This is a genomic window from Aeromicrobium sp. CF4.19 (assembly GCF_051262555.1).
Taxonomy (GTDB): domain Bacteria; phylum Actinomycetota; class Actinomycetes; order Propionibacteriales; family Nocardioidaceae; genus Aeromicrobium.
Genome location: NZ_JBIMEU010000011.1, coordinates 1 through 41,565 on the forward strand (window position 1 = coordinate 1; position 41,565 = coordinate 41,565).

At 71.1% G+C, this 41,565-nt stretch carries 39 protein-coding genes; 10 read left to right on the forward strand and 29 right to left on the reverse strand.

What is annotated here, in order from left to right:
- Positions 1-26: 26 nt before the first annotated feature.
- The 4 genes from ACHAAC_RS16445 to ACHAAC_RS16460 form a co-directional block, all read right to left on the reverse strand.
- Positions 27-1,484: an SDR family NAD(P)-dependent oxidoreductase gene (locus ACHAAC_RS16445; RefSeq protein ID WP_435717400.1), complete on the reverse strand. Its 1,458-nt coding sequence runs from the start codon at positions 1,482-1,484 to the stop codon at positions 27-29.
- Positions 1,485-1,525: 41 nt separating this feature from the next.
- A complete protein-coding gene (ilvD, locus tag ACHAAC_RS16450) occupies positions 1,526-3,229 on the reverse strand; it encodes a dihydroxy-acid dehydratase (RefSeq protein ID WP_435717401.1) in 1,704 nt (567 codons plus the stop codon).
- Between the two features lie 48 nt (positions 3,230-3,277).
- Positions 3,278-3,940, reverse strand: a complete 663-nt coding sequence (locus ACHAAC_RS16455; RefSeq protein ID WP_435717402.1) for a hypothetical protein — start codon at positions 3,938-3,940, stop codon at positions 3,278-3,280.
- Positions 3,941-4,091: 151 nt separating this feature from the next.
- Complete coding sequence (locus ACHAAC_RS16460) at positions 4,092-4,724, reverse strand: SatD family protein (protein WP_435717403.1); 633 nt, start codon at positions 4,722-4,724, stop codon at positions 4,092-4,094.
- 78 nt (positions 4,725-4,802) lie between these two features.
- Between ACHAAC_RS16460 and ACHAAC_RS16465 the strand changes: the two genes are divergently transcribed.
- Positions 4,803-5,657, forward strand: a complete 855-nt coding sequence (locus ACHAAC_RS16465) for an ATP-grasp domain-containing protein (protein WP_435717404.1) — start codon at positions 4,803-4,805, stop codon at positions 5,655-5,657.
- Here ACHAAC_RS16465 and ACHAAC_RS16470 read toward each other — a convergent pair.
- Entirely contained in the window at positions 5,647-6,672 is a 1,026-nt protein-coding gene (locus ACHAAC_RS16470; RefSeq protein ID WP_435717405.1) for a patatin-like phospholipase family protein, read from the reverse strand. The genes ACHAAC_RS16465 and ACHAAC_RS16470 overlap by 11 nt on opposite strands.
- Positions 6,673-6,729: 57 nt before the next feature.
- Here ACHAAC_RS16470 and ACHAAC_RS16475 point away from each other — a divergent pair, with 57 nt between their 5' ends.
- Positions 6,730-7,605 (forward strand): alpha/beta fold hydrolase, encoded by an 876-nt coding sequence (locus tag ACHAAC_RS16475; protein WP_435717406.1) that lies wholly within the window; start codon positions 6,730-6,732, stop codon positions 7,603-7,605.
- 18 nt (positions 7,606-7,623) lie between these two features.
- Here the strand turns inward: ACHAAC_RS16475 and gatB are convergent, their stop codons facing one another.
- From gatB to gatC, 3 genes are read right to left on the reverse strand one after another with little or no spacing between them, the layout of a single operon-like run.
- Positions 7,624-9,135, reverse strand: coding sequence for an Asp-tRNA(Asn)/Glu-tRNA(Gln) amidotransferase subunit GatB (gatB, locus tag ACHAAC_RS16480; protein ID WP_435717407.1), 1,512 nt, complete (start codon positions 9,133-9,135; stop codon positions 7,624-7,626).
- Positions 9,132-10,631, reverse strand: coding sequence for an Asp-tRNA(Asn)/Glu-tRNA(Gln) amidotransferase subunit GatA (gene gatA, locus ACHAAC_RS16485; RefSeq protein WP_435717408.1), 1,500 nt, complete (start codon positions 10,629-10,631; stop codon positions 9,132-9,134). Before gatA ends, gatB begins: the two co-directional genes overlap by 4 nt.
- A gap of 2 nt (positions 10,632-10,633) precedes the next feature.
- Positions 10,634-10,933, reverse strand: coding sequence for an Asp-tRNA(Asn)/Glu-tRNA(Gln) amidotransferase subunit GatC (gene gatC, locus ACHAAC_RS16490; RefSeq protein ID WP_435717409.1), 300 nt, complete (start codon positions 10,931-10,933; stop codon positions 10,634-10,636).
- Positions 10,934-11,115: 182 nt separating this feature from the next.
- Between gatC and ACHAAC_RS16495 the strand changes: the two genes are divergently transcribed.
- Positions 11,116-11,253, forward strand: a complete 138-nt coding sequence (locus ACHAAC_RS16495) for a hypothetical protein (RefSeq protein ID WP_435717410.1) — start codon at positions 11,116-11,118, stop codon at positions 11,251-11,253.
- A 16-nt stretch (positions 11,254-11,269) separates the two neighbouring features.
- Here ACHAAC_RS16495 and ligA read toward each other — a convergent pair whose 3' ends face one another.
- A complete protein-coding gene (gene ligA / locus ACHAAC_RS16500) occupies positions 11,270-13,552 on the reverse strand; it encodes an NAD-dependent DNA ligase LigA (RefSeq protein ID WP_435717438.1) in 2,283 nt (760 codons plus the stop codon).
- 119 nt (positions 13,553-13,671) lie between these two features.
- Here ligA and ACHAAC_RS16505 point away from each other — a divergent pair, with 119 nt between their 5' ends.
- Positions 13,672-13,872, forward strand: a complete 201-nt coding sequence (locus ACHAAC_RS16505) for a hypothetical protein (RefSeq protein WP_435717411.1) — start codon at positions 13,672-13,674, stop codon at positions 13,870-13,872.
- On the opposite strand, the gene ACHAAC_RS16510 is transcribed toward ACHAAC_RS16505, so the two are convergent.
- Positions 13,860-14,846, reverse strand: a complete 987-nt coding sequence (locus tag ACHAAC_RS16510; RefSeq protein ID WP_435717412.1) for a methionine synthase — start codon at positions 14,844-14,846, stop codon at positions 13,860-13,862. The genes ACHAAC_RS16505 and ACHAAC_RS16510 overlap by 13 nt on opposite strands.
- A gap of 74 nt (positions 14,847-14,920) precedes the next feature.
- Entirely contained in the window at positions 14,921-16,024 is a 1,104-nt protein-coding gene (gene mnmA / locus ACHAAC_RS16515; RefSeq protein ID WP_435717413.1) for a tRNA 2-thiouridine(34) synthase MnmA, read from the reverse strand.
- Positions 16,025-16,137: 113 nt separating this feature from the next.
- On the opposite strand from mnmA, the gene ACHAAC_RS16520 reads away from it, so the two are divergent.
- A complete protein-coding gene (locus tag ACHAAC_RS16520; RefSeq protein WP_435717414.1) occupies positions 16,138-17,385 on the forward strand; it encodes a hypothetical protein in 1,248 nt (415 codons plus the stop codon).
- Here the strand turns inward: ACHAAC_RS16520 and ACHAAC_RS16525 are convergent, their stop codons facing one another.
- The 16 genes from ACHAAC_RS16525 to eccD form a co-directional block, all read right to left on the reverse strand.
- Positions 17,386-18,591 (reverse strand): cysteine desulfurase family protein, encoded by a 1,206-nt coding sequence (locus ACHAAC_RS16525; protein ID WP_435717415.1) that lies wholly within the window; start codon positions 18,589-18,591, stop codon positions 17,386-17,388. It abuts the gene before it with no gap.
- Positions 18,592-18,651: 60 nt separating this feature from the next.
- Positions 18,652-21,465, reverse strand: coding sequence for a BTAD domain-containing putative transcriptional regulator (locus ACHAAC_RS16530; protein ID WP_435717416.1), 2,814 nt, complete (start codon positions 21,463-21,465; stop codon positions 18,652-18,654).
- Positions 21,466-21,484: 19 nt separating this feature from the next.
- Positions 21,485-22,573: a hypothetical protein gene (locus tag ACHAAC_RS16535; RefSeq protein WP_435717417.1), complete on the reverse strand. Its 1,089-nt coding sequence runs from the start codon at positions 22,571-22,573 to the stop codon at positions 21,485-21,487.
- A complete protein-coding gene (locus ACHAAC_RS16540) occupies positions 22,570-23,172 on the reverse strand; it encodes a hypothetical protein (protein ID WP_435717418.1) in 603 nt (200 codons plus the stop codon). Before ACHAAC_RS16540 ends, ACHAAC_RS16535 begins: the two co-directional genes overlap by 4 nt.
- A gap of 98 nt (positions 23,173-23,270) precedes the next feature.
- Entirely contained in the window at positions 23,271-23,957 is a 687-nt protein-coding gene (locus ACHAAC_RS16545) for a TadE/TadG family type IV pilus assembly protein (RefSeq protein ID WP_435717419.1), read from the reverse strand.
- Complete coding sequence (locus ACHAAC_RS16550) at positions 23,954-24,406, reverse strand: TadE/TadG family type IV pilus assembly protein (RefSeq protein WP_435717420.1); 453 nt, start codon at positions 24,404-24,406, stop codon at positions 23,954-23,956. Before ACHAAC_RS16550 ends, ACHAAC_RS16545 begins: the two co-directional genes overlap by 4 nt.
- On the reverse strand, positions 24,403-24,831 hold the full coding sequence (locus ACHAAC_RS16555; protein WP_435717421.1) for a TadE family protein: 429 nt from the start codon (positions 24,829-24,831) through the stop codon (positions 24,403-24,405). Before ACHAAC_RS16555 ends, ACHAAC_RS16550 begins: the two co-directional genes overlap by 4 nt.
- A gap of 7 nt (positions 24,832-24,838) precedes the next feature.
- Positions 24,839-25,057, reverse strand: a complete 219-nt coding sequence (locus ACHAAC_RS16560) for a hypothetical protein (RefSeq protein ID WP_435717422.1) — start codon at positions 25,055-25,057, stop codon at positions 24,839-24,841.
- A gap of 35 nt (positions 25,058-25,092) precedes the next feature.
- A complete protein-coding gene (locus tag ACHAAC_RS16565; protein ID WP_435717423.1) occupies positions 25,093-25,992 on the reverse strand; it encodes a type II secretion system F family protein in 900 nt (299 codons plus the stop codon).
- A complete protein-coding gene (locus tag ACHAAC_RS16570; protein WP_435717424.1) occupies positions 25,989-26,873 on the reverse strand; it encodes a type II secretion system F family protein in 885 nt (294 codons plus the stop codon). Before ACHAAC_RS16570 ends, ACHAAC_RS16565 begins: the two co-directional genes overlap by 4 nt.
- Entirely contained in the window at positions 26,864-28,171 is a 1,308-nt protein-coding gene (locus tag ACHAAC_RS16575) for a CpaF family protein (RefSeq protein WP_435717425.1), read from the reverse strand. The genes ACHAAC_RS16570 and ACHAAC_RS16575 overlap by 10 nt, the downstream gene beginning before the upstream one ends.
- A complete protein-coding gene (locus ACHAAC_RS16580; protein ID WP_435717426.1) occupies positions 28,168-28,980 on the reverse strand; it encodes a hypothetical protein in 813 nt (270 codons plus the stop codon). The genes ACHAAC_RS16575 and ACHAAC_RS16580 overlap by 4 nt, the downstream gene beginning before the upstream one ends.
- Before the next feature lie 5 nt (positions 28,981-28,985).
- A complete protein-coding gene (locus ACHAAC_RS16585) occupies positions 28,986-29,657 on the reverse strand; it encodes an SAF domain-containing protein (protein ID WP_435717427.1) in 672 nt (223 codons plus the stop codon).
- A gap of 149 nt (positions 29,658-29,806) precedes the next feature.
- A complete protein-coding gene (locus tag ACHAAC_RS16590) occupies positions 29,807-30,241 on the reverse strand; it encodes a hypothetical protein (RefSeq protein ID WP_435717428.1) in 435 nt (144 codons plus the stop codon).
- Positions 30,238-31,437 carry a MinD/ParA family ATP-binding protein gene (locus ACHAAC_RS16595; protein WP_435717429.1) on the reverse strand — a complete coding sequence of 400 codons (1,200 nt, stop codon included), beginning with the start codon at positions 31,435-31,437 and terminating at the stop codon, positions 30,238-30,240. Before ACHAAC_RS16595 ends, ACHAAC_RS16590 begins: the two co-directional genes overlap by 4 nt.
- Positions 31,437-32,885 (reverse strand): type VII secretion integral membrane protein EccD, encoded by a 1,449-nt coding sequence (eccD, locus tag ACHAAC_RS16600; protein WP_435717430.1) that lies wholly within the window; start codon positions 32,883-32,885, stop codon positions 31,437-31,439. Before eccD ends, ACHAAC_RS16595 begins: the two co-directional genes overlap by 1 nt.
- Before the next feature lie 47 nt (positions 32,886-32,932).
- Here eccD and eccCa point away from each other — a divergent pair, with 47 nt between their 5' ends.
- The 4 genes from eccCa (at position 32,933) to ACHAAC_RS16620 (ending at position 38,064) form a co-directional block, all read left to right on the forward strand.
- Positions 32,933-36,925 carry a type VII secretion protein EccCa gene (gene eccCa, locus ACHAAC_RS16605; RefSeq protein ID WP_435717431.1) on the forward strand — a complete coding sequence of 1,331 codons (3,993 nt, stop codon included), beginning with the start codon at positions 32,933-32,935 and terminating at the stop codon, positions 36,923-36,925.
- A gap of 82 nt (positions 36,926-37,007) precedes the next feature.
- On the forward strand, positions 37,008-37,367 hold the full coding sequence (locus tag ACHAAC_RS16610; RefSeq protein ID WP_435717432.1) for a hypothetical protein: 360 nt from the start codon (positions 37,008-37,010) through the stop codon (positions 37,365-37,367).
- A 26-nt stretch (positions 37,368-37,393) separates the two neighbouring features.
- Positions 37,394-37,696: a hypothetical protein gene (locus tag ACHAAC_RS16615; RefSeq protein ID WP_435717433.1), complete on the forward strand. Its 303-nt coding sequence runs from the start codon at positions 37,394-37,396 to the stop codon at positions 37,694-37,696.
- 11 nt (positions 37,697-37,707) lie between these two features.
- Positions 37,708-38,064 carry a hypothetical protein gene (locus ACHAAC_RS16620; protein WP_435717434.1) on the forward strand — a complete coding sequence of 119 codons (357 nt, stop codon included), beginning with the start codon at positions 37,708-37,710 and terminating at the stop codon, positions 38,062-38,064.
- Positions 38,065-38,222: 158 nt separating this feature from the next.
- Here ACHAAC_RS16620 and ACHAAC_RS16625 read toward each other — a convergent pair whose 3' ends face one another.
- Positions 38,223-38,741 (reverse strand): hypothetical protein, encoded by a 519-nt coding sequence (locus tag ACHAAC_RS16625; protein WP_435717435.1) that lies wholly within the window; start codon positions 38,739-38,741, stop codon positions 38,223-38,225.
- 59 nt (positions 38,742-38,800) lie between these two features.
- Complete coding sequence (locus tag ACHAAC_RS16630) at positions 38,801-40,522, reverse strand: hypothetical protein (RefSeq protein ID WP_435717436.1); 1,722 nt, start codon at positions 40,520-40,522, stop codon at positions 38,801-38,803.
- A 157-nt stretch (positions 40,523-40,679) separates the two neighbouring features.
- On the opposite strand from ACHAAC_RS16630, the gene ACHAAC_RS16635 reads away from it, so the two are divergent.
- A complete protein-coding gene (locus ACHAAC_RS16635) occupies positions 40,680-41,261 on the forward strand; it encodes a hypothetical protein (protein ID WP_435717437.1) in 582 nt (193 codons plus the stop codon).
- The last annotated feature ends 304 nt before the right edge of the window (positions 41,262-41,565 follow it).

A 41,565-nucleotide genomic window follows, 5' to 3' on the forward strand; every position in this document is an offset into this window, starting at 1 on the left:
GGTGGTCCCGGGCCGCCGTCCGGCTCTCACCAGGGTGACGGGGCGTAGTCCTTGAGGAAGACGCCGTGCAGATCCTCGCCGGCCTCGCCGCGGACGATGGGGTCATACACGCGTGCCGCGCCGTCGACGAGGTCCAGTGGCGCCTTGAAGCCCTCCTCGGCGAGGCGGATCTTCGTGACGTGCGGGCGCTCGTCGGTGATCCACCCGGTGTCCACCGCGGTCATCAAGATGCCGTCGGACTCCAGCATCTCCCCCGCGCTGGTCCGCGTCAGCATGTTGAGCGCCGCCTTGGACATGTTGGTGTGCGGGTGGCCGGGACCCTTGTACTGGCGGGAGAACTGGCCCTCCATCGCCGACACGTTGACGACGTAGGTCCGGCGCGCCGGCGAGGCAGCCATGGCCGGTCGCAGCCGGCTGATCAGGACGAACGGCGCCGTCTGGTTGCACAGCTGCACCTCCAGCAGCTCCAGCGCATCGACCTCCTCGACCGTCTGGACCCAGCTGTTGGTGTCGACGACGTCGGGCACCAGCCCTCCGGCGTCGATGCGCGAGAGGTCGGCCGAGCCCCCCGTCAGCGCCTGCCCGATGTGGGCCTGCGCGGTGAGCTGGTCCGCCGTGAGCGCGTCGACCGCGAGGCGGGGGTGCGAGGCCACCGAGCCCACGAGGGCCGCAGGGTGCAGGTCGCTGGTGTGGCCGAACGTCAACAGCTCCGGGCCGCCCGTCTCGTGGCTGAGCCCGGGCGGCAGCGGAGTGCGCTCGGCCTCGGCGAGCGGGCCGTACGAGCCGGGCGTGCGCCGCACCGTCTGCGCCGCGTTGTTGACCAGGACGTCCAGCGAACCCTGGGCCGCGACGTCGTCGGCCAGTGCCACCACCTGTGCGGGATCACGCAGGTCGATGCCCACGACCCGCAGCCGGTGCATCCAGTCGGCGCTGTCGTCGATGCTGGCGAAGCGCCGAACGGCGTCGCGAGGGAAGCGCGTCGTGATGGTGGTGTGGGCGCCGTCGCGCAGCAGCCGCAGCGCGATGTACATGCCGATCTTCGCCCGCCCACCGGTGAGCAGGGCCCGGCGGCCGGTCAGGTCCGTGCGCGCCTCCCGCTTGGCATGACTCGTCGCGGCGCAGTCCGGGCACAGCTGGTGGTAGAAGGCATCGACCACCGTGTACCGCTGCTTGCAGATGTAGCAGCCACGTGGCACCTGCAGCACTCCTGCACTCGCCCCTCGAGCCGTCGACGTGAGCCGGAGCCCCGCCGTCTCGTCGTCGATGCGCTGCGCCGACCCGGTGGCCGTGGACTCCACGACGGCACGGTCCGCCGCTGCGACCGCCTCACGCTTGGCCTTGCGTCGCTGCTTCTTGACGTCCTTGTAGAACGTGCCGCACGCGCGCCGCAGCGCGACGTAGGCCTCGTCGTCGTCCTCGAGGTGCTGCGCCTCGCCCAGGACCTTGAGCGCGGTCGCGAGCTCGTCGTGTGTGAAGTCGGGCACCGGCGAATCCTACCGAGGAGCCGCCGGGCGCCGACACGCCGTCAGCCGGTGATGGCGCCGTGGGCGGCCGAGCTCACGAGCTTGCGGTACTTGGCCAGCACGCCCGAGGTGTACCTGGGCGGGTGCGGCTCCCACCCGGTCTTGCGCCGCTCGAGCTCGGCGTCGTCGATCTCCACCTCGAGGGTGCGGTTCGCGACGTCGAGGGTGATGGGGTCGCCATCGCGGACGAAGGCGATCGGCCCACCGTCCACCGCCTCGGGTGCGACGTGACCGACGCAGAGCCCTGTCGTGCCGCCGGAGAAGCGGCCGTCGGTGAGCAGCAGGACGTCCTTGCCCAGGCCCGCGCCCTTGATGGCCCCGGTGATGGCCAGCATCTCGCGCATCCCGGGCCCGCCCTTGGGGCCCTCGTAGCGGATGACGACGACATCGTTCGCGACGATCGTGCCGTCCTCGAGCGCGTCCATCGCGGCGCGCTCCCCGTCGAAGACCCGCGCGGTGCCGCGGAAGACGTCGGAGTCGAACCCGGCGCTCTTGACGACGGCACCCTCCGGAGCAAGTGATCCGCGCAGGATCGTCAGGCCACCGGTCTTGTGGATGGGTGCGTCCAGCGGGCGGATGATGTCGCCGTCGAGACCGAGGTCGATGTCAGCGAGGTTCTCGGCCATCGTCCGTCCGGTGACGGTCATGACGTCGCCGTGCATGAGGCCGGCGTCGAGCAGGGCCTTCATGATGACGGGGATGCCGCCGACCTTGTCGACGTCGTTCATGACGTAACGGCCGAACGGCTTGAGGTCGCCCAGGTGCGGCACCTTGTCGCCGACGCGGTCGAAGTCGTCGAGCGTGAGGGGGACCTCCGCCTCCCGGGCGATCGCGAGCAGGTGCAGGACGGCGTTGGTGGAGCCGCCGAGCGCCATCACGACGGTGATGGCGTTCTCGAATGCCTCCAGCGTCATGATGTCGCGGGCCGTGATGCCGCGGCGCAGCAGCTCGACCACGGCCTGGCCGGACTTCTCGGCGTAGTCGTCGCGACGCCGATCGGGCGCCGGCGGGGCTGCCGAGCCCGGCAGGCTCATGCCGAGCGCCTCGGCGGCGGAGGCCATCGTGTTGGCCGTGTACATGCCGCCGCAGGCACCCTCGCCGGGACAGATCGCGCGCTCGATCTTGTCGACGTCCTCCCGCGTGATCAGTCCACGCATGCACGCGCCGACCGCCTCGAAGGCGTCGATGATCGTGACGTCCTTGCCGTCGACGTTTCCGGGCATGGTGGACCCGGCGTAGAGGAAGACGCTGGCGAGATCGAGCCGAGCAGCGGCCATCAGCATCCCGGGCAACGACTTGTCACAGCCCGCCAGCAGCACCGAGCCGTCCAGGCGCTCGGCCATCATCACCGTCTCCACGGAGTCGGCGATGACCTCACGGCTCACGAGGGAGAAGTGCATCCCCTCGTGTCCCATGCTGATGCCGTCGGAGACGGAGATGGTGCCGAACTCCAGCGGGTAGCCACCACCGGCGTGCACGCCTTCCTTGACGGACTTCGCCAGCCGGTCCAGCGAGAGGTTGCACGGCGTGATCTCGTTCCAGCTCGACGCGACGCCGATCTGGGGCTTGACCCAGTCGTCGTCGCCCATGCCGACGGCGCGGAGCATCCCGCGGGCGGCGGTCTTCTCCAGCCCGTCGGTGACGTCGCGACTGCGCGGCTTGATGTCGACGGTGGGATCGGGGGAACCGGGAGTCTCACTGGCCATGGCCACACCCTACGACCGAGCCGCGCGACGCCTGACTCGGCTCGGTGCTCAGAAGAGCGGCACGAGCACCAGGGCGAGGGTCCAGCTCACGAAGCTGCCGACCAGGACGTACTCCGCCCGCATGCCGTCGGGCGCGTCGCGCGAGATCTCCGGGAAGCGCAAGATCCCCTTGGCCGCCACCAAGGCCCCGAGCGCGCCGATGTGGCCACCGAGGGCGAAGCCGAAGACCAGCCAGCGCTCCATGGGCCCGAGGAGGCGACCACCCTTGAGGGACTGCTCCTCGGCGATGACCAGGGGGCCGACGGCGGTGAGGGCTCGACGGACCACCACGTTCGCGGAGGTGGTCAGGAAGAGCAGCGCGCCGAGGCCGAGGGCGGCGTGCTCGATCAGGACCCCGTCCAGTGCCGGCACGGGGAGCCCGTCGTACCAGGGCTGCAGAGGGACCTCGCGGAAGTCGAGGGCGGGCGAGGCGATCACCAGGGCGAGAGCCGCGACGGCGAGCAGCACGATGCCGGCGTCCGCGCGGTGACGGGCGGCGTCCAGCCACACCACGACCACGAGCCCACAGACCAGCGTGATCCACAGGGTGTGCCACCCCGCGCCGAGACCGAGGGCGCCGGCCACGATCACCAGGGCCGCGCAGGCGTGTCGCCACCGCGGCACGAGGTCGGCCACGCCGACCGCTGCGAGCAGGAGGGCGAGCACGCTCATGCGATCACGTCCTCATAAGAACCACCGTAGGAGCGTGCTCGCATGAGATCTCGAATTTTCACTCGCTGCCGCGCCCCCACGCCCCCAAGCACTTCGCTGCGCTCCGTGCAGGGAGGTGCCCCCAGCAGAGCTCGCGGGAGGTGCCCCCAGCTCATCGCGGCACCTCGTCGGCGGACTCGGTGACCGCCCTGATGCCCGACCCGCGGATGCGCTGCGAGACGGCCGAGGCCGAGATCCCCTCGTCATCGGCGATCTGGGAGGCGCTCCGGCCGGAGAGGACGCCGAGCGCGATCCGACGCTGGCGCCCGTCGAAGGAGCTGACGATGAAGTCCCGGCACTGCACGTAGGCGTTGGCCATGGCGCCGACGGTGGCGTCCGGGTCCGCGACGTGGGTCCGCAGGTAGGGCATGGTCCGCTGCCTCTCCTTGACCTCGATGATCGCGTCACGGGCCCCCCACCAGGCGGGACCGTCCTGGGTCAGACCATAGGCGGAGCGTCCGACGATCTCGATCGGCCCGACCCCGATGCCGAAGCGGGCGTCCATCTGCTCGGGCAGGGCCAGGCGCACCAGCAACGTCGCGCGCAGAGCATCGGACAGGCTCTCGTGGACGCTCTGGAACTCATCGCCGATCGTGGCCTCGAGCGCCTGGATCGCGCTCGACAGCGCGTTCGCGGCGCCGAGCGCCTCGAGCAGCGCCTGCTGCACGTCGCGCCGGGAGGCGTGCTCGCGAGATCCCACGAGATCGCCGATCACGGCATAGCCGATTGAAGACTCTGACTTCATCGACTCATGATGAAGCAATCTACTTCATTGTGCAACCGATGAAGTCTGGCTCTTCACACCTTCGCTACCGTGGCAGCCATGACCGACATCATCTGGACCACCGGAGCCGGCTTCGCCGCATTCGACACCGACCTCACCCTGCTGACCGCCGCCGCGGCACGAGCGGGGCTCGCCACCCGCGTCGAGATCTGGGACGACGCCGACGTCGACTGGAGCGAACCTGGTCTCGTGGTCGTGCGCTCCTGCTGGGACTACGTGCCACGGCGCGAGGAGTTCCTCACCTGGGCGCGCGCTGTCCCCCGGCTCCAGAACACCGCAGATGTCCTGGCCTGGACGACCGACAAGACCTACCTGCGCCGCCTCGCCGACGAGGGCGTGCCGGTCGTGCCGACCAGCTGGTCGCCGGTGTCCTCCGATGAGCTTCCCGCGGCGAGCGAGTGGGTCGTCAAGCCGACGATCTCGGCCGGGGCCGCCGACACCGCACGCTGGCAGGACGCCGGCGCCGCCCTCGCGCACAGCGACCGCCTGGTCGGCGCCGGACGCCCGTCGATGGTCCAGCCCTACGTGGAGTCCGTCGACGGCGAGGGCGAGACGGGGTTGCTGTACTTCGGCGGTCGCCACTCCCACGCCTTCCGCAAGGGCGCCCTGCTCACCCGGGCCGCCGATCCCCGCACCCTGCCGGAGCTGAAGGAGGACATCCGCGTCCGGGAGGCAACACGCGAGCAGGTCGCCTTCGGCCACGACGTGCTGTCCACGGCCGCCCGGCTCCTCGACACCGAGCCCCTCTACGCCCGCGTCGACGTGGTCACCGGGCCCGACGGCACCTTGCAGCTCATGGAGCTGGAGCTGGCCGAGCCGTCGTTCTTCCTCGAGCACACCGACACCGGCGCCGAGGCGATGGTCGCCGCTGCGATCGAGCGCATCAGCCGGTGACGTCGAGCGTGCCCTCGTCCCCATGCCTCGACGGCGGGCCGTCGGGATGCCGGGCCAGCCACGCGCGAGCGGCGGCGTGGCCCGCGTCGAACAGGTCCTGCTGCTGCTCAGGCGTCAAGTCGAAGTCGGTCCAGCGCACGCCGCGCGGCTTGGCGAAGATGCTGCGCTCGACGTCGGCCGGGTCGGACACGTGCCGCACCTGCGTGGAGTCCACCGTCGTGTAGACGAGGTTGACCACCATCGACACCGGCCCCGTGACCGGTGTAGCAGGCGCCCGCTCGTTGGATGGGGAGCTGAGCCGGACCCCGATGGTCGGCCATCGCGCGGGTCGGCCGTCCTCGCGGTCGAAGATCCCGATCGGGTAGCTGCGCAGCAGCGAGCCGTCGGACAGGGTCGAGACCCCGAAGGGCGAGCGGAGCCGCACCGGCTCGAACATGAACGGGATCGCGGCCGAGGCACGGACAGCGCGGGCGACCGGGTAGCGATCCACGTCCACCCGGTAGTCCGGGAGGTCCCACGGGAGGTACACCACGCGCTGCCGTGACAGGTCGCTCGCAGTCACGACGAGTCGAAAGGACCGCGCCGGGTCCGATGAGTCCGGGTCGTCGAAGGCGAGGTCGGCGAAGGTACGCACTCCGAGGTCGGCCAGCACGCCTCTCGTCCACTGCGTGAGGTGGTGCCCGCGGTACATTCCGAGGTGGAACAGGATGCCCCAGGCGTCCGCTGCCCGCGGCCACCAGCGCAGCAGACGACCCGTACGACGCCGGTCGAGCATGCGCTCGTAGTCGAGCGTCCGCATGATCTCGTCGACCCGGCTCATCGGCTCCCCCGCCTGCTGCATCGCCGCGATGATGGAGCCGACGAGAGCCCCGGCCGAGGACCCCGCGATCCTTGCGAACCGCCACCCGGCCTCGTCCAGAGCCGCAGCCGCGCCAACGAGCGCGATGCCCTTCACGCCACCGCCCTCGAGCACCAGATCGGCCGTGCGGACACTCGTGCCACCGCGGTCTGCCATGCCAGGACTCTACGAAAGATCGGCCGACCTCCATCAGTCGTGGCAGAATCGCCGGTCGTGACCAGCCCCGCCCGTCTGAGGTACCACGACGTCAAGAGTGCCGACGGCACACGACTTCGCGCCTGGACCAACGGGGCCGATGGTCCTCGCGTCCTGCTCTGCAACGGACTGGGCACCAACCCACAGTCCTGGCCCTCGCTGCTGTCGCCGGACTGCGGGGTCGACGTCGTCTCCTGGAACCACCGAGGAGTGGGTGGCTCCGAGCGACCTCTCGACGGCCGCGTCGACCTCGATGCGTTCGTGGAGGACGCCATCGCCGTCATGGACGACGCGGGCCTGGAGCGGGTGGTCGTCGCATCGTGGTCCGCCGGTGTCACGCTCGCCTTCGAGCTGGCCTACCGCCATCCCGAGCGCGTCGCGGGCATCCTCGCCGTCGCCGGCGTCCCCGGCGACACGTTCTCCACCATGCTGGCGCCGTGGCGAGTCCCCGGGCTGCTCGCCAAGGGAGCCATGGTGTCCCTCGCGCGCGCCACGACCGTGGTGGGCCACCTCGGTGCCCCGGTGACCCGACGCATCCCCTGGACGCACACCACGACACGGATGCTCCAGCGCACCGGCTTCATCGACCCACAGGCGGACACCGGGCTGGTGCAGGAGATGGTGACGGAGTTCTTCTCCACCCACCCGGCCTGGTACGCGCGCCTGGCGCTGGGGGTCTCCGAGCACACCCGGGTCTCCCTGTCCGGGGTCGACGTGCCCACGACCTTCGTCGCAGGTCGACGAGACCTGCTGACGGGGGCAGGGTCCATCCGCTCGGCCGCCGACCGGGTCGAGGGGTCTCGGTTCCTGCAGCTCGACGCCACCCACTTCATCCCGCTCGAGCACCCCCAGGCCGTGCTCGAGGAGCTGCTGGCGCTCATCGACCGCGTCTGAGCGGTCAGTCCGCTCGGCTCAGCCCAGCTTCTCCAGGATGAGCTCACGGACGCGCCCCGCGTCGGCTTGGCCCCGCATCTGCTTCATGACGGCACCGATGAGGGCGCCCGCTGCCTGCACCTTGCCGTCGCGGATCTTCTGCGCCACGTCCGGGTTGGCCTCGATGGCGGCGTCGACGGCGTCGCCGAGGGCGCCATCGTCGGAGACGACCTCGAGCCCGCGCGCCGTCACGACCTCGTCCGGCGTCCCCTCACCGGCGATGACTCCCTTGAGCACCTGTCGAGCGAGCTTGTCGTTGACTCGGCCGGTGTCGATGAGTGCCTGCACCGCGGCCACCTGCTCGGGCGTGACCGACAGCTCCTCCAGTGCGACGCCGTCGTCCTTGGCGCGCCGGGCGAGCTCGCCGAGCCACCACTTGCGCGCTGCCTGCGGCGCCGCGCCGGCATCGATCGTCGCCGCGACCAGCTCCAGAGCGCCTGCACCGAGGGTGTCGCGCATGTCGATGTCACTGAAGTCCCACTCGACCCGGAGCCGACGACGACGCTGCTCCGGTGGCTCGGGCAGCGTTCCCCGCAGCTCCTCGACCCACGAGCGTGAGGGTGCGACGGGCGCGAGGTCGGGCTCGGGGAAGTAGCGGTAGTCGTCGGCGTCGGACTTCTCCCGGCCCGCCGAGGTGGTGCCGTCGGACTCGTGGAAGTGCCGCGTCTCCTGCACCACGGACCCTCCCGCGTCGAGGATCCCGGCATGCCGGGTCACCTCGAAGCGGACGGCACGCTCCACGGAACGGAAGGAGTTGACGTTCTTGGTCTCGCTGCGGGTACCGAGGGCGATGGTCCCGGAGGGCCGCAGCGAGAGGTTCACGTCGGCGCGCAGCGACCCCTGGTCCATCCGCGCGTCGGAGACCTCCAGCGCCACCATCAGGTCACGCAGCTGGTTGACGTAGGCGCGCGCCACGAGCGGAGCGAGCTCCCCGGGCACCTCGATGGGCCGGGTGACGATCTCGATGAGCGGGATGCCGGCCCGGTTGTAGTCCAGCAGCGAGTGGTCTGCCCCGTGGATGCGTCCGGTGGCACCACCGACGTGCAGCGACTTGCCGGTGTCCTCCTCCATGTGGGCCCGCTCGATCTCGACGCGGAACGTCTGCGTGCCGCCGTCGGGGAGCGCGATCTCCACGTCCGTCCACCCGTTCGCCGCGATCGGCTCGTCGTACTGCGACGTCTGGAAGTTCTTGGGCATGTCGGGATAGAAGTAGTTCTTGCGAGCGAACCGGCACCACGCGGCGATCTCGCAGTTCAGCGCCAGACCGATGCGGATGGCCGACTCGACGGCCTTGGCGTTCACGACCGGCAACGCCCCGGGCAGGCCGAGGCACACCGGACACACCTGGGTGTTCGGCTCGGCCCCGAACTCCGTGGGGCAGCCGCAGAACATCTTGGTGGCGGTGCCGAGCTCGACGTGGACCTCCAGGCCCATGACCGGCTCGTAGCGGGTCAGGGCCTCATCGAACGGGACGAGGGCACTCGTGCTCATGCGGTCACCTCCTGCAGGTCGGGGGCCAGCGCCGCGAACGGGCCGCCCCAGCGCTCCTCCAGCAGCCGCTCGAGCGCGGCGCCGACGGTGTAGAGCCGGTCGTCGGCCAGGGCCGGGGCCAGCACCTGGAAGCCGACGGGCAGGCCGTCGGCCAGACCAGCGGGCAGGGAGAGCCCCGGCACGCCGGCAAGGTTCGCCGGGATCGTGGCGACGTCGGCGAGGTACATCGCGAGCGGATCGTCGAGCTTCTCCCCCAGCGGCCAAGCCGTGGTGGGTGCCGTGGGCGACACGAGGACGTCCACCTGCTCGAACGCGGCGGCGAAGTCGCGCGCGATGAGCGTGCGGACCTTCTGCGCCGAGCCGTAGTAGGCGTCGTAGTAGCCGCTGGAGAGCGCGTAGGTGCCCAGGATGATGCGGCGCTTGACCTCGTCACCGAAGCCCGCGTCACGCGAGGCCGCCATGACCTCCTCGGCGCTGGGTGCCTGCACGCCCTCGGGAGCGACCCGCAGGCCGTAACGCATGGCGTCGAACTTGGCGAGGTTGGACGAGACCTCGCTGGGCATCACCAGGTAGTAGGCGGCGATGCCGTGCACGAAGCTGGGGCAGGAGACCTCGACGACCTCGGCACCCGCCCCGGTGAGCAGCTCGACGGCCTCGTCGAAGCGCTGTCGCACACCTGGCTGAAACCCCTCTCCGCCGAGCTCGCGCACGATGCCGATGCGCAGGCCTTCGACGTCGCCACGGCGGGCTGCCTCGACGACCGGCGGCACGGGCGCGGTCAGGCTGGTGGAGTCGCGCGGGTCGTGCCCGGCGATGACCTCGTGCAGCAGCGCGGCGTCGAGCACCGAGCGGGCGACCGGGCCGGCCTGGTCCAGGCTGCTGGCCATGGCCACCAGGCCGTAGCGGCTCACACCGCCGTAGGTGGGCTTGACCCCGACGGTGCCGGTCATGGCCCCGGGCTGGCGGATGGAGCCGCCGGTGTCGGTGCCGACGGCGAGCGGTGCCGCGAGGGCCGAGACGGCAGCCGCGGAGCCACCGCCCGAGCCACCGGGGACGCGACCGGTGTCCCACGGGTTGCGCGTGGCGCCGTAGGCGGAGTGCTCCGTGGAGGAGCCCATCGCGAACTCGTCCATGTTGGTCTTGCCCAGGATCGGCAGACCGGCGGCACGCAGTCGGGCCACGACCGTGGCGTCGTACGGCGGCACCCAGCCCTGGAGCATGCGCGATCCGCAGGTCGTGGGCTGGCCGACCGTGGTGAGCACGTCCTTGACGGCCACCGGCACGCCGGCGAGCGTGGGCAGGTTCTCACCGGCAGCCCGGCGCGCGTCGACGTCGGCGGCCGCAGCGAGCGCGCCCTCGGCGTCGACGTGCAGGAAGGCGTGGACGGCGCCGTCGACCGCGTCGATGCGATCCAGGCTCGCCTGCGTGGCCTCGACCGAGGTGACGTCCCCGGCCAGGAGCTTCTCGGCGAGGGCCGAGGCAGTCAGCTGGTGCATGCTCACTCCTCCCCGAGGATGCGTGGGACGAGGAAGCGCTGCTCCTGCGACTCCGGGGCGCCGGACAACGCCTCCTCGGGGGTGAGCCCGGGAGTCACGACGTCCTCACGCAGGACGTTGCTGATGGGTTGGGGGTGACTCATCGCCTCGACGTCGTCGGCAGCCACCTGCTGGACCGTGGCGACGTGCTGGAGGATGTCGGGCAGCTCGGCGCCGAGGCGCTCGAGCTCGGCCTCGCTGAGGTCGATGCGCGCCAGGCTCGCCAGGTGGGCGACGTCCTCGCGCGAGATGGGCGACGGCATGCGTCTCCTCGGTCGGGTGCGGGCGGTTCTGCTTCATCCTAGTGAGGCCGTGCGCCGGCCACCCCTCTCCCCCGCCCTCTCGGCTCGCCGACGGCTCACGGCTCGCACGCTCCGGCGTACTGAGGCATCATCGGTGACCAGTGGACGCGTCCACCGGGACGCGCGCATCGAGGGGAATCACCATGTCGCATCGACTCACCAAGGCCGCGATCGTCACGATCGCCGCCGCAGGAGCCCTGACGTTCTCGGCCACGAGTGCCTCGGCGGACGGCATCCAGCCGCTCGAGGTGGACAACATCCAGCCCCTCGTCACCGACTGACCGCCGGCCCGCGAGATCAGCCCTCGGGCTCCGGGGAGGGTGGGCCGTCCTGCAGCAGCTGCACGAAGCCTGCCTCGTCGAGGATCGTAACGCCGAGCTGCTCGGCCTTGTCGGCCTTGGATCCGGCGTTCTCGCCGACGACGACGTAGTCGGTCTTCTTGCTCACCGAGCCGGACGCCTTGCCGCCGCGGGTGATGATCGCCTCCTTGACGGAGTCGCGCGTGAAGCCCTCCAGCGAGCCGGTGACCACGAGGGTCAGGCCGCTCAACGGTCCGTCCGCGGAGTCGGCGGCTCCCGGCCCGGGATGGTCCGGGACGTGCAGCCTGACGCCGGCGCGCTCCCACTGCCGCAGGATCTGCTCGTGCCAGTCGACGGCCAGCCACTCCTTGACCGAGCGCGCGATCGTGGGGCCGACGCCGTCGACCACCGCCAGCTCCTCCTCGCCGGCGTCCTCGATGGCCCGGATGGAGCCGAAGTGCTGGGCCAGGGCCCGCGCCGCCACGGGGCCGACGTGCCGGATGCTGAGCGAGACGAGGACCCGCCACAGGTCCTTGGTCTTGGCCTTCTCGAGCTCGCCGAGCAGGAGATGGGCCTGCTTGGAGGGGTCTCCGCTCTTGACCCGGAACGGCGTGCGCACGACCGGTTGGCCAGAATCCGGGTCGACCTTGACCTCGCCGGTGTCGGCATCACGCACCATGACCGAGATGGGCACGAGCTCGTCGAGGGACAACGCGAACAGGCCGGCCTCGGTGGACAACGGAGCGCCGTCACCCTGCGTGAGCGCGGCGGCGGTGACCTCGCCCAGCACCTCGATGTCCAGCGCGCCCCGCGAGCCCACGTGCTCGACCCGGCCGCGCACCTGAGCGGGACACGTGCGGGCGTTGGCGCACCGCAGGTCGATGTCGCCCTCCTTCATGGCGCGCAGCACCGTGCCGCACTCGGGGCACTCGGTGGGCATGACGAACTCCCGCTCGCTGCCGTCGCGGAGCTCGGCCACGGGACCGAGCACCTCGGGAATGACGTCACCGGCCTTGCGCAGCACCACCGTGTCGCCGATCAGCACGCCCTTCTCGCGCACGACATCCTTGTTGTGCAGCGTCGCCTGACGCACCACGCTCCCGGCGACGTGCACGGGCTCCATGACGGCGAAGGGCGTGGCGCGACCGGTGCGACCGACCGACACGACGATGTCGACGAGCCGCGTGTGCACCTCCTCCGGCGGGTACTTGTAGGCGATCGCCCAGCGGGGGGCACGACTGGTCTCGCCCAGCTCGCCGTGCAGGGCCAGCTCGTCGACCTTGACCACCACGCCGTCGATCTCGTGCTCGATGTCCGCTCGTCCGGTCCCGAGGTCCCTGATGCGCGCGACGACGTCCTCCACGTCGACGAGCACCCGGCTGTGCGGGCTGACCGGCAGGCCCCAGGAGGCGAGCAGGTCGTAGACCTCGCTCTGCGCCTTGACCGGTGACGTGTCCCAGGCCCCGATGCCGTGCACGTACAACGACAGGGACTCGATCCGAGCCAGTCCGGCCTCCAGCTCCAGGCCGTCCTTCTTGGAGAGGAGCTGACGCAGGCCACCCGCCGCGGCGTTGCGGGGATTGGCGAAGGCCGGGAAGCGGCGGGCGGCGCTCGTCTCGGCTCGCTCGGTCGCAATCCCACGTGCAGCGGCCTCGGCCACGACCCGGTCACGCATCTCGGCCTGCAGGGCGTTGAGGCGACGGAACGCCTCCACGGCGATGAAGACCTCGCCGCGCACCTCCACCAACGACGGGTGCCCCTCACCCTCGAGCTGCTGCGGCACGCCGGCGAGTCGTACGGCGTTGGACGTGACGTCCTCCCCGACCCTCCCGTCGCCGCGTGTGGCGGCCGAGACGAGCCGTCCCTGCTCATAGCGCAGGGAGAGTGCCAGCCCGTCGATCTTGGCCTCGGTGAGCCACTGGACCGAGCGCCCTGCGGCGTCGGTGACCTTCGTGCTCCACGCTCGCAGCTCCTCGGCGGAGAACACGTTGTCCAGGCTGAGCATCCGCTCGGCGTGCGTGATCGGCGCGAGCTCGGTGGAGGCCGCCGCGCCGACGTTCAGCGTCGGCGAGTCCTGCCCCTGCAGCTCGGGGTGGCGGCGCTCGATGGCCTCGAGCCGATGCATCCAGGCGTCGTAGGTCGCGTCGTCGACGACGGAACGATCCTGCCCGTAGTACGTCTCCCGGGCCCGCTCGATCTTCTCGAGGAGGCCCCTGGCCTCGGTCCGCGCCTCGTCGAGGTCGTGCCCCACCGGCTCGGGCTCCACCGGCACGGGCTCCATCGGCACGGGCTCCACCGGCACGGGGGAATCATCGCTCGCCATGCTGCTGACGATATCGGCGTCCGCGGACAACGCCTGACCGACTGGCTCCTTCGTCCGGGTCTTGACACGATGGGGGCATGGCACATCGCACCCGCGCCCGACGTCTCGCGGCCATCGTGGTCGGCATCGTCCTCGTGGGGGCCGGGATCACCGTCTTCGTCGTGACGGACGGGGTCACCGGCCTTCGGCCCAGCCACGTCGTCAGCGCAGTGCTGGTGGTGGCCGGCCTCGGCTTCGTGCGCTACGGCACCAACCCGAAGTTTCGTCAGGTGGTCTGAGACAGGTCTCTCGCAACCCTCGCGAGCATGGCCAGGCCGTCGCGGGCCCATGTCGGCTCGGCGCCGGCGAGTCCACAGGCCGGGGTGAGGACGAGCTGTTCCCCGTGCGTGTCGGCGGAGAAGCCGAGGCGGCCCAGGAAGCGCTCCAGACGCTCACGGACCGCCTTCTCACCCGTGGACTCCTGCGCCGTGACCACGCCGGGCCACAGCCCCAGGCCGGACTCGAACGCCTCGGACCAGGCGTCGTCGGGGCGCGCCAGGGCGAGGTCGAAGGAGATCCCCGCGAAGCCCGCACCGGCCAGCAGTGCGACGGGCACGTCCGGGGCGCACGAGTGCACGACGGGCGTGGCGCCGCCCGCGCACACGGCATCGGTGATCGTCCGCAGTGCGGCGTCCACCTCCGGCGGGTGCACGGCCCGGTACCGGCCGAACCCGCTCGCCGTGCTGACCTGCGCGGCCAGGACGGCCGGCAGCATCGGCTCGTCCACCTGCACGACGATGTCGGCGTGCGGGAGACGACGTCGCAGGTCCGCGACGTGCTCCGCGAGACCGGCGGCGAGCGACTCGGCGAGGTCGCGTCGGGCCCCGTGGTCGGACTGGACCTTCTCTCCGCGCATCAGCTCCACGGTGGCCGCGAGCGTCCACGGTCCGGCAACCTGCTGCTTGACGGTGCCTCCGGCGCAATCGGAGCCGTGGTCGCTCCACTGCTCCTCGACCGCGTCGAGGTCCTGGGCCAGCAGCGAACGGGCGCGGCGGTGGTCGGCCCCCGAGGCGTCGACGAGCCGCCAGCCGGCGGGCTGGAGGTCGGCGGCCAGCCCCTCGAGCAGCGCCAGGGACCGGCCGATCACCCCGGCATGGACGCCGCGGTCGGGCAGCTCGGGCACGAACAGCAGGTCATCGAGCACGTCGCGCACGAGGCGCAAGGTGGCGGCGAAGTCCTCGCCCGGCATGGACCCGACTCCCGTGGCGCGCATCGGGCCCACTCTAGCCAGCGTCGCCGATGGCGACCCCGGGCGGTGAGCCCGTCGTCCTATCGATGCCGGGCCGCTCACCGGCCGGGGGCCGAGGCCTCGGTGCGGTGGGTGCGGGCGATGGTGGCCGACCCCACGACGCGCGTGCCGTGGTAGATGACACAGGCCTGGCCGGGTGCGATGCCCTCGGCCGGGTCGAGCAGGTCGACCCGCACCGTCTCTCCATCGACCTCGACGACGGCCCGGTGCTCGGCGCCGTGCGCCCTCAGCTGCACGGTGCAGCTCAGGCGGCCAGTTGGTGGTACCTCACACCACAGCGGCTTGATGCCCTCGAGGGCGTCGACCAGGAGGTGGTCACGCGGACCCACGGTGACCGTGCCGCTCACCGGCTCGATGTCCAGGACGAAGCGCGGCTTTCCGTCGTCGGCCGGCACGCCGAGCCGCAGCCCACGCCGCTGCCCGATCGTGTAGGCGTAGGCCCCGTCGTGCTCGCGCAGCACCTCGCCGGACTCGTCCACGACCGTCCCCGGTCGTGGGCCGAGCTTCTCGGTGAGCCACCCGGCGTTGTCGCCGTCGGCGACGAAGCAGATGTCGTGGCTGTCGGGCTTGCTCGCCACCTGCAGGCCACGGCGCTCGGCCTCGGCCCGGACGTCCGGCTTGACCGAGCCGCCGAGCGGGAACCACGAGTGCGCCAGCTGCTGCTGCGTCAGCACGCCGAGGACGTAGGACTGGTCCTTTCCGGCGTCCACGGCCCGATGCATCTCGACCCGGCCATCGTCGCCCTCGCGCAGCTGCGCGTAGTGGCCCGTGGCGACGCCGTCGAATCCGAGCGCGAGGGCCCGGTCCAGCACGGCGGCGAACTTGATCTTCTCGTTGCAGCGCAGACACGGGTTGGGGGTGCGGCCCGCGGCGTACTCGGCCACGAAGTCCTCGACCACCTCGTCGGCGAACTCCTCGCTCATGTCCCACACGAAGAACGGGATGCCGAGTGCGTCCGCGGCACGGCGGGCGTCGCCGGAGTCCTCGATGGAGCAGCACCCGCGAGCGCCGGAGCGGTAGGACCGCGGGTTGCGGCTGAGCGCCAGATGGACGCCGGTCACGTCGTGCCCGGCCTCGACGGCACGCGCCGCAGCGACGGCGGAGTCCACCCCGCCGGACATGGCGGCAATCAGGCGAGCCATGGCAAGAGCCTCCCAGCGTGACGGACAACTTCGGACATCTCGAGGGTAGTTGAGCCGACCTCCACCCCGAGGAGCTGTCGGGGTGACAGGCGGCACCATGCAACCATCTCCTCATGAACATCAGCCAGCGGGCACTGGTGCTCGGGGGCGCATGCTTGACCGGAGCGCTCGTCCTCGCACTCGCCCTGAGTCCCTACGGGCCATTCACCGATGGCCAGGTCTCCCTCGAGGACGCCCGCAAGGACTTCCTCGTCGACCCGACCCGTGACGACCTCGACGCCGGAAGGATGCTCCCGGCCTGGACCATGGACGACCTGGACCGCGGGGACGGCGAGGTGGGGACGCTCTACACCTACCTGCGCGACGCCGACCTGTCCGCCGAGGCGGCCGCCCTCGTGCTCGCCCACCTCGACGTCGCGACGACCGACCAGGAGGTCACGCAGGACGACGTCGGCAAGCCGTTCGGTCAGGCCGGGGAGGCGGCGCTCACCGTGGCGCGGACCTACCGCGCCCTGGCCGAGCGGGAGGATCTTTCCGCACTGCGATCCACCCTCCTCGAGGAGGAGTCGGGCGAGGCAGCGACGCACCTGGCGCACGTGGTGAGCACACACCCGTTCGCCCTGAGCGACAGCCCATCCAGCCTCAGCGCGTCCTCGCCACAGACGTCCGAGCGGTATGTCGACGGCCTGGGCACCGTGTCCGCCGTCCCCTTCGTCGACGAGCGCTGGATCCCTCCCGTCCTCGACCTCGCACTCGTGACCGACGAGGCGTTCGCGGAGGTGGTCGCCGGTCTCAGGTACCAGATGGCGGTCATGTCGGTGGCCTCCACGACGTCCGCGGACCCGGAGTCGGCATCGTCGGGCAGGCAGGTCGTCTCGGCACAGGTGGCGGTGGCGCGGGTGGCCCGGGCCGTCCTCGCGGACACCGACCCGTCCGAGCGGGAGAAGGGCATCCGCCTCCGGGCGATGCTCGACGCCGTCGCGACCGAGAGCCCGAGCGTCGCGGCCAGGCTCGACCGGCTCGACCTGCCGGCTCCCAAGGACACTGCGCTCTCGGCCGCCGCTCCTCGAGAGCTGGGTCAGGGCACTGACGCCGTCCTGGAGGCTCTCGAGTCGACCGACCCGCTGTCGCTGGACGCCGTGGCGGAGCAGATCGTCCGCCTCGGCACCTTCCGCTTCGTCGTCGCCCTCGACGGCGCAGGTCTCCTCGAGTCGGCCCCTGACGTCCCGGCGTGGGATGACGTGTCCACGATGGATCCCCTCGAGTTCGAGACGCTGGCCGATCGGTGGCAGGAGGCATCGCCCTTCACGCTCAACCCGGCCGGTTCGCTGGAGTTGATCCGGCAGGTCATGGAGGACTGATCAGCGGGTGCTGCGCACCAGCGAGGCGGCACGGGCACGCGCGTGGACGGCCGGTAATGCCGCGAGCAAGGCGTCGACGTCGGCCTCGGTGGAGGTGTGGCCGAGGCTGAACCGCAGCGACCCGCGCGCCGCGTCGTCGTCATAACCCATCGCGAGCAGCACGTGGCTGGGCTGGGGCACGCCGGCGGCGCACGCCGACCCCGTGGAGCACTCGATGCCCTGGGCGTCGAGCAGCATGAGCATCGCATCGCCCTCGCAGCCGGGGAAGGTCACGTGGGCGATGTTGGGCAGCCGATGGTCGACGCCCGTTTCGGGATCGCCGTTGACGACCGCGTCGGGCACGATGTGCAGGATGCCCGCGACGAGCCGACGCCGCAGGGCCTCGATGCGCGCCGAGGCCTCCGCCTGCCGGGCCACGGTGATCTCCATCGCCGCGGCGAAGGAGGCGATGAGGGCGACGCCGACCGTCCCCGAGCGCACGTCGCGCTCCTGCCCACCACCGTGCAGCAGCGGGATCGGCTCGATCTCGCGACGCAGCACGAGCGCCCCCACCCCGACCGGACCGCCCAGCTTGTGCGCAGTGACGGTCATGGCGTCCAGACCCGACCCGGCGAAGTCCAGCGGGACGTACCCGGCCGCCTGCACCGCGTCGCTGTGCACGGGGACGCCGTGCTCACGGGCGATCGCGACGACCTCGTCGATCGGCTGGATCGTGCCCATCTCGTTGTTGGCCCACATGGTGGTGATGGCCGCGACCTCGTCGGGGGCGCGTTCGACGGACTCGCGCAACGCCTCCACGACGATGCGGCCCTGTCGGTCGACGGGCGTCGTGTCGATGCGGGCACCCTCGTGCGCGGCCAACCAGGTGACCGGGTCCAGCAACGCGTGGTGCTCGATGGAGCTGAAGACCACGCGGTCGCGGCGGGGATCGGCGCCACGACGGGCCCAGTACAACCCCTTGATGGCGAGGTTGTTGGCCTCGGTACCCCCGGAGCAGAACACGACCTCGCTCGGGCGGGCGCCCAGCTGCTCGGCGATGATCTCGCGCGACTCCTCCACCGTCCGCCGCGCGAGGCGACCGGAGGTGTGCAGGCTCGAGGCGTTCCCGGTGCGGGCCAGCTGCTCGGTGAGGACGCCCCGCGCCTCGGCCAGCATCGGCGTCGTCGCCGCGTGGTCGAGGTAGGCCGTGAGTCGTGGCTCGTTCATGACCGCCCCAGCCTAGTCCGCCCGTCACAACGGAGCGCCGCTCCCTCGCCGCGCAGGCTGTCAGGCCACGCTCGAGCGGTAGCCCGGGACCAGCTCGTCGACGAGTGCGTCCGTGGCCGGCGAGGCACCGACCGGGGAGCCGTGCTCGGCGATCTCGGTGTACATCTCGTCGATGAGCGAGGCGAGATCCACGGACTCACCGCGGGACTCCGCCAGCCACAGCCGCGATCGCCACAGCTCCTCGTTGGCCGGCAGCAGCGCCAGCCCGCGCTGCAGCGATCCATCGGCCGCTGCCAGGTCACCGCGAGAGGTGGAGCTCTCGGCCAGTGCCTGCACCGTGAGCTCCACGGCCAGAGCGACGTCGGCCTGGGTGGTCATGCCCTCGAGCCAGGCGTAGCGCTGCGCGGGGACGTCGTCGAAGGCCGGGCCGCGGACCAGGCCGAGGGCCGTCCGCAGGTGCGACTCGCGGTTGCGGCCGTCGTTCGCCGCGCGGTTCAGCGCCTCCCGGAACGCGTCCCAGTCCAGGCGGACGGTGCCGGGGGTCAGGCGCCACACGCCCGACTCCTCCATCAGGACGGGCGCGCCGTCCTCGGACGTGCCGAGCCAGGCACCCAGCTGGCGCAAGGCGCTGTCGCGCAGCTCGGCATCGACGCCCCGGGGCCACAGGGCCGCGCTGATGCGGTTGGCGTGCACCCCCTGGGGGTGCAGCGCGAGCAGCGTGAGCAGCTCGGTCAGGAGCGGCTCCCGCTCGGTGTCGGCTTCTCCCTGTGCGCGGACGCGGACCGAGCCGAGGACGTCGACCTCGGCGAGGACCGCGGAGGATGCGTCGGTGACCTCGTCCTCGGTCTCGAGCACGTCGACGAGCTGGTCGAGCGTGGGTCGGCGCCCACCGTCTCGGGGGGCGAACAGCGACGCGAGCGAGCGGACGGCCTCGACGTCGAGCACCTGGGCCGCGACGTCGATGCCGAGGTGGGGCGCGTTGATACGACCGTCGGACCGGCTGATCAGGCGCAAGGCAGAGTCCCGGTCGTTGCCGACCACCACGACGCCGAGGGAGACCATCGGGTCCTCGGCCAGGGCTCGCAGCTGAGCGAGGTCGGCGTCCGCCGGCAGCCCTGAGCACACCACGAGGTGGTAGGTCCAGTCCGCGTCGGGAACCATCCGACGCGCCTGCCTCACGTCGGCAGCGCCCGCAGAGCGGCAGGCCTGACGCTGGTGCCTCGCGACGTTGTCCAGGGACTCCAGGACCCGTCCGAGGTCGTCGCTGCGGCGAAGGGCCCCGAGCCCGGCCGAGGTGACGTCGTCGGCGAACCCCACCAGCGTCACCCGGCGATCGTCCGCCCACGGATGCGTGGCCGTGTCCAGCGCGATGCTGAGCGCCAGGCCCCGGGCCACGGCGTCATCGCCGTCGAGCGCCACGACACCGGCTCGCGACTCCAGGTCCAGCAGCAGCAGGCTCTCGTCGTCACGGCGTCCGACGGTCACCAGCCCGGGCAGGGGCGAGTGGCCTGAGCCGGTCACGGCCGCGTCACGTCCCAGAGTCCATGTGGTGGGCCTGGGCGCCGCCCAGCCGGCGGGGGCCGGGACGCTGGGATCCTCGTCGAAGCTGAGGGCCACGCCGGCCTCGCCGTAGGACACACGGGCCGGTGCCGGCAGGCCCGATGCGCCACCCAGGGACCGCAGGGCGCGGTCGAGCCACGAGGCCCCGTCGACGTCCGCCTCCTCCTGGAGGCCTCCGCCGGGGGTCGGGGGCGTCGGGGTGGGGTCGGTGGGGTCGGGACGCTCGGCTCGGCGCAGGCTCCAGCGTGAGCCGGACCCGGGGTTCGCCGCCCGATGACGGCGCAAGCCCAGGAACGCGCCCGCGAGCGCCAGGCCGCCGGCGACACCGAAGAACGGCTGCCACTCACTACGGACGAGCGGCCCATCGCCGTCGACGACGCTCGCTGCCCCACCCTGGGAGGCAGGCACGGCGTCGGCAGCCGCTTCCGGCCCCGGAGCGCTCGAGGCCCCGGCATCGCTCTCGTCCGCCGTTGCCGGAGGGGCGTGCTCGACGACCTTCAAGCCCGGTCCCGAGGCGTCCTCGGGCATCTTCATGACCCAGCCGGGGTGGATGAGGTCCGCATTGGTCATGACACGACCGTCCGGCTGGGTGACGCCCTCGTTGAGCTGCCAGATCTCCTTGTAGCGCAGCCCGTTGCCGAGGTAGCGGTCGGCGATGTCCCAGAGGGTGTCGTAGTGACGTCCGTTCGGGGGCTTGACGTCGTAGTAGGTGGTGGCGCCGGCCTCGACGTCGTGGTCGGTCGCGCTCTGCAGGTCGTCGAGCTCAGGCAGGGCGGCGGAGTCCAGACCCACCTGCTCCTGCGTGGGTGCCTCGGCGAACGAGGCCGCCTCGGGCAGCACGCTGGCCGTCACCGCGGTCTCGGCCGCTTGCGGCGCCGCGGCAGCGGAGGCCGTCCCCATCCCCACGGACGTCGTCCCGGCCATCAGCACGATGGTCGCGATGATGCGCCGCGCGAGGGCCTGCGTGCCGACCCCGCCACCGGGGACCTGCGGCGCGAGTCCGCGACGGCGTCGTTCGGCGACAGCCTCCACCACCAGGCACACCACGAAGTGCGCCCAGGCGAGCCACACCACGACCGCGAGGACGCTGAGCATCGCCTCGATGGTGGTGGGCCTGGTGAGCCACTCGATCGTGGGGACCTCGTCCGGCCACGGCGGCCCGAAGGCCGACAGCAGGGCGAGCGGCACACCGACGACCACGATGGCTGCCCCGACCAGCGCGGCCAGGCCCTTGGCCACCTGCGCGCCCCGGCTCGGGACGTGGGTGATGGAGGGCAGGCGCTGTCCCTGTGGCCTGTCGGTGGTTGCGGTCATGCGGCTCACCTCGTGAACGTCAGAAGACGACGATGGGGGGTTGGTTGGGGGCCTGGACTTCCTGCACGGGCACGACCTGCTTCAGCCTCATGGTGAAGCCGTCGCCGAGACGGCTCCTGGCCGATCCGTCCTCGCCGTAGCTGACCTGCCAGGTGACCTCCACGCTGGCGTAGAAGGCCTCGTCGATGTTGTCCGGGATGGGCTCGGTGGCGAGGTCACGGGCCGAGGCCGAGGACCGTGGGAAGGTGATGGAGCAGGCGTCCTCGGGCTGCTCCGCGGGCTCGGCGCCCTCGCGGTAGGGCGTGGACGGGTCGCACTCCACGGCCTCGATGCCCTCCTGGTGCGGATCGATCCGCAGGGAGGTGGCCTCGGCCTGCATCGTGAAGCCGTTCTCCTCGATCTCTCGGAACGGACCGCCCTGGGCACGGTCGGCGAAGGGGCCCTGGGCGATGGTCGCGTTGCTCGAGGGATCGATCCACTGGAACGTGAAGTACGTGGGGGCGCCCACCAGCGGGGTGGGATTGGGCCGCGGCTGCATGATCGGCACGGGCAGCTGGGTGTTGTTGTTGACCTGCTCCCACAGGAACCGGGAGATGCCGTTGTTGTTGTCCTCGGTGTCGGTGCCGGTCGGCACGAAGACGATGGAGATGTCCAGCGTGCGGTCACGTCCGCCGGAGTAGGTGTCGAAGTCGATGTTGCCCAGGCAGCGCAGCATCATGTACCGACCCTCGTCGGGGCGGGAGTTGAACGGCCGCTTCACCCCGAGCGGGATCTCGCCGTAACGGCAGCGCTGGAAGGTCTGGCTCCCGAAGCGCTCGCGCAACGTCTCCACGTCGCCTCCGGCACCGGAGACGCAGTAGGAGCCCATCCCGGCACCACTGGCGTAGACCGAGCAGACACGCTTCGGCGTCGTGATGCTCTTGGACTGCATGGCGTCACTCTCACCCCGGTCAGGACCGGGCGCAGGCTCCGGTCCGCCGAGTGAGCAGCCCGGCGTGCCCGGACGGCAGGCGTCGTCTGCCGCGGCGGCCGGGGCCGCGACCAGGCCACCGCACAGCATCGCCAGCGCGCACGCCCCGACGAGCCAACGCCCCAGAGTCCCCCTCATGCCGGCGCCCCACCCTCGCAGGTGCCGTCGTAGGCGACGTCACTGATGATGAAGGCGTCGCCCTCCTCCTCGAGGGTGACAACTTCCTTCGACCACTGCTCCTTGACCGTCCCGGTGGCTTCGCCATCGGACTGGTAGAAGACCGCCGACGGGTCCCAGACGCACGCCACCAGGCGGGCACCGTCGTCGCCCTGCTCACTCTCCTCGACCCTGACGTACGCCAGCTCCTTGACGACCAGGTCGTTCTGCCAGGCCCCCTCCATGCTGCTGAGGTAGGGCTCCAGCACCTCGCGTGTGCTCAGCTCGCGTGCCGCAGCCAGCAGGTCACCGCCGTTGACCGATCCGCCCACGGCCTCGTTGAACTGCTTCCACGTCAGCACCGCAGGGTCCTCGGCGTGCGCGTCCCAGTTCTGGATCTCCCACGTCACTCCGTCGGCGCCCTCGGGCTGCGGCGGTGGACCGGCCGGGGTGGTCTCGGTCGGCTCCGGGGCGGGCGACGAGTCGCTCTCGTCCTCACCGCCGCCGCCGCACGCGGCGAGCGCCATCGCCATCGCCATCGCCGACGCGGCGACTGCGGCACCCCACCGATGCCTACGCATGAGAACCCCCGGAATGGTCTTCGTCAGGACCGGCTCAGCATAACGGCTGGCAGGCGTCCCTGCCCATGGGGCACACGCCACACCCGCGCCTGGGTCCGCTACTCCGCGTCCGGCTCGGGCTCGGGACAGACCTCGAGGTCCTCGTCCTCGTCGTCCTCGTCGTCACCGGGTGGATCCTCCGGTGGGTCCTCGTCCTCTTCCTCTTCCTCGTCCTCCGCCTCGTCGCGCGGGATGCAGGGCTCGATGGTCTCGTCCGGCTCCGGCGGAAGCGTCGCGGGTGGCTGCCCCTCGCCCGGCGGGGCCAACGATGGCGGGCCGAGCGTGGAGACCTTGCCGCTGTCGGGACCGGAGATGCCGCTGACGGGTCGTGCGAGCGCCGTACCTGTGGAACGCAGGACCGATCGGCCGATGATGCCCAGCAGGATGGCGTCGGACTCGACCCGCACCGTCACGGTGACGGCGGTGAAGGCGCCCGCCGGGTCGTTGATGGTGGTGAGGCCGGGCCGGCAGAGCGTGAGCTGGTCGTCCGCGGACCGCGCCAGCTCGCAGTAGTCCCGGGCGGCCTGCAGGGCCAGGCGCGGCACGAGGTTCAGCTCCGGGTCCGCGACGTCCACGGCCTGGGCGCCCGCCCGGGCGGCCTCCTGGGCGTAGGCGATGGCACGACCCTTGCCGTTGAGCTGGCGACCACCGTCGATCACCAGGGCGGCCAGCATGATGATCGCCAGGGAGACGATCACCACGAACGGCGTGATCGAGCCGCGCTCGTCGCGGCCGATCCGCATCATCGGTAGCCCCGGTAGCGATCGAGGGGACTGGTGAACGTCCGCGAGATGTCGACGGACCGCAGCGGCAGCGCCGCGAGGTCACCGAGGTCCAGCGTGCAGCGCACGGTCACCGAGACCGAGTCGATCGCGAGTGGGTCGTTCGGGTCCGGCAGCGAGAAGGCGCCCGGCGTCAGGACCGGCGGCTCCACCTCGGCCGAGCTTCGGCACGACGCCGGGGCATCGGCCATCGCCTGCGTCGCGACGCGCTCGGTCACCCCGGCCACCGCACCTCGCTCGTTCTGGGCCGTCGCGGCACGCGTGGCGTCTCTCGCGGCCTGGTCGATGAGGTTCTCGGTCTGGGCATAACGACCGAAGGCGATGATCAGCATCATCAGGGCCAGCAGGAAGGGAGCCACGATCACCAGCTCCAGGCTCGCCGTCCCCCGCGATCGGCAGGGTCCGCGGCTCACGGCCCGTCCCGCAGGTCGCCGCGGAACTGCTCCAAGGTGGCGGTCGATCGCTGCTGCACCTCGACGTCGCCCCCGAGCGGCAGCACCACGCTGCCGACCACGAGCATCGAGACCCGGCCGTTGTCGACGTTGATCGTGCCGTACGCCTCGACGTCCTGCAGGCGTCCCAGCTTGGAGGCGTAGCCCTCGGTGAGCTCCTCCGCCGCGGAGCGGAAGGCCTCCGGGTCGGAGTTGTTCCCGGCAAGACGGAGGTAGGAGACTCCCTCGCGCGAGGCCGACTGCGCGGTGTTGCGGGCATAGAAGTACAGGCCGGCCTGGATGATCGTGAAGATCAGCAGCAGGAAGACCGGCGCGATGATGGAGAACTCCAGCGCGCTGGTGCCGCGGTCATCTCGGCGCCGCCCCCGCCCCTGGAGTCCATGCATGGCTCGCTCAGCCGCCGCTGCCCTGCTCGATCTTGCTGGCGTTGTCCTCGACGACGCCTTGGATGACGCGGGCGAGCAGCAGGGCGAGGAGCACGAGGACGCCGGAGATGATGGCCCACTCGATCGCCGAGGCCCCCAGCTCGTTGCGTCCCTGACGGCGGGCCTCGTCGGCACGGGCGCGCACGAACATGATGACCGCCTTGGCGTAGAACAGTTCGGGCGCCACGGCGCCTCCTTCGAACGAGAGATGATGGGGGTGACTCAGCTCAGCTGGCTGATCGCAGGGTAGGACAAGAATATCAAGAACGCGATGCACATCAGCAGCTGTGCCAGCAACATCGACTGGGACGACTCGCCGGCCGCGCCCTCGACGTCGACGAGCTCCTTGCGCCGCATGCTCTCGGCTCGCGCCATGAGCGAGGAACGGATGCGCGCCCCCTCGTCGCCGGCCAGCGCGAGCGCCGATGCGAGGTCACGCAGCTCATCGACCCCGAGGTCCTCCCCCAGACGGGCGATGCTCTCCCACGGGGTCCAGCCCATGATGCGCGCGTTGGAGAGTGCCTGCCGCAGGCGCACCATCGCCCAGTGGTCGCCGAACGACGAGGCGGCCATGAGGGCCTCGGGCAGGCCGCGTCCACCGGCGAGGTTCATCGCCACGAGGTCCAGGAACGAGCCGACGACGTGTCGGAAGTCTCGCCGTCGGTTCTCAGCCTCCCGGCGCAGCTGCAGGTCCGGCAGGATGAAGCCGAGCGCGCCGGCAGCGATCGCCACGATGAGGGGCACACCGACCGAGCTGGCGAAGCCCAGCAGCGTCACGACACCCGGGAACCACACGAAGGCCGCCAGGGCCAGCAGCGCCTTGGTGCCGAGGTGGTGGGTCACCGTGCGGTTCATCACCGCGAGGTCGGTGCGTGTGCGGCTCAGCTGCCAGCCGCGCACGGAGGCCTCCGCCTCGAGCCGCGCGCCGATCGTGTGGCGGGCCCGGTCCAGGCGACCCTCGGCCTTGCTCGTGGCGGCGCTCTGCGTCAGGGCGGACCGGCTCCTGCTGCGATCGATGCGGGCCAGAGTGGCGGCGACGCCGGGCTGCGGGCGCGTCAGCAGCATCGCCAGCAGCGCCACCCCTCCGCCCAGGACGGCGCCGGCCAGCAGCTCGGGGATCATGCGCCCACCTTCTTGGTGGTGATGAGGAAGCGCTGCGGCTCCTCGACGCCGGAGAGACGGCGCAGCCACAGCACGCTCACGCCGAACACTGCCAGGACGCCCGCCAGGACGGCCTGTCCCACGAGCGTGCCGTAGGGCTGCATGTACTCCTGGTTGAACAGCACGAGGCCACCGGCGACGGCGAGGATGACGCCGACGACGACCTGGACGCTGCGCCGCGTGCTGCGCCGGCTCGCCTCGACCCGCCGCCGCACGTCGAGCTCGTCGCGGGCCGCCGTGGCCAGGGCGGTGAGCACGTCGCGCAGGCCGGGTCCACGCAGCCGCGAGTTCAGCACCAAGGCTGCCACGACGAGGTCCGCCGAGGAGTCGTCGAGGTCGTCGGCGAACTTCATCAGGGCGTCGGGCAACGGGTCGCGGACCCGCAACCGGTCGACCAGGAGGTTGAGCGAGGGACGGATCGACGGTGCGGCGTTGACGGCCGTCGCCGGGATGGCCTGCTCCAGGCCCACTGCCCCCGCGATCGTGTCGCGCAGCGCCTCGATCCACGTGGCCAGACCCTCGGCCCGGACGATCGCGGCACGCTCCTGACGCACGCCTCCGAAGAGCCGGTCCCACATCGCGACGATCGCGCCCAGCACGACGGCCAGCACGATCCACCTGGTCATGGCCAGCACGACGACGGCGACGACGAGGCCCCCGAGCAGCTGGCGGACGCGACGCCGCGACGTCGCCGACGGTGCGCGCCGGGCCCCTGCAGCGATCCGGCGTGGCAGGACGTCCTCCCCCCGCAGGGTCAGCAGCAGCAACGCCAGCCCGAGCCCCATGAGGGTCCCGGCGGTCAGGGCGAGCGGCAGGCGCAGCGACTCGACGATCAGGCCCATTCGCCGTGGACCTCCGGGTCGTACCCGTGCTCGCGCAGGTCGTCGAAGCACGAGATGGGCGCGTGCGGCACCGCGCGGCCGGTGGCGTCGGGGGCGAAGATCTCGCTGGAGAGCACCTGCCCGTCGTGCCCGACGACCTCGCGGACGCTCTCCACGATGCGCGACTGGCTGCCGCCCTCGTCGTGGTCGTTGTGCTTGCGCAGGAAGACGACGAAGTCGAGCGCGCCGGCGACGAGCATCGTCGTGGCCTCCAGCGGCAGCCGCTCGCGGCTCTGGATCGCGTAGGTGCCGATGCGGTTGAAGACCTCGAGCGAGGAGTTGGCGTGGATCGTGGACAGGGAGCCGTCGTTGCCCTGGCTCATCGCGTTGAGCATCGTGACGATCTCGTCACCGAGCACCTCGCCCACGATGACCCGGGAGGGGTTCATGCGCAGCGAGCGCCGGACGAGGTCTGCCATCGTGACGCTGCCGAGCCCCTCGGAGTTGGGCAGCCGCTCCTCGAACGAGATCACGTTGGGGTGCAGCTCCACGTCCTCCCCCAGGCCGAGCTCGAGCGCGCGCTCGACGGTGATGATGCGCTCGGACGGCTTGATCTCGTTGGCGATCGCCCGCAGCATCGTGGTCTTGCCGGCGTTGGTGGCGCCGGCGATCATGATGTTCTTGCGGGCTCGCACGGCCGCCTTGAGGAAGGAGCCGACGCTGCGGGAGACGGTGCCGTTGGCGATCAGCTCATCGAGGAAGACCCGCCCGAGCCGTGCCTTGCGCACCGAGATCGAGGGCCGGGCGCACACGTTCATGACCGCTGAGAGCCGGGAGCCGTCCGGGAGCCTGAGGTCCAGCTGCGGGTTGGCCGAGTCGAAGGGTCGGCTGGACAGTCCCGTGTGGGCAGCCAGCACCTGGATCAGCTCGACGAGCTCCTCGTCGCTCTCGGCGACGTCGGGGTGGCGCTCCTCACGACCGTCGCCGTACTGGACGAAGACGTTGTCGTGACCGTTGATGTCGATGTTCTCGACCTCGGGGTCCTCCAGCAGGGGCTGGAGCCGGCCCACGCCGAACAGTGCCGAGTGGATGGCCGTCGCGACCTCGCGCTCACCCTCCGACGAGAGCGGCCGGCGCCCTTCGGCCACCTCGTAGCGTGCGTGGTCCTCCAGCACCTGGATGATGAGCGAGCGGGCGTACTCGCGCTCGTCCTCGACGCTCATCGCCGTCACGCCGTTCATCTGGTCGCGACGTCTCTGCTCGTTCAGCCGGTCGGCCACCTGGACGCGCAGCGTGCGCACGAGGTCGTGGTCGGTCATGACGTCACCTCCTGCTCGGCGTCGCCCGCGGGTGACGCCGCCTCGGGCGCGACGAACGACGACTCCGTCTGCCGCGCGAGGTCCTCGACGATCGGCTGGGCCGAGCGGACCAGCTGGGTGCGTCCCGGGTTGCCGGTGATCTGGCCCAGGAAGAACGCCGCACCGGCGGGGTCGTACGCGAGGTGGTGGACCGCCCCGACGTCGAGCTCGCTCTTCTCCAGGGCCTCACGCACCTCACGGACCGCTCGTGATCGCTTGGGCGGTGCCACCACGACCACGGACAGCGCCGGCCCGCTCATGCGGCCGAAGGTCTCCTGCAGCCGGCGGATGCGCTCGCGCAGGTGGACGACGTTGCTGGGAAGGGTGTCGACGACCAGCACGCAGGCAGCGGAGGCCTCCACCAGGCTGTTCTGGGGCGTGCCCGCCCCGACCCGGCCGAGATCGGCGATCGTGTCGTGTCCGGGCAGCTCGGCGAAGAGGCGGCCCAAGGTGTCCCACTGGGTGATGCCTCGCGCCTGCTCGGGAGTCGCGACACCGACCATGACCTTCTGGCCGCCCACCAGCCGCTGCGCGTGCACGTCGACCAGGGCGGGGTACAGCGACTTGCGACCCGCTGCGACGAGGCTGGAAAGGCCCATCTGGGAGTCGAGCGCCGCGCCGTCGGCAGCCGGCATCCGCAGTGCGATGTCGCCACCGGAGGGATCGGCCTCCAGCACGACGCTGGGACGGGGCCACAGTGCTCCGAACAGCATCGCCGCCGTCGTGACGCCCGGTGATCCCTTGGCCGAGGCGAGGGTCAGCAGTGCCATGGCGATCAGCCTCCGCAGGTGCGCGGTACCGACTGCTCGGCGCCGCCACCGATGAGCGCGGGTGTCACGGCGTTGTCCTCGATGCCCTGGGAGATGACCGACAGGCAGGAGAGGTCGATGGAGACGACCACCGGGAGCTCGTCCCCGCTCACGGAACCGATGCCGCCCTCCTCGGAGTCACCGACCGAGACGAGCTCGGCGAAGACGGCCTGACGTCCTCCCGTCTCCCCGCCGCCCACGTTCAGTGCGAGCTGCGCGCCGGCCTGCAGGCGTCGGATGAACGGGGTCGCATCGACCGGGACGGTGAGCTGGGTCTGGTTCGCCGCGACGCCGGACTCCTCCGAGACCATGTCCGGCGTGAGGACCGTGCCGGGGAGCAGCCTGGTGGTCGCCGACTGCCCGACCATGTCGTCCACGTCATCGGCCGGGATGCCGGCGTCGAAGTTCTCGGGGAGGCTGACGCGGTCGAGGTCCTCCTCGGTGATCTGGGCGCCCTGCGCGACCTCCTGCCCCACCTGGACGTAGAAGGCGCGGTTGCCCGACTGGATGGCGAGCCACGCCGACGCGAGGGCACCACCGACGATGAGCAGGACCGCGAGCCCGATGAGGGCGGGTCTGGACTCACGTGTCGATGGCAGGCGCGAGACCTGCGCACCGCCCGAACGTGTCTTCGCCATCGCTTCTACCTCTCCTGGACGGAGGCGAGCGAGCTCTGCCATGCCCCCGGGTTGACCTCAGCGAGCGACACGGTACACGCAGCGTGGTGCCTCGCACGCCGCAGGCGACCGGACCACCTCCGCGACTCCCCGCCCGTCACTCGGCCGGGTCACTCGGCGGGCGTCGGAGTGGTCGGGACGGAGGGAGCGACGTCCTGCGGGAGGTCCGTCGGCTGTGGCTGCGGCGTCGGGTCCGATCCGCCCGGCTCCTGCGCCCCGGGATCGGCGGGAGCCGTGGCAGGCGGCTGCTCCTGCTCCCGCTCCTGCTCGCGCTGGTTCTCCTGGGTCACCCGGAAGGCATCCATCACGGCGATGCCGGCGATGATGACCCCCACCACGATGAGGCCGACGACGACGGCGGGCCACACCCGCTGGTGCTCGCGCCAGGTCTTGCGGCTGCCGTGCAGCAGCGCGGAGCGCATCTGGCGCCGCCGCATCGCGTCCGCCTCAAGGACGTACCGCTCCGCGTTGGGAGTGTTCTGCATCGCCAGGGTGGGAGGCGCCTTGGGTGGCGGCTGGGAGTCCGTGTCCTTCTCGTCGCTCATCGCGAGCCCCCCAGCGCGATGGCCGCGGCGACACGGACGAACGCCTCGCGGGTCGTGGCCGACACGCGAGCGGGGTCGTAGGGCTGACCCTGCGCCAGGTGGGGGTCCGGCGGCACAACGACAATCGCTGCCGGCTGCTGACCGAGCCTGGAGACCACCTCGCGATGCACCGTCCGGTACGCCTCCTCGTGCGGGCAGACCACGACGTGGACCGCTCGTTCGGCTGCTGCCGGGTTGATGCTGCGAGCACGGTCCAGGGCCACCTCCAGGGCACTCAGACCGAGGCCACCTGCGCTGGTGACGATGACGACCTGGTCGGCGCGGGCGACGGCGGCGTGGGCGGCCTCGCCCGGTGAGTCGCCGGCGTCCAGCAGGGCGAAGGTGTGGTCCGCGCCGAGTCGCTCGAGGGCTCCGCCGACATCGCGCCGGGTCGTAGAGAGGTCCCACTCGACCGCGTCGACCAGCCCGAGCCCTGAGACCGCGGTCGGGATCGGGGTGTCGGTGTCCAGACCGGCGACCCCGGTCAGGTCGAGACCGGTGGACGCGCCGAGCACGGCAGAGAGCGGCACCGAACCCTGCTGCACGTCCACCACCGCCGAGCGGTCCTCACGCATCGCGGCGAAGCACGTACCGGCACCGACCGCCGTGGTCGTGCAGCCCACGCCTCCCTTCCCGGCCATGAAGGCCACCACTCGACGATCGCTCTGGCGGTGCCGAACGGCCTCGACCACCTCACGGTCCCCCAGCACGGACTCCGCGGCGTCGGCGGTGACGAGGCCACGCGTGACGGCACGGAGCAGTCGACCGGCCTGTCGCGGTGGGCGCGTGCTCGCGGCCGTTCGGGACAGGAGCTGCTCCACCGTCGTGCTGGGACGCGAGGTCTGCGCGGGCTCCGCCGTGGTCTGCTCCGGGCTCGGCCCGCTCGGCCCGGCCGGGGACAGCAGCGGCTGGTCCGAGGACCCGCCGAGCCCCGGGCGCAGCGGCACGACCGATGCGGACCCGGCATCGTCCTGCGGCTCCGTGGGACGCGACTCGATCGTCTCAGGGTCCTGGTCTTCCGCGAGCCCGAGGCTGCGTGGGTCGATGCCCATCCGCGCGAGGTCCGAAGCGCTGCCCTGTGCCTGGCGGCGGCGCACCGCCGCGAGATCGGGCGCGGGCTCGGACTCGTCCCCGGGGCGCTGCTCGTCGTCGCTCATCAGATCAGACCTCCCAGCTGGTCGTAGATCCCGACCGCCCCTGCGAGCAGCACCAGCAGCGTCACGATCGCGAGGAACTCGACGATGTTCAGGGTCCGCTTCACCCGGGCGCGGGTGATCTCGGAGATCGAGAGGGCGGCCAGGCCGTACGCCACGGCGGCGGCCACCACCGTGACGGGAATCAGGTACGGCACCCACTGGGTGTCCTGGGCGACCAGGCGCACGGCGGCCAGCGCCGCGACGGCCACCCCCGCGACCCGCAGCGGCACCACGTGCTGCGTGCGGGAGAACAGTCGTGATCGCATCACGGCTGCGGCGGCGAGGGCGAGGGCGAGGGTGCGGTCCCAGGGCTCGCCGGAGACGTCCAACCAGGCCCCGGCGGCGACGACGACGGCGGAGATGCCCACGAGCGCGCCCACGAGGATCGCGTTGCTGGAGCGGTAGCGGAACCGCAGGGCGGCCAGGTCGAGGGTGCCGACGTGCCGGACGCGGTAGTCGGCGCTGGCCAGGCCGCCCACCGACAGCGACACCCGGGGCAGGATCCCCACGACGAGAAGACCGAGCACGGGCAGCACCCGGACGCTCTGCATCGAGGAGACGTCCGCCACCCCGACGACGGCCTGGGTCGCGGCGGCCAGCAGGACGACCACGCCGAAGGCCGCGTGGGCCGTGGCCGTCGCGGTGACGAGCCGAGCGAGACCGGCCACCAGCGCCATCGCCAGGGCGGCGCACGCCAGCACCAGGACGGGCTCGAGCTCCAGCCGCTCGCCGACCGAACGGCCCAGGAGGACCCCCCAGAGCATCGCGACGCCGGCCGCCACCTGGGCGTCGACGGGCCGCACGTTGGCGCCGGCCCACCAGGTGGCACCCAGCAGCCCGATGACGGCGGTGGCGGCTGCGACCGGCTCGGCGAGGTCGGCCAGGGAGGCGGTGCCGACGACCCCCGCGACCAGGGCCGCCAGGGCCCAGGCGCCGAGGAGGGCGACGCTCGCCAGCACGGCGAAGGAGCCCGTCGTGCGGGTGGTCCACACGCCACCGGCGACGTCGACGCTGTCCTCGACTGCGTCACGCACGTCCTCCACGAGGGCCGGGGAGACATCGTCCTGCTGGGAGCGCAGCTCCAGGACGTCCCCGTCCAGCACGCCGGCGTCCTCCAGCGTCTGCACCAGGGGAAGGGTCGGCCCGCCCAGGCGGCCGAGCGTCCAGCTGGTGGGGACTTGCTCGCCGCGCTCGGGCGCGGCATAACGCATGATTTGCGGCATCACGTCCGCGAGCGGGAGGCCGCTGGGCAGGGCAAGATCGATGGTGCGCTGCGCGGTCACCACCGTGACCCGGCTGTACGCCGTCAGCACGTGGACCCCCTCGGTGTCGCCCTGTGTGTCACTGCCCCGTGTTGCGAGCGCCGTCGTGCACCCGACCTTGCGGATGTCCTCGGCGGTGGTGAGCATAGCGTTGCCGCAACACTTCCTGCACGACGCGACAGACGGGTGCCACCGTGACGACGACCCTGGTCAAGAGACCGACCCGACTCGCGCCCCCGCAGCGGACCTCGCAGCCCCTGAGCATCGAGCCGCCCCCCAACCGCGGCCAGGGCGCGCCACCGATGGCGGGCGCGGGCATGATGATGATGCCGATCATGGGTGGGACCGGCTCCATCACGATCGCGATCACCCAGAAGGACCGCCCCATCGTCGCGGTCGCAGCCTTCCTCGCGCTCATCGGCGCCATCGCGATCGGGGCGCTCATGGTGATCTCCCAGCGCAGCGGCACGAAGCGCCAGGTGCGGGAGAGCCGCGAGCGCTACCTCGACTACATCGAGTCACTGCGGCACACCGTCCGGGACCAGATCTTCGCCCAGCGCGCGGAGCAGGCCTGGCGGCACCCCCGAGCCGAGCAGCTGTACGACATCGCGTGCGACGAGAATCGTCGGTGGGAGCGTCGCGCCTCGCACGGGGACTTCCTCGCGGCACGGCTGGGCACCGGCGACGTCGCCCTGGCGGCGGGGCTCACGATGGAGGCCGACACCGGGCCCCTCAACGACTTCGACCCCGTCTGCCTGCAGGCAGCCCAGGAGATGCAGCAGCGCTACGCCACGCTGCGCGACCAGCCGATCGTGGTGCCGCTGGCACGGATCGGTCAGCTGAGCGTCATCGGGAACCCCGCGGCCAGGCGCGCCCTGGCGACCCACGTGCTGCTGCAGATGGTGACCCTGCAGAGCCCGAACGACGTGCAGGTCGCCGTCGTGCGCTCCGACGACACGGCCGCCGCGTGGGACTGGACCAAGTGGCTCCCCCACGTGCAGGAGTCCACCCGCCTGGACGGCGACCTGCAGGGCAGACGCGTGGCCACGTCCATCGCCGCGATGGCCGAGCTGCTCGCACCCGACCTGGAGGCCCGGCTGGACCGGCACTCCCGATCACGAGGTGGGGAGAACGTGCAGCCCACCCATCTCGTGGTCGTGGTGGACGGTGAGGGCCTGCCCACCGGGCAGCACCTCCTCTCCCCCGACGCGAGCGTCTCCCTGGCCCAGCTCGGCGTGCACGTCATCTCCCTGCACGGGGAGGCCCGTCACGAGCCGGAGGGCGTCGACCTCAGGCTCGAGGTCGACGACCACGGGTCGGTCACCACCTCGGCCCGGCCCGAGCCGTTCCGGATGGACGTCGCACCGGCCGGCAGCGAGGCGGCGATCGCCCGTCAGCTCTCCGCACTGCGCCTGACCCACGAGGACGTCGGCGAGGACGGTCTCAGTGACACGGTCGGTCTCCCGGAGATCCTGGGGGTCGACGACCCGGCGCGGCTCGATCCGAGCCGGACCTGGCGCCCTCGCGCACTGCGCGACCTGCTGCGGGTCCCGATCGGCGTGGGAGCCACCGGGCAGAGCGTCATCCTGGACCTCAAGGAGTCCGCCCACGGCGGCATGGGACCCCACGGGCTCGTGGTCGGCGCCACCGGCTCGGGCAAGTCCGAGATGCTCCGGACCCTCGTCAGCTCGCTCGTCGTCGGCCACGGCCCGGACCGGCTCGCGCTCATGCTCGTGGACTTCAAGGGCGGCGCCACGTTCGCCTCCATGGAGGAGATCCCGCACATCGCGGGCACCATCACGAACCTGCAGGACGACCTCACCCTCGTCGACCGGATGCGCGACGCCCTCTACGGGGAGATGCAGCGACGCCAGGAGATCCTCAAGCGTGCGGGCAACCTGCCCAACGTCACGGCCTACCAGGACCGCATCGACGCCGGCGAGGACCTGGAGCCGCTCCCCCACCTGCTGGTCATCGTCGATGAGTTCTCCGAGCTCCTGACCGCCAAGCCGGACTTCGCCGAGATGTTCGTGGCGATCGGCCGCATCGGCCGCTCGATCGGCGTCCACCTGCTGCTGGCCACCCAGAAGCTGGAGATGGGCAAGATCCGCGGCCTGGAGTCACATCTGTCCTACCGCATCAGCCTGCGCACCTTCTCGGAGTCCGAGAGCCGCGACGCGATCGGCGTGCCGGACGCCTTCCACCTGCCACCCGAGCCCGGTTCCGGCTACCTCAAGGTCGACACGACGGTCTTCGAGCGGTTCAAGGCCGCGCTGGTCTCCTCGCCGTACGTCGCCCCGAGCGAGGGACCCAAGACGACGGTCCCGGTGGTGCCCTACGTCGCACTGGACGGCATCGGTGCCTGGCTCGCCCAACAGGCGGCCGCCGCCTCCGACGAGGCCGTCGAGGCCATCACGGGACGGGCCTCGGCCTCCGACCCCAGCGTCCTGGACGTCTTGTGCGAGCGGATCGCCGGCGCGGGAGCACCGCGCGTGCGCCCCGTCTGGCTGGACCCGCTGCCCGAGAGCCTCGCCCTCGGCGACCTGACGTCGCTGGAGACCACCCGCCCCGCCACGTCGTGCCGAGCCGTGCTGGGCCTGGTCGACGACCCGAAGCACCAGGATCAGTTCCCACTGGAGTGGGACTTCACCGGTGGTGGGGCCAACCTCGTCGTCACCGGCTCACCGCAGACCGGCAAGTCGGTCCTCGTGCGCACCATGGTGCTGTCGATGGCGATGACCTACGCCCCGGGCGACGTCGTCTTCTACTGCATCGACTACGGCGGCGGGTCCCTGAGCTCGCTGCAGGACGTCCCCCACGTCGCCACGGTGACGTCACGCGTCGACCCCGAGCGCATCCAGCGGACCGTCAACGACGTGCGGGGCATCCTCGACCGGCGTGAGGCGATGTTCCGCGAGCGGGGCTTTGAGTCCATGGCCGGCTTCCGCCAGGCGAGGGCCGCGGGCGAGCTCCCCGACAGCGAGCGCGGCGACGTCTTCCTCGTCGTCGACGGGTGGGGCACCTTCCGTGACGAGTGGGACGACCTGGACTACGCCATCGCGGACATCGCCGCCCGCGGCAGCAACTTCGGCGTGCACGTCGTCATCACGGTGACCCAGGCGATGCAGGTGCGCATGCGCATGCAGGGCTCGATGGGCGGCCGGATCGAGCTGCGCCTGAACGATGCGTACGAGTCCGAGTTCGAGCGGGCCGTGAGCGAGCAGATCCCCAGGGACTCCACCGGCCGCGGCATCACGGGCACCCGCAAGGCGGCCAACGTGTTCCAGTCCGCCCTCCCCGTGCTGGAGGTGCCGGCGCCGGACCCGATGGGCGACGACGAGTACCACGACCTCGACCGGGACCAGCGCACGCTCGTGGCCGCGGTCAAGGACAAGTGGGGAGATCGCAGCGTCGAGCGCGTCCAGGTGCTTCCGCGTCGGGTGGAGCTGGCGGACCTGCCGCCGATCGAGCTCGGCGACAAGGGCATCCTGGTCGGCCTCTCCGAGCTCAACCTCGGTGCGGCGGAGATCGATCTGTGGGGCGGCGACCCGCACCTGCAGGTCTACGGCGACGGGGAGACCGGCAAGTCCAACCTGCTGAAGCTCATCATCCACAACCTCGTGACGAGCCGTTCGTCGGACGAGATCGGCATCGCGGTGGTCGACTACCGGCGGTCCCTGCTGGACGTCGTGCCGAAGGACTACCTCCTGGCGTACTCCACCGGGGCGGAGCAGACCGCCGGCATGGTGGCGAGCATCGGCGGCGCCATCAACGACCGGGTCCCCGGCCCCGACGTGACGTCGGAGCAGCTGCGGACCCGCTCGTGGTGGAAGGGGCTCGAGGTGTTCGTGATCATCGACGACTACGACCTCGTGGCGACGTCGCAGGGCGACCCGCTGCTCGGCCTCGTCGATCTCCTCCCCCAGGGTCGCGACCTCGGTTTCCACCTCGTCCTGGCCCGCCGCACCGGTGGCATGAGCCGTGCCGTGTTCGAGCCGCTCATCCAGCGACTGATCGACCTGAGCGCTCCCGGCTTCATGTTCTCCGGTGACCGCATGGAGGGGCGCCTCATCGGTGGGCACGCCTCGCGTCGGCTGCCCAAGGGCAGAGCCATGTACATCAACCGGGACGGCGGGGCGTCGCTCGTGCAGACGGCGGTCGCCGAGACGACTGGGTCCGAGGTGTGACCGACGTCTCAAGGAGAGTGCGTCCGACGCGGACGCTTGGTACGGTGATGACTCACCACGTCTCTCCACAGGGGGAAGTTCCATGAATGCAGATCGCGTCTCACTGACCGAGGGCTACGAGGGCGCCCAGCAGAGCAACCGCACCGTCGCCGGTTCGGGCGAGAGCATCTCCGCGCTCGCCAAGAAGCAGCACGGACACTCCGCCGACCTCCAGGGTCAGAACAAGGGTGCCTTCGCCGGCCAGGCCACCAACGGCTCGACCGCCGCCGCCAACAACCTGACCGCCGCTGCGACGCTGCACACGGCCAACGCCTCCGGTGGACAGCGCAACGTCCGCGACATCGCCGGAGCCGAGGAGGACGCCACGTCGACCCAGCGCGTGGAGTCCACCAACCTCGACCAGTCCGCGCTGGACCTGCAGGCCAAGATCAACCACGCCTAAGCGACCCGAGAACTTCAGGAGACATCATGAGTGACAGCGTCCGCGTCGATCGCGGTTCCATCCAGAACTACACCGACGCCACCCGTGGCAACGTCGGCTCCCACCGCACCCAGGGCGAGGACGTCGACCGTCAGACGGCGCGCCAGGTCCAGTCCCGCGAGGGTGGCGCCGGCTCCGATGAGCTGACGCGCCAGAAGGCGTCCACGAACCGGCACTCCGAGGACATCAACACCGGCATCGAGCGCACCAGCAACCGGACGTCCGAGCAGGGTGACGCGCTCATCTCGGCTGCTGTCCGGTCTGCCGCCAACAACATCAAGAGCACCTGAGGACAGATTCCATGAGTGGAACCCACGTCGGCGCGAACGTCGACGGCCTGCACAAGACCGGGGGCAAGATCGCCGGCCGCAGCAGCGGCGGGTCGACGGCTGGCAAGAATCTCGGCAGCAACCTGGACTCCTCGGCCACCGCCATCGGTCACGGTCGGATCAAGTCGGCGCTGACCGCGTTCGTCACCAACGGTGTGATCGACAAGGGCAACCTGCTGGGAACCCAGGTCACGGCGGCCGGCAACAACGTCGCCAACGTGGCTGCCACCGTCCGGAACGAGGACAACGAGGGCGCACGCACCGTGCACACCTCGGCGGCGCAGGACACCTCGATCGCCGATCGCATCAACGGCAGCACCGCTGTCTGACGCCCCGAGCGTCCACGAAGGCCCCGACGAGATCGTCGGGGCCTTTCTGCACGTCAGGGCGCGTCGACACCGTCGCCGCCGACTCGGTCTGCAGGCTCCCCGGTCAGGGCCCGTTCTCCACGGCTCCGATCACGCCGTGGGCCCGACGAACAGCACTGCTACCGCCAGACACCACCGAGGACGAAGCGACCACCGTCGGCGATCGGGGCGACGTTCGCGGAGACCCCCAGCTCCAGGGCATCGAACGTCGCGCTCGGTGAGGAGTAGCGAACCCGCTCGGTCTGCTCGTCGTCGACGTCGGCCAGCTCGCTCGCATAGTCCTCCACACCGGCGGGATCGACACCCAGCTGGTCGGTGAGCGAGCGCAGCTGCTCCACGAGCTGGTCCTTCGGCACGGTGGGCCCCCGCACGCCGAGCCGGAACCGCTCCCCCGAGGCGGTACCGGTGCGCTCGAACGACAGCGCCTTGGTCTCGACCTCCAACCGCTCCTCACCCGGCAGCAGGAGCACGACGGTGCGCGCCTCGTCGGTCTCGTAGATGCCCGCGCGGTCGTCCTCGGCGATGCCGAACGCCTCCGCACTCGGCTCCTGCGTCAGGTCCCACGTCTCGAGCCCGTCGACCATGCTGCGAGCCGCGGGATCAGGGCCGTCGTCCCGCGCGGTGTCGTTCTCGGTCACGGTCACACATCCTGTCAGGAGCACGAAGATGGCAAGGAGCAGCAACGGACGGGACGTGCTCACCACAGGCGGAGCTCCCCGTCGACGAGCGAGTCGAGGATGTCCGGCCAGCGCTCGTCGAGGCGGTTCTCATCGATGCGGTCACGGACCGACTCGCTCAGGATGTCCTCGACCTGGTCCGGGTCGTTCTCCACGAGGTCGAGGAAGACCGGCAGGGTGTCGTCCTCGATGAGACCCCACCGGGTGTCGAAGTCGGAGATGTTGCCCTGGGGCAGGTTCACGGTCACCTCACCGCCCTGGACGCCGGGCACGAGCGGCATCGTGTCGACCTCGACGGTGTACCCGCCCTCGACCTCGCCGAGGGTGGAGGTGCCCGGGATGGATGGCTGACCGACGATGCCCATCACGTACGTCATGGCCTCGCCGGTGACCGGACGGTTGCGCATGTCGTCGTACTGGTCGGCGATCGTGTAGTGCTGCTCCCGGTAGAGCAGGCCCTCGTTCCCCTCGTTGAGCAGGTCGGTGTCGCCGGTCCGGATGCCGGTGTCGATGGCCTCCCAGGACTGGTACGCCTGGTCCACCTGTTGCGGGTCGCCGCCGAGCAGCCCGGCCTCGCGCAGCTCGTCGATGCCGTCCATGCCGAGATCGTTGTAGGCCTCGTGCATCGTCGAGGCGTCGTAGAAGATGTCCTTCTGCATCTGCAGGAAGGTCTGCTCGTAGAAGGCGATGTCCTCCTCGCCGAGCTGGGCGAGGTCGTCCAGACCCCGCAGCGCAGGCGGCAGGGCGTAGTCAGGGATGTTGCTGAGGTCGTCGGCGATGTCGCGGAAGAACTCCAGGTCCTCGAACCCGGCAGCGAACGACGGACCGATCATCGAGGCCATCGCGGCCCACCGGAAGTCGGGGTTGTCCAGGTAGAGCTGGGCGTAGTACTCGTACGTGCCCTCGTAGTGTCCGGCGACGCCGCTGGCACCCTGCGTGACGTCCCACGTCGTGAGGTCGATGCCGGCGCTCTCGGCAGCGCGAGTGACGTACATCTGCTGCAGCGCGTCCGCGTAGACCGTGGCCTCGACGTCCATGCGTCGCGCGAGCTCGACCAGCCTCTCGATGTTCGCCGACGACGTGCCGAGCGGTGGTGGGATGAAGAAGTCCTCGAGCCTGCCCTCTCGCTCCAGGCGCTCTCGCAGGTCGGCGAGCTCGGCATCGGTGTAGGTGATGGACGGGAACTGCACCGCCATGGCCAGCGGCAGGAACCCGTCGGCCACGAGCTCCTTCATCCGTTCCGGGCTCGCCCCGAGGTCGAACTGGTGCGCCACCTCGTCGGCACCGTCCTCCAGCAGGTCGTCGGCCCGCTGGTACTCCGGACGCAGCTCCGCCTTCACCTGGTACCAGGTGGTGGAGTACTCGGGGACGTCCTCGTCGGGCATGTTCTGGAAGGGGCGCCGTCGCTGTGCGGTGATCGTCCTCAGCCGCTGGTTCAGGTCCTCGACCTCGGTGTCGAAGGTGTCGACGTGGCCGGCGAACATGGTCAGCAGCCCGACGGCGTAGTACCCGTCGAAGGCCAGGTCGCTCGCGACCTGCTGCGCCTGCTGGGGGTCGCTCCGGGTCCCGGCCTCGATGTCGCCCTCGACGTCCTCGGCGACGTGCTGCTCATCGGCGTCCAGCTCGCTGGCCAGAGCAGCGATCACGTCGGCGTTGCGGCGAGGATCTTCCGCCGCCGCGCGGATGGTGTCGCCAGTGACGCCGTCGTGCAGATCGGCGTAGTTCTGGAACTCAACGACCATGGGACCCCCTTGCCTTCGCAGAGTGTAGTGGCTCTGACAACAGGTACACGCCCTCGCGCGCAATGCTTACGATGTACGTGCACGAGGTCTTCCGGGGGGATGTCAACGATGACACTGAGCTGGTTCGAGAATGACGCGATCGGAACCCGCTGAGATCATGCTTGCCTCACGCAGCATCGCGGTTCTGGGGTGCTTGGTGTCGCTGTCGCTCACGGCGTGCGAGTCGAACGACGCACCCGCTCCGACGGCGCCCCCGTCCTCGCCGGCCACAGCAGCAGATCCGTCGGCGTCGCCGTCGCTCGGCGTGCCCGAGGACCGTCTCACTGACGACACGACCACCCGTGCCGAGGCCCTCGAGGCCCTCGACGACGACGGGCCGCCAGGTGCTCCTGTCACGTGGCGTGTCGACCCTGATGTTCCATCCGATGCAGCCGAGACGGTGCAGCACTCCTATGCCATGGTCGAGCTCGGTTGGGCCAGGGGATCAACACCTCGACCTGATCTCGCGTCGGGTCTCTTCCAGCCAGGCAACGATGCCGGGCTGGCCATCGTGCAGGCCCGCGGGTACCTCATCGATGGTGACCCTGTCGAGTCACAGATCCTCAACTACTTCCTCGACGACGTCATGGACAGCGACGGATCACGCGTGCAGAAGATCGTGAAGCTCAACGCCGGATCTGCGCTGTCCGACTCTCCTCGCGCTGACGACCGTCGGTGCGCACAATGCCTGGACGGGTGATGACGTGGAGGCGGTGCTCGCGAGAGTGCGCCATCGAGAACACCAAGGTCGTCGCCGCCCCCGGCGACGAGGAACGTTCGACCTGCGAGGAATGGGCGACCCGGCGCTGAGCCGACCGGCTCCCTGTCGCCACCGACGGGCGGATCGGGCCTGGCCTCCTCCTGCGAGAAGCACCGGGAGTCCGCAGCGTCCCTCGCCGGCCACGTCATCCCCGCCCCAAGGCCAGCCCTGCTCCTTCGATCCCGAGGGAACATGCCGTGCGTGCCGTCCGAGCGGAGTGCTTACAATAAGCGTGGACACAGGA

What these genes read in the sequence shown, in the direction of transcription:
- ilvD (WP_435717401.1), bottom strand. Translation starts at nt 3,229, where the DNA reads ATGGCCAGTGAGACTCCCGGTTCCCCCGATCCCACCGTCGACATCAAG.
- ACHAAC_RS16455 (WP_435717402.1), bottom strand. Translation starts at nt 3,940, where the DNA reads ATGAGCGTGCTCGCCCTCCTGCTCGCAGCGGTCGGCGTGGCCGACCTC.
- ACHAAC_RS16460 (WP_435717403.1), bottom strand. Translation starts at nt 4,724, where the DNA reads ATGAAGTCAGAGTCTTCAATCGGCTATGCCGTGATCGGCGATCTCGTG.
- ACHAAC_RS16465 (WP_435717404.1), top strand. Translation starts at nt 4,803, where the DNA reads ATGACCGACATCATCTGGACCACCGGAGCCGGCTTCGCCGCATTCGAC.
- ACHAAC_RS16470 (WP_435717405.1), bottom strand. Translation starts at nt 6,672, where the DNA reads ATGGCAGACCGCGGTGGCACGAGTGTCCGCACGGCCGATCTGGTGCTC.
- gatB (WP_435717407.1), bottom strand. Translation starts at nt 9,135, where the DNA reads ATGAGCACGAGTGCCCTCGTCCCGTTCGATGAGGCCCTGACCCGCTAC.
- gatA (WP_435717408.1), bottom strand. Translation starts at nt 10,631, where the DNA reads ATGCACCAGCTGACTGCCTCGGCCCTCGCCGAGAAGCTCCTGGCCGGG.
- gatC (WP_435717409.1), bottom strand. Translation starts at nt 10,933, where the DNA reads ATGCCGTCGCCCATCTCGCGCGAGGACGTCGCCCACCTGGCGAGCCTG.
- ACHAAC_RS16495 (WP_435717410.1), top strand. Translation starts at nt 11,116, where the DNA reads ATGTCGCATCGACTCACCAAGGCCGCGATCGTCACGATCGCCGCCGCA.
- ligA (WP_435717438.1), bottom strand. Translation starts at nt 13,552, where the DNA reads ATGGAGCCCGTGCCGGTGGAGCCCGAGCCGGTGGGGCACGACCTCGAC.
- ACHAAC_RS16505 (WP_435717411.1), top strand. Translation starts at nt 13,672, where the DNA reads ATGGCACATCGCACCCGCGCCCGACGTCTCGCGGCCATCGTGGTCGGC.
- ACHAAC_RS16510 (WP_435717412.1), bottom strand. Translation starts at nt 14,846, where the DNA reads ATGCGCGCCACGGGAGTCGGGTCCATGCCGGGCGAGGACTTCGCCGCC.
- mnmA (WP_435717413.1), bottom strand. Translation starts at nt 16,024, where the DNA reads ATGGCTCGCCTGATTGCCGCCATGTCCGGCGGGGTGGACTCCGCCGTC.
- ACHAAC_RS16520 (WP_435717414.1), top strand. Translation starts at nt 16,138, where the DNA reads ATGAACATCAGCCAGCGGGCACTGGTGCTCGGGGGCGCATGCTTGACC.
- ACHAAC_RS16525 (WP_435717415.1), bottom strand. Translation starts at nt 18,591, where the DNA reads ATGAACGAGCCACGACTCACGGCCTACCTCGACCACGCGGCGACGACG.
- ACHAAC_RS16530 (WP_435717416.1), bottom strand. Translation starts at nt 21,465, where the DNA reads ATGACCGCAACCACCGACAGGCCACAGGGACAGCGCCTGCCCTCCATC.
- ACHAAC_RS16535 (WP_435717417.1), bottom strand. Translation starts at nt 22,573, where the DNA reads ATGAGGGGGACTCTGGGGCGTTGGCTCGTCGGGGCGTGCGCGCTGGCG.
- ACHAAC_RS16540 (WP_435717418.1), bottom strand. Translation starts at nt 23,172, where the DNA reads ATGCGTAGGCATCGGTGGGGTGCCGCAGTCGCCGCGTCGGCGATGGCG.
- ACHAAC_RS16545 (WP_435717419.1), bottom strand. Translation starts at nt 23,957, where the DNA reads ATGATGCGGATCGGCCGCGACGAGCGCGGCTCGATCACGCCGTTCGTG.
- ACHAAC_RS16555 (WP_435717421.1), bottom strand. Translation starts at nt 24,831, where the DNA reads ATGCATGGACTCCAGGGGCGGGGGCGGCGCCGAGATGACCGCGGCACC.
- ACHAAC_RS16565 (WP_435717423.1), bottom strand. Translation starts at nt 25,992, where the DNA reads ATGATCCCCGAGCTGCTGGCCGGCGCCGTCCTGGGCGGAGGGGTGGCG.
- ACHAAC_RS16570 (WP_435717424.1), bottom strand. Translation starts at nt 26,873, where the DNA reads ATGGGCCTGATCGTCGAGTCGCTGCGCCTGCCGCTCGCCCTGACCGCC.
- ACHAAC_RS16575 (WP_435717425.1), bottom strand. Translation starts at nt 28,171, where the DNA reads ATGACCGACCACGACCTCGTGCGCACGCTGCGCGTCCAGGTGGCCGAC.
- ACHAAC_RS16580 (WP_435717426.1), bottom strand. Translation starts at nt 28,980, where the DNA reads ATGGCACTGCTGACCCTCGCCTCGGCCAAGGGATCACCGGGCGTCACG.
- ACHAAC_RS16585 (WP_435717427.1), bottom strand. Translation starts at nt 29,657, where the DNA reads ATGGCGAAGACACGTTCGGGCGGTGCGCAGGTCTCGCGCCTGCCATCG.
- ACHAAC_RS16590 (WP_435717428.1), bottom strand. Translation starts at nt 30,241, where the DNA reads ATGAGCGACGAGAAGGACACGGACTCCCAGCCGCCACCCAAGGCGCCT.
- ACHAAC_RS16595 (WP_435717429.1), bottom strand. Translation starts at nt 31,437, where the DNA reads ATGAGCGACGACGAGCAGCGCCCCGGGGACGAGTCCGAGCCCGCGCCC.
- eccD (WP_435717430.1), bottom strand. Translation starts at nt 32,885, where the DNA reads ATGCTCACCACCGCCGAGGACATCCGCAAGGTCGGGTGCACGACGGCG.
- ACHAAC_RS16610 (WP_435717432.1), top strand. Translation starts at nt 37,008, where the DNA reads ATGAATGCAGATCGCGTCTCACTGACCGAGGGCTACGAGGGCGCCCAG.
- ACHAAC_RS16615 (WP_435717433.1), top strand. Translation starts at nt 37,394, where the DNA reads ATGAGTGACAGCGTCCGCGTCGATCGCGGTTCCATCCAGAACTACACC.
- ACHAAC_RS16620 (WP_435717434.1), top strand. Translation starts at nt 37,708, where the DNA reads ATGAGTGGAACCCACGTCGGCGCGAACGTCGACGGCCTGCACAAGACC.
- ACHAAC_RS16630 (WP_435717436.1), bottom strand. Translation starts at nt 40,522, where the DNA reads ATGGTCGTTGAGTTCCAGAACTACGCCGATCTGCACGACGGCGTCACT.
- ACHAAC_RS16635 (WP_435717437.1), top strand. Translation starts at nt 40,680, where the DNA reads ATGCTTGCCTCACGCAGCATCGCGGTTCTGGGGTGCTTGGTGTCGCTG.